Annotated in this window: 43 protein-coding genes and 2 rRNA genes (2 of these 45 only partly in view); 36 read left to right on the plus strand and 9 right to left on the minus strand. The window is 60.1% G+C overall.

The features are described 5' to 3' along the window. The 8 genes from RMV17_RS03445 to RMV17_RS03480 all read left to right on the plus strand — a co-directional run. Positions 1-1,768, plus strand: a 23S ribosomal RNA gene (locus RMV17_RS03445); it begins 1,126 nt to the left of the window's first position. Between the two features lie 166 nt (positions 1,769-1,934). After that, positions 1,935-2,050: ribosomal RNA gene (gene rrf / locus RMV17_RS03450) — 5S ribosomal RNA — on the plus strand. A gap of 154 nt (positions 2,051-2,204) precedes the next feature. After that, a complete protein-coding gene (gene recC / locus RMV17_RS03455) occupies positions 2,205-5,657 on the plus strand; it encodes an exodeoxyribonuclease V subunit gamma (RefSeq protein WP_311885629.1) in 3,453 nt (1,150 codons plus the stop codon). After that, positions 5,654-9,343 carry an exodeoxyribonuclease V subunit beta gene (gene recB / locus RMV17_RS03460; protein ID WP_311885631.1) on the plus strand — a complete coding sequence of 1,230 codons (3,690 nt, stop codon included), beginning with the start codon at positions 5,654-5,656 and terminating at the stop codon, positions 9,341-9,343. The genes recC and recB overlap by 4 nt, the downstream gene beginning before the upstream one ends. Continuing rightward, positions 9,340-11,448, plus strand: coding sequence for an exodeoxyribonuclease V subunit alpha (gene recD / locus RMV17_RS03465; RefSeq protein WP_311885633.1), 2,109 nt, complete (start codon positions 9,340-9,342; stop codon positions 11,446-11,448). The genes recB and recD overlap by 4 nt, the downstream gene beginning before the upstream one ends. Positions 11,449-11,567: 119 nt before the next feature. Next, complete coding sequence (locus RMV17_RS03470; RefSeq protein WP_311885635.1) at positions 11,568-12,143, plus strand: YfiR family protein; 576 nt, start codon at positions 11,568-11,570, stop codon at positions 12,141-12,143. Continuing rightward, positions 12,140-13,408 (plus strand): diguanylate cyclase domain-containing protein, encoded by a 1,269-nt coding sequence (locus RMV17_RS03475; RefSeq protein ID WP_034154358.1) that lies wholly within the window; start codon positions 12,140-12,142, stop codon positions 13,406-13,408. The genes RMV17_RS03470 and RMV17_RS03475 overlap by 4 nt, the downstream gene beginning before the upstream one ends. 47 nt (positions 13,409-13,455) lie before the next feature. Then, positions 13,456-13,908: an OmpA family protein gene (locus tag RMV17_RS03480; protein ID WP_409373128.1), complete on the plus strand. Its 453-nt coding sequence runs from the start codon at positions 13,456-13,458 to the stop codon at positions 13,906-13,908. Here the strand turns inward: RMV17_RS03480 and RMV17_RS03485 are convergent. After that, positions 13,905-14,852, minus strand: coding sequence for a LysR family transcriptional regulator (locus RMV17_RS03485; RefSeq protein ID WP_311885640.1), 948 nt, complete (start codon positions 14,850-14,852; stop codon positions 13,905-13,907). The two genes, RMV17_RS03480 and RMV17_RS03485, sit on opposite strands and share 4 nt — an antisense overlap. Positions 14,853-15,001: 149 nt before the next feature. Here RMV17_RS03485 and RMV17_RS03490 point away from each other — a divergent pair, with 149 nt between their 5' ends. Both RMV17_RS03490 and mmsB read left to right on the plus strand, forming a co-directional pair. Then, the gene (locus tag RMV17_RS03490; RefSeq protein ID WP_108226476.1) at positions 15,002-16,528 is read left to right on the plus strand and encodes a CoA-acylating methylmalonate-semialdehyde dehydrogenase; all 1,527 of its coding nucleotides are present in this window, start codon (positions 15,002-15,004) and stop codon (positions 16,526-16,528) included. 10 nt (positions 16,529-16,538) lie between these two features. Next, positions 16,539-17,426 (plus strand): 3-hydroxyisobutyrate dehydrogenase, encoded by an 888-nt coding sequence (gene mmsB / locus RMV17_RS03495; RefSeq protein ID WP_311885644.1) that lies wholly within the window; start codon positions 16,539-16,541, stop codon positions 17,424-17,426. Between the two features lie 81 nt (positions 17,427-17,507). Here mmsB and RMV17_RS03500 read toward each other — a convergent pair whose 3' ends face one another. Next, positions 17,508-17,852 (minus strand): cupin domain-containing protein, encoded by a 345-nt coding sequence (locus tag RMV17_RS03500; protein ID WP_003177747.1) that lies wholly within the window; start codon positions 17,850-17,852, stop codon positions 17,508-17,510. Between the two features lie 511 nt (positions 17,853-18,363). Here RMV17_RS03500 and RMV17_RS03505 point away from each other — a divergent pair. The 11 genes from RMV17_RS03505 to RMV17_RS03555 are packed head-to-tail and all read left to right on the plus strand — an operon-like array spanning position 18,364 to position 33,050. Beyond that, entirely contained in the window at positions 18,364-18,933 is a 570-nt protein-coding gene (locus RMV17_RS03505) for an acyl carrier protein (RefSeq protein WP_311885647.1), read from the plus strand. A gap of 8 nt (positions 18,934-18,941) precedes the next feature. Beyond that, positions 18,942-20,216, plus strand: coding sequence for a beta-ketoacyl-[acyl-carrier-protein] synthase family protein (locus RMV17_RS03510; protein ID WP_311885649.1), 1,275 nt, complete (start codon positions 18,942-18,944; stop codon positions 20,214-20,216). Between the two features lies 1 nt (position 20,217). After that, the gene (locus RMV17_RS03515; protein WP_311885651.1) at positions 20,218-21,276 is read left to right on the plus strand and encodes a beta-ketoacyl synthase; all 1,059 of its coding nucleotides are present in this window, start codon (positions 20,218-20,220) and stop codon (positions 21,274-21,276) included. After that, a complete protein-coding gene (locus tag RMV17_RS03520) occupies positions 21,273-22,568 on the plus strand; it encodes a beta-ketoacyl synthase (RefSeq protein ID WP_108226479.1) in 1,296 nt (431 codons plus the stop codon). Before RMV17_RS03515 ends, RMV17_RS03520 begins: the two co-directional genes overlap by 4 nt. Continuing rightward, entirely contained in the window at positions 22,565-23,773 is a 1,209-nt protein-coding gene (locus RMV17_RS03525) for a beta-ketoacyl synthase N-terminal-like domain-containing protein (RefSeq protein WP_311885654.1), read from the plus strand. The genes RMV17_RS03520 and RMV17_RS03525 overlap by 4 nt, the downstream gene beginning before the upstream one ends. A 54-nt stretch (positions 23,774-23,827) precedes the next feature. Beyond that, positions 23,828-26,698 (plus strand): aminotransferase class III-fold pyridoxal phosphate-dependent enzyme, encoded by a 2,871-nt coding sequence (locus RMV17_RS03530; protein ID WP_311885656.1) that lies wholly within the window; start codon positions 23,828-23,830, stop codon positions 26,696-26,698. Between the two features lie 9 nt (positions 26,699-26,707). Beyond that, a complete protein-coding gene (locus tag RMV17_RS03535) occupies positions 26,708-27,445 on the plus strand; it encodes a 3-oxoacyl-ACP reductase family protein (protein WP_311885658.1) in 738 nt (245 codons plus the stop codon). Beyond that, positions 27,442-28,206, plus strand: a complete 765-nt coding sequence (locus RMV17_RS03540) for an SDR family NAD(P)-dependent oxidoreductase (RefSeq protein ID WP_311885661.1) — start codon at positions 27,442-27,444, stop codon at positions 28,204-28,206. The genes RMV17_RS03535 and RMV17_RS03540 overlap by 4 nt, the downstream gene beginning before the upstream one ends. Positions 28,207-28,208: 2 nt before the next feature. Next, complete coding sequence (locus tag RMV17_RS03545) at positions 28,209-29,507, plus strand: hypothetical protein (RefSeq protein ID WP_409438744.1); 1,299 nt, start codon at positions 28,209-28,211, stop codon at positions 29,505-29,507. 57 nt (positions 29,508-29,564) lie between these two features. Further along, positions 29,565-30,401: an outer membrane lipoprotein-sorting protein gene (locus tag RMV17_RS03550; RefSeq protein ID WP_093442334.1), complete on the plus strand. Its 837-nt coding sequence runs from the start codon at positions 29,565-29,567 to the stop codon at positions 30,399-30,401. A gap of 33 nt (positions 30,402-30,434) precedes the next feature. Beyond that, positions 30,435-33,050, plus strand: coding sequence for an MMPL family transporter (locus RMV17_RS03555; protein WP_311885668.1), 2,616 nt, complete (start codon positions 30,435-30,437; stop codon positions 33,048-33,050). A gap of 69 nt (positions 33,051-33,119) precedes the next feature. Here the strand turns inward: RMV17_RS03555 and RMV17_RS03560 are convergent, their stop codons facing one another. From RMV17_RS03560 to RMV17_RS03570, 3 genes are all read right to left on the minus strand, one after another. Beyond that, complete coding sequence (locus RMV17_RS03560) at positions 33,120-33,530, minus strand: MerR family transcriptional regulator (RefSeq protein WP_034154373.1); 411 nt, start codon at positions 33,528-33,530, stop codon at positions 33,120-33,122. Between the two features lie 199 nt (positions 33,531-33,729). Further along, entirely contained in the window at positions 33,730-34,305 is a 576-nt protein-coding gene (locus tag RMV17_RS03565; RefSeq protein ID WP_108226484.1) for an NAD(P)H-dependent oxidoreductase, read from the minus strand. Positions 34,306-34,360: 55 nt separating this feature from the next. Beyond that, positions 34,361-35,242 (minus strand): LysR substrate-binding domain-containing protein, encoded by an 882-nt coding sequence (locus RMV17_RS03570; RefSeq protein WP_311885672.1) that lies wholly within the window; start codon positions 35,240-35,242, stop codon positions 34,361-34,363. A gap of 231 nt (positions 35,243-35,473) precedes the next feature. Here RMV17_RS03570 and RMV17_RS03575 point away from each other — a divergent pair, with 231 nt between their 5' ends. Next, a complete protein-coding gene (locus RMV17_RS03575) occupies positions 35,474-36,238 on the plus strand; it encodes a sulfite exporter TauE/SafE family protein (protein ID WP_311885674.1) in 765 nt (254 codons plus the stop codon). On the opposite strand, the gene RMV17_RS03580 is transcribed toward RMV17_RS03575, so the two are convergent. Beyond that, the gene (locus RMV17_RS03580) at positions 36,228-36,542 is read right to left on the minus strand and encodes a putative quinol monooxygenase (RefSeq protein WP_311885676.1); all 315 of its coding nucleotides are present in this window, start codon (positions 36,540-36,542) and stop codon (positions 36,228-36,230) included. The genes RMV17_RS03575 and RMV17_RS03580 overlap by 11 nt on opposite strands. A gap of 184 nt (positions 36,543-36,726) precedes the next feature. On the opposite strand from RMV17_RS03580, the gene RMV17_RS03585 reads away from it, so the two are divergent. From RMV17_RS03585 to RMV17_RS03615, 7 genes are all read left to right on the plus strand, one after another. Beyond that, positions 36,727-37,317: an NAD(P)H-dependent oxidoreductase gene (locus RMV17_RS03585; protein ID WP_077570944.1), complete on the plus strand. Its 591-nt coding sequence runs from the start codon at positions 36,727-36,729 to the stop codon at positions 37,315-37,317. 125 nt (positions 37,318-37,442) lie between these two features. Continuing rightward, positions 37,443-38,354, plus strand: coding sequence for a LysR family transcriptional regulator (locus RMV17_RS03590; RefSeq protein ID WP_016984263.1), 912 nt, complete (start codon positions 37,443-37,445; stop codon positions 38,352-38,354). Positions 38,355-38,457: 103 nt separating this feature from the next. Continuing rightward, complete coding sequence (locus RMV17_RS03595) at positions 38,458-39,351, plus strand: NAD-dependent epimerase/dehydratase family protein (protein ID WP_311885682.1); 894 nt, start codon at positions 38,458-38,460, stop codon at positions 39,349-39,351. Between the two features lie 750 nt (positions 39,352-40,101). Next, positions 40,102-41,451 (plus strand): GntP family permease, encoded by a 1,350-nt coding sequence (locus RMV17_RS03600; RefSeq protein ID WP_311885684.1) that lies wholly within the window; start codon positions 40,102-40,104, stop codon positions 41,449-41,451. 15 nt (positions 41,452-41,466) lie between these two features. Further along, the gene (locus RMV17_RS03605) at positions 41,467-42,327 is read left to right on the plus strand and encodes a MurR/RpiR family transcriptional regulator (protein WP_311885686.1); all 861 of its coding nucleotides are present in this window, start codon (positions 41,467-41,469) and stop codon (positions 42,325-42,327) included. 1 nt (position 42,328) lies between these two features. Then, entirely contained in the window at positions 42,329-43,786 is a 1,458-nt protein-coding gene (locus tag RMV17_RS03610) for a D-aminoacylase (RefSeq protein ID WP_311885688.1), read from the plus strand. A gap of 198 nt (positions 43,787-43,984) precedes the next feature. Beyond that, entirely contained in the window at positions 43,985-44,353 is a 369-nt protein-coding gene (locus RMV17_RS03615; protein WP_007911550.1) for a glyoxalase superfamily protein, read from the plus strand. A 395-nt stretch (positions 44,354-44,748) separates the two neighbouring features. Here the strand turns inward: RMV17_RS03615 and RMV17_RS03620 are convergent, their stop codons facing one another. Both RMV17_RS03620 and RMV17_RS03625 read right to left on the minus strand, forming a co-directional pair. Continuing rightward, positions 44,749-45,114 (minus strand): DUF6124 family protein, encoded by a 366-nt coding sequence (locus tag RMV17_RS03620; RefSeq protein ID WP_311885690.1) that lies wholly within the window; start codon positions 45,112-45,114, stop codon positions 44,749-44,751. Between the two features lie 513 nt (positions 45,115-45,627). Next, positions 45,628-46,644, minus strand: coding sequence for an AraC family transcriptional regulator (locus tag RMV17_RS03625; protein WP_311885692.1), 1,017 nt, complete (start codon positions 46,642-46,644; stop codon positions 45,628-45,630). A gap of 212 nt (positions 46,645-46,856) precedes the next feature. On the opposite strand from RMV17_RS03625, the gene RMV17_RS03630 reads away from it, so the two are divergent. The 7 genes from RMV17_RS03630 to RMV17_RS03660 all read left to right on the plus strand — a co-directional run bounded on the left by RMV17_RS03630 (position 46,857) and on the right by RMV17_RS03660 (position 57,034). Continuing rightward, the gene (locus RMV17_RS03630) at positions 46,857-48,452 is read left to right on the plus strand and encodes an FAD-binding oxidoreductase (RefSeq protein WP_311885694.1); all 1,596 of its coding nucleotides are present in this window, start codon (positions 46,857-46,859) and stop codon (positions 48,450-48,452) included. Between the two features lie 5 nt (positions 48,453-48,457). Further along, on the plus strand, positions 48,458-50,050 hold the full coding sequence (locus tag RMV17_RS03635; protein ID WP_311885696.1) for a glycerol-3-phosphate dehydrogenase/oxidase: 1,593 nt from the start codon (positions 48,458-48,460) through the stop codon (positions 50,048-50,050). Positions 50,051-50,070: 20 nt separating this feature from the next. Then, on the plus strand, positions 50,071-51,639 hold the full coding sequence (locus RMV17_RS03640; RefSeq protein ID WP_311885698.1) for an FGGY-family carbohydrate kinase: 1,569 nt from the start codon (positions 50,071-50,073) through the stop codon (positions 51,637-51,639). Positions 51,640-51,879: 240 nt separating this feature from the next. Continuing rightward, complete coding sequence (locus RMV17_RS03645) at positions 51,880-53,169, plus strand: phospholipase (RefSeq protein WP_311885700.1); 1,290 nt, start codon at positions 51,880-51,882, stop codon at positions 53,167-53,169. A gap of 48 nt (positions 53,170-53,217) precedes the next feature. Further along, positions 53,218-55,176, plus strand: a complete 1,959-nt coding sequence (locus RMV17_RS03650) for a DUF1302 domain-containing protein (RefSeq protein WP_311885702.1) — start codon at positions 53,218-53,220, stop codon at positions 55,174-55,176. A gap of 164 nt (positions 55,177-55,340) precedes the next feature. Then, complete coding sequence (locus RMV17_RS03655) at positions 55,341-56,714, plus strand: DUF1329 domain-containing protein (protein ID WP_311885704.1); 1,374 nt, start codon at positions 55,341-55,343, stop codon at positions 56,712-56,714. A 107-nt stretch (positions 56,715-56,821) separates the two neighbouring features. Further along, positions 56,822-57,034, plus strand: a complete 213-nt coding sequence (locus tag RMV17_RS03660; protein WP_311885706.1) for a FitA-like ribbon-helix-helix domain-containing protein — start codon at positions 56,822-56,824, stop codon at positions 57,032-57,034. A gap of 177 nt (positions 57,035-57,211) precedes the next feature. Here RMV17_RS03660 and RMV17_RS30080 read toward each other — a convergent pair whose 3' ends face one another. After that, positions 57,212-57,671, minus strand: the 3' portion of a protein-coding gene (locus RMV17_RS30080) for a methyl-accepting chemotaxis protein (protein ID WP_371924523.1). The gene runs 404 nt beyond the window's last position; only the last 460 of its 864 coding nucleotides appear in the window; the start codon falls outside the window, past its right edge; its stop codon occupies positions 57,212-57,214.

Raw genomic sequence — 57,671 nt, forward strand, 5'->3', positions numbered from 1 at the left:
GGGGCTCAAACCATACACCGAAGCTACGGGTATCATCTTCGGATGATGCGGTAGAGGAGCGTTCTGTAAGCCTGTGAAGGTGAGTTGAGAAGCTTGCTGGAGGTATCAGAAGTGCGAATGCTGACATGAGTAACGACAATGGGTGTGAAAAACACCCACGCCGAAAGACCAAGGTTTCCTGCGCAACGTTAATCGACGCAGGGTTAGTCGGTCCCTAAGGCGAGGCTGAAAAGCGTAGTCGATGGAAAACAGGTTAATATTCCTGTACTTCTGGTTATTGCGATGGAGGGACGGAGAAGGCTAGGCCAGCTTGGCGTTGGTTGTCCAAGTTTAAGGTGGTAGGCTGAGATCTTAGGTAAATCCGGGATCTTAAGGCCGAGAGCTGATGACGAGTTACCCTTTGGGTGACGAAGTGGTTGATGCCATGCTTCCAAGAAAAGCTTCTAAGCTTCAGGTAACCAGGAACCGTACCCCAAACCGACACAGGTGGTTGGGTAGAGAATACCAAGGCGCTTGAGAGAACTCGGGTGAAGGAACTAGGCAAAATGGCACCGTAACTTCGGGAGAAGGTGCGCCGGTGAGGGTGAAGGACTTGCTCCGTAAGCTCATGCCGGTCGAAGATACCAGGCCGCTGCGACTGTTTATTAAAAACACAGCACTCTGCAAACACGAAAGTGGACGTATAGGGTGTGACGCCTGCCCGGTGCCGGAAGGTTAATTGATGGGGTTAGCTAACGCGAAGCTCTTGATCGAAGCCCCGGTAAACGGCGGCCGTAACTATAACGGTCCTAAGGTAGCGAAATTCCTTGTCGGGTAAGTTCCGACCTGCACGAATGGCGTAACGATGGCGGCGCTGTCTCCACCCGAGACTCAGTGAAATTGAAATCGCTGTGAAGATGCAGTGTATCCGCGGCTAGACGGAAAGACCCCGTGAACCTTTACTATAGCTTTGCACTGGACTTTGAATTTGCTTGTGTAGGATAGGTGGGAGGCTTTGAAGCGTGGACGCCAGTTCGCGTGGAGCCATCCTTGAAATACCACCCTGGCAACTTTGAGGTTCTAACTCAGGTCCGTTATCCGGATCGAGGACAGTGTATGGTGGGTAGTTTGACTGGGGCGGTCTCCTCCTAAAGAGTAACGGAGGAGTACGAAGGTGCGCTCAGACCGGTCGGAAATCGGTCGTAGAGTATAAAGGCAAAAGCGCGCTTGACTGCGAGACAGACACGTCGAGCAGGTACGAAAGTAGGTCTTAGTGATCCGGTGGTTCTGTATGGAAGGGCCATCGCTCAACGGATAAAAGGTACTCCGGGGATAACAGGCTGATACCGCCCAAGAGTTCATATCGACGGCGGTGTTTGGCACCTCGATGTCGGCTCATCACATCCTGGGGCTGAAGCCGGTCCCAAGGGTATGGCTGTTCGCCATTTAAAGTGGTACGCGAGCTGGGTTTAGAACGTCGTGAGACAGTTCGGTCCCTATCTGCCGTGGACGTTTGAGATTTGAGAGGGGCTGCTCCTAGTACGAGAGGACCGGAGTGGACGAACCTCTGGTGTTCCGGTTGTCACGCCAGTGGCATTGCCGGGTAGCTATGTTCGGGAAAGATAACCGCTGAAAGCATCTAAGCGGGAAACTTGCCTCAAGATGAGATCTCACTGGAACCTTGAGTTCCCTGAAGGGCCGTCGAAGACTACGACGTTGATAGGTTGGGTGTGTAAGCGCTGTGAGGCGTTGAGCTAACCAATACTAATTGCCCGTGAGGCTTGACCATATAACACCCAAGCAATTTGCGTCGAAGAGACCAGATTGCGGTGTGTGAAGACGAAACGAACCGAAAGTTCGACTGCACTTAAAAAAGCAGCACAAAACACCGAAAGCTGTCACATACCCAATTTGCTGAAGCGAGGCCATCTGGTCACGACTCAGTACCCGAATTTCTTGACGACCATAGAGCGTTGGAACCACCTGATCCCATCCCGAACTCAGCAGTGAAACGATGCATCGCCGATGGTAGTGTGGGGTTTCCCCATGTGAGAGTAGGTCATCGTCAAGATTAAATTCCGAAACCCCAATTGCGAAAGCAGTTGGGGTTTTGTTTTGCCCGCAGGAAAGTTCTTACAGCATTCACAGACGCCGTCCGGCTGTCACAACCTGTCGACAATGCTAAGGTTCTGCCTTGGCTTTTGTACTTTTCCAAGGAAACCCTTATGCCGGACGCCCAGTCCCTCAACGCTGCATTCATGGTAGTCCAGAGCAATAGCCTGGACGAACTGCGCAGACTTGTGATCAGCATAATGCGGCGCTATCCACTGGCCCCCCTGGAAAACGAAATAGCGCTGGTACAGAGCAACGGTATCGCCCAATGGCTCAAATTGGCCTTGGCCGAAGACCCTGAGGAAGACGACCTTGGCGGTTGCGGTATTGCCGCAGCGATTGATGTGCAACTGCCGGGCAGTTTCATGTGGCAGCTTTACCGCATGGTACTGGGCCGAGATGAGATTCCTCCCAAATCCCTGCTCGATAAAGCCCCGCTGACCTGGCGCCTCATGCGCCTGCTCCCCCAGGTTATTGATCGCCCGCATTTCGAGCCGTTGCAACGCTTCCTCACTCATGACACCGACCTGCGCAAACGCTATCAATTGTCCGAACGTTTGGCGGATCTGTTCGACCAGTATCAGGTTTACCGGGCTGACTGGCTGGAGGACTGGGCCGAAGGCCGGCATCAATTGCGCACTGTCAGAGGTGAAGTAAAACCATTGCCCCCGACCAGTTGCTGGCAGGCAGAACTGTGGCGCGCGCTGCTGGATGACGTAGGCGAACAAGGTATGGCGCAGAGTCGCGCCGGCGTTCACCAACGGTTCATCGAACGCATCAACAATCTTGCCGAAGCTCCCGCGGGACTGCCTTCGCGGGTAATCGTTTTCGGTATTTCTTCGCTGCCAGCCCAGGTGCTTGAAGCGCTGGCTGGCCTTGCGCGTTTCAGTCAGGTTCTGCTGTGTGTACACAACCCGTGCCGCCACCATTGGGCCGATATTGTCGCCGACAAGGATCTGCTGCGGCATCAATACAAACGGCAATCGCGCAAGACCGGAATGCCAGCAGTGCTGGATCCTGAAACACTGCATCAACACGCCCATCCACTGTTGGCTGCGTGGGGCAAACAGGGCCGGGACTACATCAACCTGCTCGACAGTTATGACGATCCCAATAGTTATCGGGCGGCTTTTCGCGACGGCCGCATAGACCTGTTCAGCGAAACTCAGCCACACAATCTGCTCAATCAACTCCAGGACGATATCCTGGAGTTGCGCCCACTCAATGAAACCCGTGAGCACTGGCCTGCGGTCGATCTGGCGCAGGACGAGTCGATCCGCTTTCACATTGCCCACAGTGCTCAACGTGAAGTCGAAATACTGCATGACCAGCTCCTCGCGCGCTTCAGTGCCAACCCGGATCTGCGTCCGCGCGATGTGATCGTGATGGTGCCTGACGTCGATAGCTACGCACCGCATATCCGCGCAGTATTTGGTCAGCTTGACCGGCATGATTCGCGGTTTATTCCCTTCACGTTGGCGGATCAGGGACAACGTGGCCGTGATCCACTGCTGATCGCGGTCGAACACCTGCTCAAGCTTCCCGACAGTCGCTTTCCGGTCAGTGAAATCCTCGACCTGCTCGACGTTCCCGCACTCCGCGCGCGCTTTGGTGTAGAGGAGCGTGACCTGCCGACACTGCATCGCTGGATCGAAGGAGCGGGCGTGCGCTGGGGCATGAATGCCGAGCAGCGAGCGGGTCTGGGTTTACCCGACGAGCTTGAGCAAAACAGTTGGCATTTCGGCCTGCGTCGCATGCTTCTAGGCTACGCCGTCGGCAGCGCCAACGCGTGTGAAGGGATTGAACCCTACGATGAGATCGGCGGACTCGACGCCGCCCTCATCGGGCCGCTGGTGGCTTTGCTCGATGCTCTGGAGCTCGCCCATCAGCAGCTCACCCAACCGGCTCAGCCCAAGGAGTGGGGATTCCGGTTGCAGGCGCTGATGCAACTGTTCTTCAAAGCCAGCAACGAGCATGACGACTACTTGTTGACCCAACTGGAAGAGCTTCGCGAAACCTGGCTGGAAACGTGTGAGGCTGTAGGTCTGGCGGATGAGCTACCACTGACCGTGGTTCGCGAAGCCTGGCTCGCCGGTCTGGACCAAGGGCGTCTGTCTCAGCGGTTTCTGGCCGGTGCCGTGAATTTTTGTACGCTGATGCCCATGCGCGCCATTCCATTCAAACTGGTCTGCCTGCTGGGGATGAACGACGGCGATTATCCCCGCGCGCAGCCGCCGCTGGATTTCGACCTCATGGGCAGCGATTACCGTCCGGGAGATCGCTCGCGGCGTGAAGATGATCGGTATCTTTTACTCGAGGCGCTGTTGTCAGCACGCAATCAGCTCTACATCAGTTGGGTTGGCCGCAGCATCCGCGACAACAGCGAGCGACCGGCCTCCGTGTTGATCGGCCAGTTGCGCGATCACCTCGCCAGCGGTTGGCGATTGCTCGATGAAAACCGCGATCTGCTGAGTGCCATGACGCAAGAGCACCCGCTGCAGCCGTTCAGTGCGCGCTATTTCCATGAAGGCGATCAACTCTTCAGCTATGCCAGCGAATGGCAGGTTCTGCATCAACAGCATGAGCCTCAAAACGAAGTGCAGTTACTCACCCCTTATGTGCAAGAAGAGCCGTTGAGCCTGGCGTTGTTGCAAGACTTTTTGCGCAATCCAGTCCGGCACTTTTTTACCCAACGCCTCAAGGTGTATTTCGAAGCGGCCGAAGCCCCCTTGGCCGACGAAGAGCCCTTCGTACTGGACGCATTGCAGCGCTACACACTCAGCGACAGTCTGCTCGAAGCCGCACTCAGGCAGCCGGACAATGTCGATCAGGCGCTGACTGCCCAGGCCCGACGCCTGCAGAACAGCGGTCTGCTACCAATGGCCGGGTTCGGCGAGTGCCTGCAACGTGAGCTGATCGAACCTCTGCCGGATTTGCTCCAGCGTTATCAACAACTGCTGACGCTCTGGCCTGTCCCTTTGAGTAGCGCGATGCCGGTCAACCTTGAACTGCAGGGTTTGCGTCTGGAAGGATGGCTTGCGGGTTTGCATCAGCGTGCCGATGGGGGGCTGTTGTCGGTCACCACTATTCCCAACAGCATTGGCTCGATCAAAAGCCGCAAATGGCATCGCCTGACCAAACCCTGGGTCAATCATCTGGTGGCCTGCGCCAGCGGACTTTCCCTGAGCACCGCATTGGTGGCCAGCGATGACACGCTGCTGCTTGAGCCGATGGAGCAGGATCGAGCGGTACGTTTCCTCGGCGATTTGCTCCTCGCCTGGCAGGCCGGGATGCGACAGCCACTGCCGATCGCTGTAAAAACTGCCTTCGCGTGGCTCTCTCAGAACGACCCGCTGAAGGCCGAAGCGGCGGCGCGTAAAGCCTATGAAGGTGATGGGCAGACCAGTGAGGGCGAGCGCCGCGAGAGCCCCGCTTTGTCCCGGCAATACGCCGACTTCGATGCATTGCTTGAGGACGAAACATTCTCCGGTTGGTGTGACGCCTTGTATCGCCCACTGCTTGAAGCACCGTGGCGTTCACTGTCCACTGAAGGGGCTCGCGCATGAGTACCAAGACCCCCCTCGCACTGGCGTTCCCGCTACAGGGCAGCCAGTTGATCGAAGCCAGTGCCGGTACCGGTAAAACCTTCACGATTTCTGCGCTCTACCTGCGGCTTATCCTCGGGCACGGTGACGAGGCGAGCGGATTCGGCCGCGAATTGTTGCCGCCGCAGATTCTCGTGGTGACCTTCACCGATGCTGCGACCAAGGAGCTGCGTGAGCGCATACGTACGCGTCTGGCAGAGGCCGCTCGATTCTTTCGTGACGAAACGCCTGCACCCGACGCGCTGATCGCTGAATTGCGTGACCAATTCGACGCTCTACAGTGGCCCGGTTGTGCCAACCGCCTCGATGTCGCTGCGCAATGGATGGACGAGGCCGCCGTTTCGACCATCCACAGTTGGTGTCAGCGCATGCTCCGTGAACATGCGTTCGACAGCGGCAGCTTGTTCACCCAAACACTGGAAACCGATCACAGCGACTTGCTCGGTGAAGTGTTACGCGATTACTGGCGGCTGTTCTGTTACCCGATGCAGGGCGATGCCTTGAATTGGGTTCGCAGCAACTGGGGTGGGCCAGCTGCGTTGTTGCCTCGCGTGCGTGGCCTGTTTGCCAGTGAGCGTGACAGCGACGAAGGAAAGGCTCCCGCAGAGCTGATCGAGGAATGCCTGCAAGAGCGCCGTGCAGCGCTGATCGAACTGAAAATGCCGTGGCGTCAGTGGGCAGACGAATTGCTCGCGATCTGCCATCAAGGTGTTGCGAGCAAATCCGTCGACGGACGCAAGATGCAGGCACGTTACTTCGAACCGTGGTTCGAAAAGCTCAAGGCATGGGCTGAAGACGAGTCTCTGGAGCAACTGGATATCGGCACCGGTTTCACCCGACTGACCCCCGACGGCATGGCCGAAGCGTGGAAAGGTCAGGCCCCGAGCCACCCGGGCCTGGACGCCATGCCGAAACTCAAGTCGAGCCTCGATGCATTGCCCACTCCTGATGCCGCTGTGCTGCAACATGCCGCCAAATGGGTAGGCGCACGCTTTGAAGAAGAGAAGCGGCGTCGCGCCGAGATGGGCTTCGATGACATGTTGTTGCGCCTTGATGCAGCTTTGCAATCCGTCGGTGGAGAACGTCTTGCGACGTTGATTCGCGAACAGTTCCCGGTCGCGCTGATCGATGAGTTCCAGGACACCGACCCGGTGCAGTACCGAATCTTCGAGAGCATCTATCGCATCGAAGAAAACAGCCCCGAGACCGGCCTGTTTCTGATCGGTGATCCTAAGCAGGCGATCTACGCTTTCCGCGGTGCAGACATCTACACCTACCTGCGCGCACGTCAGGCTACCACTGGCCGATTGCATACACTGGGCACCAACTTCCGCTCCAGCCATGGCATGGTCAACGCGGTCAATCATGTATTCGAGCGCGCCGAGTCCCGAACGCTGGGACGCGGCGCGTTTTTGTTCCGCGAGAAAAACGGCGAGAACCCGGTGCCATTCCTTCCCGTGGAATCTCAAGGCCGCAAGGAGCGCCTGCAGGTTGCCGGGCAAGATGTCGCGGCGTTGAATGTCTGGCACTTGTCCACCGACCAGCCACTGTCCGGCGTGGTCTATCGCCAGCAATTGGCAGCCGCGTGCGCCAGCGAAATTACCGCGCTGCTCAATGGCGGGCAAAGCGCTGACGCGGGGTTCGTGCAGGATGGCAAAGACTTCAGAGGTCTGAAGCCGTCCGACATTGCGATTCTCGTGCGCGATGGCAAAGAAGCCCAGGCCGTACGCAGTGAACTCGCCGCCCGAGGTGTGCGCAGCGTTTACCTGTCGGACAAGGATTCGGTGTTCGCGGCGCAAGAGGCCCACGATCTGTTGTCCTGGCTCAAGGCTTGTGCCGAGCCAGATGTCGAGCGCTCCCTGAAAGCCGCACTGGCCTGTATCACCCTGAACCTGCCACTGGCAGAGCTGGAGCGTCTGAACCAGGACGAACTGATATGGGAAACCCGGGTCATGCAGTTCCGTGGCTATCGCGAGCTATGGCGCAAACAAGGTGTACTGCCGATGTTGCGCCGCCTCCTGCATGACTTCCATCTGCCGCAAACCTTGATGACACGCAGTGATGGCGAGCGCGTACTGACCAACCTTTTGCATCTGTCGGAATTGATGCAACAAGCGGCTGCGGAACTGGACGGTGAGCAAGCGCTGATTCGACATCTCGGCGAACTGCTGGCAGTGTCCGGACAGGCTGGTGAAGAGCAGATTCTGCGTCTGGAAAGTGACGAGCAACTGGTCAAAGTCGTGACCATCCACAAGTCCAAAGGCCTGGAATATCCCTTGGTGTTCCTGCCGTTCATTTGTTCGGCGAAACCCGTGGATGGCAGTCGCTTGCCACTGCATTATCACGACGCCGAGGGCAAGGCCCAGATAAGCCTCAAGCCGACCGCCGAACTGATTGCGCAAGCGGACGACGAACGCCTGGCCGAAGACCTGCGCTTGCTCTACGTGGCACTGACGCGCGCGCAGCACGCCTGCTGGTTGGGCGTGACGGATCTCAAACGCGGCAATAACAACAGCTCGGTGCTGCACCTTTCGGCGCTGGGTTATCTGCTCGGTGGCGGCGCATCGCTGGGCGAGTCCAGCGAACTGAAACGCTGGCTGCAAGATCTGCAACAGGACTGCCCGGCCATACTTACCGAGGAAATGCCGCAACCCACCGACGAGCATTACCAGCCGCCACGCAATGACGCCGTGCTGAGTGCGACGCTGTTGCCCAAGCGCAAGGCCAGCGAAAACTGGTGGATCGCGTCTTATAGTGCGCTGCGCATCAGCGATGTGCTGAGTGTCGGCAGCGATGAAGCGCCGGACAGCCCGCAAGCGCAAAAGTTGTTTGATGACGAACGCCTGGACCCCGATGCTCCGCGGGAAATAATTGCCGGTGGCGCCGATATCCATCGCTTTCCTCGTGGCCCAAATCCAGGAACGTTCCTTCACGGTTTGCTGGAATGGGCCGGTGATGAAGGCTTTGCCGTTTCCCGCGAGGCGCTGGAAGATGCGATTGCCCGACGCTGCAACCTGCGGGGCTGGGAAGGCTGGATCATCACCCTGAGTGACTGGCTGCAACATCTGCTCAAATCACCTTTGCCGGTTGCAGGCGGGCAACCGCCCGTTGTTCTTGAACAGTTGAAGCAGTATCGAGTCGAGATGGAGTTCTGGTTCGCCAGCCATAAAGTCGATGTCCTCAAACTGGACGAACTGGTGCGTCAGCACACTCACAGGGGCGTGGCCCGTGTGGCGGCAGAACCGGTGCAACTCAACGGCATGTTCAAAGGCTTTATCGACCTGACCTTTGAACACGATGGCCGATATTACGTGGCCGACTACAAGTCCAACTGGCTTGGCGTGGATGATCTGGCCTATACCGAGCAGGCCATGGAACAGTCGATCCTCGACAACCGTTATGACCTGCAATACGTGTTGTACCTGCTGGCGTTGCACCGCCAACTCAAGGCCCGGCTGCCTGATTACGATTACGACCGGCATATCGGCGGGGCGTTGTACCTGTTCTTGCGCGGCTCCCGTGCTGAAAGTCGCGGTGTCTATTTTGTACGTCCGCCCCGTGAGCTTATTGAGCGTCTCGACCGGATGTTCCAAGGCAAACCCGAACCCAAGTCCGAACCCGCCTGGGAACAGGGAGTCCTGCTATGAGCCGCACCTTTGCCGACCTGCTCCCGACACCGCTGGCAGCTGACAGTCTGTCGAGGCTGTCGCCGCTGACCAGTGCCGACGACCTGCTGATATTGCTGACCCGGTGGGTCGAGCGCGGCTGGCTGCGTGCGCTGGACAAAGCATTCGTCGCGTTCCTTCACGAACTTGAGCGCGATACGGATCCGCTGGTGTTACTCGCTGCTGCCCTGACCAGTCATCAACTTGGCCACGGTCATGTCTGTCTCGATCTTTATGAAACCCTGAAAGCGCCCGACTTCGCGCTTTCGCTACCCCCCGAAGGAGACGTGCAAGGTGGTGTCTTGTTGCTGCCTTCGCAATTGCTCGAGGCGCTCGATGGTGCTCACTGGTGCAAGGTGCTGGCAGGCAGCTCTCTGGTCGCATTGTCGGCGGATAGCAGCGATTCAGCACAACAACGTCCGTTGGTAATCTCGGGCAAACGCCTGTATCTACGACGCTACTGGACGTACGAACGGCGCATCGATACGGCGTTGCGCCAGCGTCTGCAGCAGGTCGAGCCGACACCGGTCGATCTGCCGCAGCGCTTGAACGAGCTGTTCGGATCAGCCAGACCCGGTGAGGTGATCGACTGGCAGAAACTCGCCTGCGCCCTCGCCACTCGCGGCGCCTTCAGCATCGTTACGGGCGGTCCGGGCACCGGCAAAACCACCACCGTGGTGCGTTTGCTGGCCCTGCTGCAAGCGCCCGCAGTCGCTACCGGTCATCCGCTGCGGATTCGTCTGGCGGCCCCGACAGGCAAGGCTGCTGCGCGCTTGACCGAGTCCATCAGTCAGCAAGTGCAGTCGCTGAAAGTCACCGAAGAGGTGCGGGCAAAGATTCCTTGCGACGTCACCACCGTGCATCGCCTGCTGGGCAGCCGTCCCGGCACCCGCCATTTCCGGCATCACGCCGGCAATCGCTTGCCACTGGATGTGCTGGTGGTCGACGAAGCCTCGATGATCGACCTGGAAATGATGGCCAATCTACTCGATGCCTTGCCACCCCATGCGCGACTGGTCTTGCTCGGCGACAAGGACCAACTGGCCTCTGTTGAGGCCGGTGCGGTGCTGGGGGATTTGTGCCGTGACGCCGAGGGTGGCTGGTACAGCCCGCAGACCCGACAGTGGCTGGAGTCGGTCAGCGGTGAATCGTTGCAGGACAACGGTTTGCAAGAGGACGTCGATGGCGCTCATCCGCTGGCCCAGCAGGTGGTGATGCTGCGCCACTCCCGGCGCTTCGGCGAGGGCAGTGGGATTGGTCAGCTCGCGCGTCGGGTCAACCAACAGTTGCCGGATGAAGCGCGCCAGTTGCTCACGGCCGGGCATTATGACGACGTGTATTCGTTACCACTAAAGGGCGAGCACGATCACACGCTGGAGCGACTGTTGCTGGAGGGGCATGGCGACGGCCCACAAGGTTATCGCCATTATCTGAGCGTGCTGCGTGATCAGCGTCCACCCTCGGGCCGGCCACTGGAACATCCGGACTGGGTCATCTGGGCCCGCGAAGTCTTGCAGGCGTTCGACACCTTCCAGTTGCTGTGTGCCGTACGCAAGGGGCCGTGGGGCGTCGAAGGTCTGAATCAACGGATTACCGCCGCGCTGCTCAAAGCACGTCTGATCGAAAATGATCAGCAATGGTACGAAGGCCGTCCGGTGCTGATGACTCGTAACGATTACGGTCTGGGCTTGATGAACGGCGATATCGGGATCGCCCTCAAGCTGCCCGAGCGCGAAGGCCCTGACGCAGGCAAACCGGTGTTACGCGTGGCCTTCCCGCGCAACGACGGTCAGGGCGGCGTGCGCTTCGTATTGCCAAGCCGCCTCAATGACGTCGAAACCGTCTACGCCATGACAGTGCACAAATCCCAGGGTTCGGAGTTTGCCCACACGGCGCTGATCCTGCCGGATGCCTTGAATCCGGTCCTGACCAAAGAATTGATCTACACCGGCATCACCCGCGCCAAGCATTGGTTCACCCTGATCGAATCCCGCCCGGGAGTGTTCGAGGAGGCAGTGCAGCGCAAGGTCAAACGCCTGAGCGGGCTGATGCTGGAACTGGAGGAGGGCGCCGTGCCTCGGGGGTGAAAATCCAGACGATCGGCGGCGTTTACTGACCAACCGGTCAGAGGTCACTGTCTCGCTGGTGTTTCACTGCTGTGCTATCGTTGCGGCATCATTTCGCTACGATCCAAGAGAATCCCTGCATGAAGGTGTCTGTCTGGGCGACAGGGCGCGTAGTTGTCTGCAAGCACGCGTTGCTTGTTGCTCTGCTCTGGTTGTTGACGGGTGCGGCTTTCGCGCAACCACAAGCGCCGACAGGCATGGCCGAACAGCGGGCCAAATCTGTCACGCAGGTAGTTCTTGGCATTCTCAGCTACGCGCGCTGGCCGGTTGAGCCTGCGCAATTGCGCCTGTGCATCGTCGGCCCGACCGAATACACCGACGACCTGGTCAAAGGCACCACTCAAGCCACCGGCCGGCCGGTCACCGTACGTCGCCTGCTGGCCGACAACCCGGCAATCGTCAGCGAATGCGATGCGGTGTACATCGGCAAACTTACGACGGATGAACGCACTCGCTTGTTCGCTTCGCTGATTGGTCATCCAGTCCTGAGCATCAGTGAAGGTGGCGATCAATGCACGGTCGGCAGCCTGTTCTGTCTGCGCGTTGGCGATGAGCAAGTGTCCTTCGAGGTCAATCTCGACTCCGTTGCCCGCAGCGGCGTACGCATTCACCCCAGCGTGCTGCAATTGTCGCGTCGCAAACCGGCGGCACCATGAACCTGTTCAGATCGAATAGCCGCCCAACGCTGGGTTCGGTCATCGGCCGAGGGCATTTGACAGTCGCGCTGGTGGGCGTGGCGATGGCCAGCGTTTCGCTGACGTTGCTCGGCGTGCTGGCGCTGCGGGTGTACGCCGATCACAACCTGCACTTGATCGCCCGTTCGATCAGCTACACCGTGGAAGCGGCGGTGGTGTTCAACGACAAGACCGCCGCCAACGAATCGCTGGCGCTGATTGCTTCCTCCGAAGAGGTCGCTGACGCCCAGGTGCTGGACAGTCAGGGACAATTGCTCGCGCATTGGCAGCGCCCGGAAAACGGTTTGTTCTCTGAGCTGGAAATGCAGATTACCCGCGCCATCCTGGAAAAACCCATCAGCCTGCCGATCGAGCATCAGGACCGTGAAATCGGTCGCGTACTGCTCACCGGTCATGGCGGCAGCCTGATGCGTTTTCTGCTCAGCGGTCTGGCGGGGATCATCCTCTGTACCGCGATCAGTGCCTGGGTGGCGCTCTACCTGGCACGGCGCCAATTACGCGCGATCACCGGTCCTCTGCGCAGTCTGGCCAATGTGGCCCACGCCGCACGTAGCGAACGGGCACTGGACCGCCGCGTGCCGCCGGCGCAGATCGCCGAACTCGACAACCTCGGCAATGACTTCAACGCCTTGCTCGACGAACTGGAGTCGTGGCAAACCCACCTGCAAAACGAAAACGAAACCCTCGCTCACCAGGCCAGTCACGACAGCCTGACCGGTCTGCCGAACCGTGCCTTTTTCGAAGGGCGGTTGATCCGTGCCTTGCGCAATGCCGGCAAACACGATGAGCGGGTGGCCGTGTTGTTTCTCGACAGTGACCGCTTCAAAGGCATCAACGACAACTTCGGTCACGCTGCGGGTGATGCTGTCCTGGTCGCCGTGGCCAACCGCGTTCGCGCGCAATTGCGCGAAGAGGATCTGGTGGCGCGGCTGGGCGGTGACGAGTTCGCCGTTCTGCTCACGCCGCTGCACAAGGTCGAAGATGCTGAGCGTATTGCCGACAAGATCCTCGCCAGCATGGACATGCCCATCGCGCTGCCGGGCGACACCAGTGTCGTGACCTCGCTCAGTATCGGCATTGCGGTTTTTCCCGATCATGGTGTCACGCCGGGGGCCTTGCTCGATGCCGCCGATGCGGCGATGTATCAAGCCAAGCGTCTGTCGCGCGGCGCCCAATTCACGGCCGGGGCGGAGCACCCGGTCGATTCCGTTCAAACCAGGAGCTGACTCTCGTGTTCACACTGTCCATTCGATCTTTTTACGCTGTGCTGTTGATGGCCGTACTGGCCCTGAGCGGTTGCCAGACCGCCCCGCAAAAAGGCCTGACGCCGGCGCAAGTCGCGGTCCTCAAACAACAGGGTTTTGAGCTGACCGACGAGGGCTGGGAGTTTGGCCTGTCCGGCAAAGTGCTGTTTGGCAGCGACGTCGAAAGCCTGAACCAGCAAAGCACCGAGATCGTCGAACGCATCGGCAAGGCCCTGCTGGGTGTCGGCATCGAGCGCGTGCGCGTCGATGGCCACACCGATGCATCGGGCAAGGAAACCTACAACCAGCAACTGTCCCTGCGCCGTGCGAAAAGTGTCGCCAACGTGCTGGGCACGGTTGGTATGAAACAAGAGAACATCCAGTTGCAGGGCTTGGGCAGCAAAGAGCCGGTGGCGTCCAACGATACGGCAGCGGGCCGAACGGAAAACCGCCGGGTGTCGATTGTGGTCAGCGCCGACTAGTCGGTGAACTGGATGTCGCGGGTCTGCCCCATCAGCAGACCCTGATTGCGCTCGGTCACCTCACGGATGTAATCCCACAACAGGGTAATCCGCTTCAACTTCCTCAGATCCTCCCGGCAGTACATCCAGAACTGCCGGGTGATGTCGATTTCCTCTGGCAACACCGGCAGCAGGCGGGGATCCTGCGCGGCGAGGAAGCACGGCAGTATCGCCAGCGAGCGCCCCTGTTGCGCCGCGACGAACTGCGCGATCACGCTAGTGCTGCGCAAGTTGGCGCTGGCGCCCGGCAATACGTTCGCCAGGTACAGCAACTCCGAGCTGAACGCCAGGTCATCCACATAACTGATGAATTGATGCTTGCCCAAGTCTGCCGGGCGGCGGATCGGTGGGTGTTTGTCCAGGTAGTCCTGGGTCGCGTAGAGCTGCAAGCGGTAGTCGCAGAGTTTGCAGCAGACATACGGCCCATGTTCCGGGCGTTCGAGGGCGATGACGATGTCGGCTTCGCGCTTGGACAGGCTGATGAAGTGCGGCAGCGGCAGGATGTCCACCGAGATCGCCGGGTAGGCGTCGACGAAATGACTCAGCTGCGGGGTGATGAAAAAACTGCCGAAACCTTCGGTGCAGCCCATGCGCACATGCCCGGAGAGTGCCACGCCGGAACCTGACACTTGCTCGCAGGCCATGTGCAATGTGCTTTCGATCGACTCGGCATAACCGAGCAACCGCTGACCTTCGCTGGTCAGGACGAAGCCGCTGGTCCGCGACTTCTCGAACAGCAAAGTGCCCAACGCCGCTTCCAGCGAACTGATCCGCCGCGACACGGTGGTGTAGTCGACGGCCAGCCGTTTGGCGGCGGTGCTGGCCTTGCGGGTGCGGGCGACTTCGAGGAAAAACTTGAGGTCGTCCCAGTTCAGCGAGCCTAGAGAGGTGATGTTTTTTTGCATGATGGACGGGCTTATATGTGCGTTCTTATTAGAAGTTTGCACATCTATACTCCAAAAACAGTCCGACAACCAACTCGTGACACACGCCTCATCTCAAGGCGAACCTTTCGCCTTGGCTCCTACGATAAAAACAAGTTTCGGAGACCAGCATGAACGCATCGCTTACGCCCAACGACACCACGCTGCAGAAGGTCAAACTGCTGATCGACGGCGAATGGGTCGAGTCGCAGACCACCGAATGGCACGACATCGTCAACCCGGCGACCCAGCAAGTGCTGGCCAAAGTCCCGTTCGCCACCGCCGCTGAAATCGATGCTGCCGTCAGCGCCGCCCAGCGCGCCTTCCAGACCTGGAAACTGACCCCGATCGGCGCGCGCATGCGCATCATGCTCAAGCTGCAAGCGCTGATCCGCGAACACTCCAAACGCATCGCCGTGGTGCTGAGCGCCGAGCAGGGCAAAACCATTGCCGACGCCGAGGGCGATATTTTCCGAGGTCTGGAAGTGGTCGAGCATGCTTGCTCCATCGGCAGCCTGCAGATGGGCGAGTTCGCCGAAAATGTCGCCGGCGGCGTCGATACCTACACCTTGCGCCAGCCGATCGGCGTGTGCGCGGGCATCACTCCGTTCAACTTCCCGGCGATGATCCCGCTGTGGATGTTCCCGATGGCCATCGCCTGCGGCAACACCTTCGTCTTGAAACCTTCGGAACAGGATCCGCTGTCGACCATGTTGCTGGTGGAGTTGGCCATTGAGGCCGGCGTTCCGGCGGGCGTGTTGAACGTGGTTCATGGCGGTAAAGACGTGGTCGATGGCCTGTGCACGCACAAGGACATCAAAGCCGTGTCCTTCGTCGGTTCGACCGCTGTTGGCACTCACGTTTACGACCTGGCCGGCAAGCACGGCAAACGCGTGCAATCGATGATGGGCGCGAAGAACCACGCTGTGGTGCTGGCCGATGCCAATCGCGAGCAAGCGCTGAATGCACTGGTCGGCGCCGGTTTCGGTGCGGCCGGGCAACGTTGCATGGCCACCTCGGTGGTGGTGCTGGTCGGTGCGGCGAAACAATGGCTGCCGGACCTGAAAGCGCTGGCGCAGAAACTCACCGTCAACGCCGGCAACGAGCCGGGCACCGATGTTGGCCCGGTGATCTCGAAGAAAGCCAAGGCACGAATTCTCGATCTGATCGAAAGCGGCATCAAGGAAGGCGCAAAGCTGGAGCTGGACGGTCGCGACATCAAGGTGCCGGGTTACGAGCAAGGCAACTTTGTCGGCCCGACCCTGTTCTCGGGCGTGACCACCGACATGCAGATCTACACCCAGGAAATCTTCGGCCCGGTGCTGGTGGTGCTGGAAGTCGACACCCTTGATCAGGCGATCGCGCTTGTCAACGCCAACCCGTTCGGCAACGGCACGGGCCTGTTCACCCAGAGTGGTGCGGCGGCGCGTAAATTCCAGACGGAAATCGACGTCGGCCAGGTCGGCATCAATATCCCGATTCCAGTTCCGGTGCCGTTCTTCAGCTTCACCGGTTCGCGCGGTTCGAAACTCGGCGACCTCGGCCCGTACGGCAAGCAAGTGGTGCAGTTCTACACGCAGACCAAAACGGTCACGGCGCGTTGGTTCGATGACGACAGCGTCAACGACGGCGTGAACACCACCATCAACCTGCGCTGAGGAATCGATCATGAAAATCGCATTTATCGGTCTGGGCAACATGGGCGCGCCGATGGCGCGCAACCTGATCAAGGCTGGCCACTCACTGAACCTGGTCGACCTGAACAAAACCGTGCTGGCGGAACTGGAGCAACTGGGCGGGACCATTCGCGCTTCGGCCCGTGAAGCCGCCGAAGACGCCGAACTGGTGATCACCATGCTACCGGCGGCGGTGCATGTGCGCAGTGTCTGGCTCGGTGAGGACGGTGTGCTGGCAGGCATTCGCCAAGGTGTGCCAGCGGTGGATTGCAGCACCATCGATCCGCAGACTGCCCGCGATGTAGCGGCCGCTGCGGCGAAACAAGGCGTGGCCATGGCCGATGCGCCGGTGTCCGGTGGTACTGGCGGTGCGACTGCCGGCACGTTGACCTTTATGGTTGGCGCCACCCCGGAACTGTTCGCCACGCTGCAACCGGTGCTGGCGCAGATGGGCCGCAACATCGTGCATTGCGGCGAAGTCGGCACCGGGCAGATCGCCAAGATCTGCAACAACCTGCTGCTGGCGATTTCGATGGTCGGTGTCAGCGAGGCGATGGCATTGGGTGATGCGTTGGGCATCGACACCTCGGTGCTGGCCGGGATCATCAATAGCTCGACCGGGCGCTGCTGGAGTTCGGAGATGTACAACCCGTGGCCGGGTATCGTCGAAACGGCGCCGGCTTCGCGCGGTTATACCGGCGGTTTCGGTGCCGAGTTAATGCTCAAGGATCTGGGCCTGGCCACGGAAGCGGCGCGTCAGGCGCATCAACCGGTGGTGCTCGGCGCGGTGGCGCAGCAGTTGTATCAGGCGATGAGCCAGCGTGGGGACGGCGGGAAAGACTTCTCGGCGATCATCAACAGCTATCGCAAGCCGCAATAGAAGGACAGTGCTGAACGCACTGTAGGGATCCAACATTGTTTGCCGGGAAATCACGTCGGGTGATCTCCCGGCTTTTTTGCATCAGGCGAACACGAAATATTTGCGCACGGTCTCAACCACTTCCCACGTGCCTTTCATCCCCGGCTCAACCACGAAGATATCGCCGGCACGCAGATGAATCGGCGCCATGCCGTCCGGGGTGATCACGCAGTAGCCTTCCTGGAAATGGCAGTACTCCCACTTCACATAATCGACGCGCCACTTGCCCGGTGTGCAGATCCACGTGCCCATGATCTTGCTGCCGTCTTCGCTGGTGTAGGCGTTGAGGTTGACGGTGTGCGGGTCGCCTTCGAGTTTTTCCCATTTGCAGGCATCGAGTACCGGCAGCGGATGGGTGTCGCGTAGAACGGTGATGGGGGCGGTCATGTGTCGGCTCCAGACAAGGCGATCAAACGGAAGCTGCACCCTATAGCGCCGTGCCTGGGCCCAGATGTCTGTGCTCGACATGCAGATATCCATAAACGCTGCCAGGTTTTACGGATCGGGGAGTAAACCTTCCAGCAAAATCAATTAACGGCAGTACTGACCTGAAACAAAGGTTATGAAGTTATAACTATTTTACTTGTCTGGTTTTTACTTTTGGTACGTCTGTTCCGTTGCGTCCTTAGTTGCTTTCGATAGTCAGTCTGCCTGATAGCGCGGGCGCCCCACCATACCCCGTCTTTGTTAAGTAAATAAGTCGTTCGCCGCACCAGGGAGGTGCGGTGTCGGTGGGTTTTGCAGACTTTTTTCGAGTTGTAAAAAAACCTTGAATAGTTCGTTGACTCTCCCCTTAAGGGCAGAGTTTAGATTCCCGCCGCGTGAGAAGTTGCTGTGGGAAAAGTTACTTTTCATAAGTCGAATTCATGAAGTAGCCACGACATATAGGGAGATAGAAATGAACAATCCATTGGACTTGGAACATGTCGTTGCCAGCACTCGCGAAATCCTCGCACAGCTGTTGGTGATGGATGCGAATGACATCGAAGAAAACAGCAGCATCGTCGAAGACCTCGGTGCCGACTCGCTGGACATCGTCGACCTGAGCTTCCAGTTGGGCCGCCAATATGGCTGCACACTGCCGAAAACCAGCGTGCTCGACCATGCGGTGGCGGTTTGCGGTGATGCCAGCGAGTTTCTCGCCAACGGTCGCATTACCGAAAGCGGCAAGCAGTTGCTTGAGCAAAGCCTGAGCGCCTACACCCCGGATCAACTGAAGGCTGGCATGCAACCGGCTCAGGTGTTCGCCGCGACCACGGTGCGTAACTGGGCCAACCAGTGCCGCAATCTTTTCAACTTCCTGCCGGCGACCTGCCCGGATTGCAACGCTCACCAAGCGGTTCTGAACGAGCGTCAACAAGTGGTCTGTTGCGCGTGCAGTGCGCGCCTGGTGCCGGCGGATGGCGATGAAGTGTCGCGTCAATTGGTTGAGCAGTTTGTCACCACTCACGCCAAAGAAGCGGTGTAGGAGTTCTCATGCGGGCACGAGAAGTCTATGTGAGCGGGTTCGGTCTGGTGGCGCCCATGGCGCTGGACGCTGCCACGTTGTTCGAGCGGATTTGCCGGAAGCAATCCTGTGTCCGCGAACATCCCCGGTTCAAGGCGCTGGGATTCAACAACAGCGCAGCCGGATTTATCGACGATACGCAGTGGCAGCGCATCGGGGCCGGTTTCGGCGGCAACGCGGCTCTGCACCCACGGCAAAGTGTGCTGGCCGAGTACGTTGCCCGGCAGGCGCTGGAGCACGCCGGCCTGACGCCGGCAGACTTTGCTCACAGTCGCAGCGGTCTGTTTCTGGGGGCCAACAAGTATTGTGCCGACAGCCACGATCTGCAGCGGCTCAGCCGTTGCATGGATGAGGCCGGACGTGTCGACCTCGACCGTCTGCTGGACAGTCCGGCACCGTCCAGTGCGACCTTCATCCGACGGGTCGATCAACAGACGCAGCATCTGGCCGATCGGCTCGGCATCCGCGATCACATCTCGACCCATTCCGATGCCTGTGCCGCCGGCACCATGGCCATCGGCAGTGCTTACCGGGCCATCGAGCGCGGAGAGATCGATCTGGCTATCTGCGGCGCCGTCGAACTGATGGCCAACGAACTGCCTTATTACATGTTCAACAGCCTCGGCGCGCTCTGTCAGGCCGACTTGCCGGCGAGCGAACAGAGTCGCCCGTTCATGCCAGACCGTAGCGGTTTTGTCCTCAGCGAAGGCTCGGCGATGGTCATTCTCGAATCCGCTGAACACGCCCAACGGCGCAAGGCTGCGACACTGGGCCGGGTGTTGGGTTACGCGAATGTCTGCGAGGCGCAGAAAATGACCTCTAGCAGTCGCGACGGCAGTAAATACGAGGAATGCATGGAAGCTGCAATCGAAGACGCCGGGCTGCTGCGCAGCGCCGTGCAACACGTCAACACCCACGGCACCTCCACGCAGGCCAATGACAGTTGTGAAGCGTTGGCGCTGCAGCGGTTGTTTGGCGGTTGCCAGGACTTCATGACCTTCACCGCCAACAAGTCCGCCATCGGTCATTCGCTGGCCGGCAGTGGCGCGATCGAAGCAGTGCTGTCGCTGATGAGCCTGCGTGACGGCGTGCTGTTGCCCACGCTGAATTACGACCCCGAGCGTGCCGAATACCCTTCGCTGAAGTTCTTGAGCGAGCCGGTGCGACAACCGATCAACGTGGTGATGTCCAACTCGTTCGGCTTTGGCGGCATCAACAGCTCGCTGGTTCTGGGGAGGGCATGAGATGAACCGAGCCATCTATCTCAATGCCGCTGCGGTGCTGAATGTGGCGGGCAGTGAATGCGCTGACTTGCTCGGCACACCCTGCGCGGCGCAACCGCTGGCCTTTGACGCACAGCGTCAGGCGTTTGCCTTGCCGACCCCGCGACTGGCCAGTGACCTGTTTGATCGCAAGATCCAGCGCAGCGTCGAACCGCAGGGCTTGCGCCTGTTGCATTGCGCCGCACGGCTGGCGCCAGCACTGGCCGCGATGCAATTGCCCGCGTCACGCATTGCGCTGACAGCGGCCATTCCCGAAGTCGATGCGCCGAGTCCTTGCTGGGATGCGGTGCAGGCGATCATCGAACAGCCGCAAAAACAACTGGCGCAGTTATTGGCCAACACGCCGCCCCTGCATGCGCTGACCCTGCTCAACAGCAGCGTCATGGCTTATGTCGCCGAAGCATTGAATTGCCACGGGCCGATGGGCGGATTTTGTTCCCAGGACAACGCCGGGCTGGATGCGCTGATCGAAGCCTGCCAGCAGATCGGCGAGCGGCATGCCGACGCCGCGTTGGTGGTCAGCAGCAGTCCGAACCTGACCCCGGCCCTGTACCTGCGCGAGCCCGATCAGGCGAGCGAACCGATGTTCGGTGAGGGCGCCGCCGCGCTGTTGCTGGCGTCGACACCCCCGCCGGGTGCGGCACACGCCGTGCGCATTGCCGGGTTTGCCCGTGGTTACAGCACGGATCCGCAACGATCTGTGGCGGTGGGTCGGCGCGTGATCGACCAGGTCTTGAGTGTCGAGAAACTGCGGGTCGGCGACGTCGAGCATATCGTCGGCAATTGCGCTGACGGGCAAGTGATGAAGTTGCTCGAAGCTTTCCCGCGCGAGATTCGCAGTACCCGCGCCATGACCGGTGAACTGGGCGCCAGCGGTTTGCTGACCGAGGTCGCATTGACCTTGCACCTCAGCCGTGAAGTCGCGGCGACGCCGGGCTACACGTTGCTTGTCAGCCACACTCGCGCCGGTCACTGGGGCGCATTGCTGTTGGCCAGTGAAACCATGGAGAAGCACGCATGAGTGCGACACGGATTGTAATTACCGGCATGGGCGCCGTCACCGGTTTCGGTTTCGAATGGCAGACCCTCTGGGAAAAAATGCTCGGCGCCGAACATTGCGTGCGGCCATGGCAGCCGGACGACGTGCAAGAGGCGTCGTTCGCGGTGCGTTATGCAGCCCCTGTCGACATGAGCCTGTTGCCGGAAAAACTGCAAAGCCATCCGGCCTGGACGATGCCGCTGGAAAAGCGCAGTCGGTTTGGCTGGGTGGCTGCCACGCAGGCAGTCGGTGACAGCGGCTTGCAGCCAGAACAGTTGCGCGGCGCGGCGGTGCTGTGTGCCTCGGGAGCACCGCAGCACATGCTCGCCGACATGCTGCTGACTGAAGCCCCGAATGGCGGCACCCCGAGTTGGTCATACCTGATGCCGCGGGCCGGGCAAGTGAATGCCGATGGCTCGCTGCGTCAGAGCAATGACCGTCTGGCGCGGGTCATCGCCGACGACCTGGGTTGTGAAGGGCCGGTGATCAACATCAGCAGTGCCTGTGCCGGCGCTTCACAAGCCATCGGCAATGCCTTTCAGATGATTCGTCGTGGAGAAGTCAGCGTAGCGCTGGCGGGTGGCGCCGACTCGGTGCTCAACCTCGACACCATGGCGGCGTTGTATCTACTCGGTGCCGCTTCGGGCGAGCAACGCTGGGGCGCGGATCTGTGTCGCCCGTTCGATCGTGACCGCAGCGGTCTGATTGCCGGCGAGGGCGGCGGTTTTGTTGTCCTCGAAAGCCTCGAACATGCTTTGGCCCGTGGCGCGACACCCTATGCCGAAGTGCTCGGTTTCGGCAGCAGCCTGGACGCTTATAAAGTCACTGCACCGCAACCCGAAGGACGTGGTGCGGCACTGGCGATGCAGGCCGCGCTCGACGACGCCGGGCTACGTGCGCAGCAGATCGATCTGATCAACGCCCACGGCACCTCGACACCGCTCAACGACGTTGCCGAAACCCTGGCGATCAAAAGCGTGTTCGCCGAACACAAGCACTATCAAGCCTTGGCTGTCAGCGCCAACAAATCACAGTTCGGTCACCTGATCGCGGCCGCTGGCGCTCCTGAATGCATCGTCACCGCGTTGGCCTGCCTCAACGATCTGATCACGCCAACGGTGAACCTGCATGACGCTGACGAACAGTGCGATCTGGATTACTGCGCCGGGCAAGCCGTCAGCCGCCGAGTGGATTACGCGTTGAGCAATTCCTTTGGTTTCGGTGGCCTCAATACCTCGCTGGCCCTTGGCAAATATCGGGAGCATGGACAATGACTGACGCCACTGTACGTGTCGCGATCGCCGGCAGCGGTTGTGTGTTGCCCACCGGCTGGGGCGTTGAGGGGTTCTGGTCGGCGGCCCGCGAAGGGCGTAGCGCGATTTCGCCCCTGAACTCGTCGCTGTTCCACAGCGAGCGGGTCACCGCGTTCGGGCATATCGCTGATCGAGACCATCAACGTAGCCGTCAGGACATTGCGCAAAACCTCCAGCGTTACTGCCCGCCGGCGGTGATCTGGGGCGTCAGTGCGGTGCGCCAGGCGCTGGCCGAGGCCGGGCTTGAACCGGGCCGCGACAACGTGCGTTTTGGTCTCTATTGCTGCCAGGGCGGTTACACCCATCCGTCGCTCGCGTCTTATGGCGAACTGTTGCACGAGTGTCAGACCGAGACCGGTGCCGACATGCAGCGTCTGGCCAAACGCGTGTTGCAGGAGCGCGCGCTCGATCCGTTTCTGGTCCTCAAAAGCCTCAGCAACGGTTTGCTCGGGGTGGTCAGTCTGGCCTTGAAGCTTGAGTGCGAATGCAACGCCTACATGCAAGGCGTGGCCGGCAATCTGGCGGCACTGCGCGAAGCCTGCGCCGCGCTGCAAAGCGGTCGAGTGGATGCGGCCATTGTCGTCGGCGCCGGCAGTGAGCTTGATCCGCTGGCGCTCGCCGCACTGGCCGAAGCGGGGGTGATCAGCACCGACGGTTCGCAAAACCTGCGCGCCTTCGATCGCCAGGGCCGTGGCGGGATTGCCGGCGAAGGCGCGGCGGCGCTGGTGTTGCGCCGCGCCGATGACCTGCCGGCGGGGCCGCAAACCTGCCTGACCGCTCTGTTCGCACACCCGCGTCTGGACTCGCTGAACTTGCCGGACAAACAGGTGGATCTGCTGATCAGCAGCGCCACTGGCGATCCGCACAAGGATGCCGATCTGGCCCGCACGCTGGCGCGAACCGGCGCTGCGCACATCACCAGCAGCACGCCGCTGACCGGCATTCTCAGTGGTGCGCCGAGCCTGGTTGATCTGATTCTCGCCAGGCAGGCGTTGCAGGCGCAAAACATCCCGCCGGTCTGTGGTCTGGAGCAACCGCTGGATGCACATCTGCCGTTTGTGCTCGGCGGGCCGCGCGATGCCGTGCTGCACGATTGCCTGGTCATCAACCGCGACGACAACGGCTTCAGTGCCGGTTACCAACTCGAATTTCACGCGGCCGACTGACCGTCGGCACGCAACGAAACGCAGCTGATTTATTACTTAAGGGATAGCACTGTCATGGACTACCGCGATTACGTACGGCCGAAATTCGTTGAATTGATGCAGGCTCTGGGCCTCGAATGCCAGTTCCACAGAGCGCTGGGCAGCAAACTGTTTTACCGCGACCGCCAGGGCGATGAAGTGACCGTCACCGACTTCCTCGGTGGTTACGGCGCCGCGCTGTATGGCCACAACGATCCGCAATTTGTCGATCAACTCGTCGACCTGCTGCGTGCCGATGTGCCGTTCAACGCGCAGATGTCGGTGCGCGGTGCGGCGGGGCAGTTGGGGCGTGAACTCAGTGAAGCGTTCAACCGTGAGCTGAACAACAGCGAACGCTACATTTCGACCTTCTCCAACAGTGGCGCCGAGTCGGTGGAAATCGCCGTCAAGCACGCCGAATACCGTCGTCAGAAAAACCTGCAGAAGCAATTCGACGAGCGAGATTTCGCCCTCGCCAATCTGGTTGCCAGCGACAAGGCTTATGTCGAGCTGGACATCGACGATCTCGATTTGCCCGCCGGCCTGCTGCCGCAGAATCTGTCCTGCGTCACCGTGCGCCAAGTGGCCGAAGCGGTGCGTCAGCACAACCTGGCGCAGCTGCATGTCGAGCCGGTGTTCCTGGCTGTGCGCGGCAGCTTTCACGGCAAACTGGTGAACACCGTCCAACTGACGTACGGCAAGCAGTACCGCAAGCCGTTCGCCCGTTTCGGCCTCAACGTCGAGTTCATCGACCCGCAGCAACCCCAGCAATTGCAAGAGCTGCCGGCCCGTCACGTGCGTCACTGGCTGAGCCTGGAATGGAGCGGCGAAACCCTGCAAGTGCGCCGCGAAGCATTCAGTGCGATCACGGCGGTATTGCTGGAGCCGATTCAGGGCGAGGGCGGCATCAACGAGTTCGCCAATGAGTTCTATCTGGGCCTGCGGCGTCTGTGCAACGAGCAGCAATGCCCGCTGATCATCGACGAAGTGCAATCGGGTTTCGGCCGCACCGGCACCTTGCTCGGCGCCAGCCATTTCAACTTGCAGGGTGATTACTACTGCCTGTCGAAAGCCTTGGGCGGTGGCCTGATGAAGATTGCCGCGACGGTGATTCGCGCCAGCCACTACGAAAACGATTTCAGCTACATCCACAGTTCGACCTTTGCCGAAGATGATGCGTCCTGCCATATCGCTCTGTCGGCCCTGCGCCGTCTGTTCGAGAACGACAGCGCGATGCTCAAGGACGTGAACAAGAAGGGCGAATACCTCAAGGCTTCGCTGCTGGAACTCAAAGCGGCCTACCCGGACGTGATCGCCGACGTGCGCGGGCGTGGCTTGCTGCTGGGCTTCGAACTGCACGACCTGACCGGCACCAGCTCACTGGTTCAGGCCTCGGCGCAGTACAACGATGCGCTGGGCTACATCATCGCCGGCTACCTGCTGCAATTCGAATCCCTGCGCGTGGCGCCGTCGGGCAGCAACGCCAATGTGATCCGTCTGGAACCGCCGGTGTGCATCACCTTCGAAGAAATCGATGGTTTGATCGGCTCCCTGCAGAAAGTCTGCGACATGCTGCGTCGCCGCGACGCCTTCCCGCTGGCCGCCGGTGTGTGTGCCGACAGCATCGCTGACGTGCCAGCGCGCGAGGTCAGCTTCAAGGAGACCGAAACCCGCCCAAAGTCTGATGAGAACGTGCGCGTGGTGGCTCGCGTGGCGTTCATCAACCATTTGATTGATTCGGACATGCTCAGCGACGTCGATCCTTCACTGTCGACCTTGAGCGCCGAGCAGAAACGCGAGTTCATCAAACGCATGGCCCCCGAGCGCCGTGCCGCGCCAATCGGCCCGGTGCAGATTCGCTCGAAACTCGGCACTGCCGTGGAATTCACCCTGTATCCGCTGTGCATGGATTCCGATGCGATGGCGGCGTACATCGCCAGCGGCGATCTGCAAACTATCCGCGAAGAAGTCGGCAATCGCATCAAGGATGCCCGCGCCGATGGCTACAGCGTCGCCGGGCTAGGCATGTACACCTCGATCGTCACCAACAACTGCCAGGCCTTGCAGGTTCCTGACATGGCGCTGACTTCCGGCAACGCGCTGACCATCGGCATGGGCCTGGAAGCCATCGAACAGGGCTGCAAGCAGCAAGGCCTGGAACTGAGCGAGCAAACCGCTGCGGTGGTCGGTGCGGCGGGCAACATCGCCTCGACCTACGCCTCACTGCTGTCGACCAGCGTCGAGCACCTGATCCTTATCGGCAGCGGCCGCGACGGCTCCCTGCGTCGTCTGGAAAAAACCGCGCAACAGATTTATGCCGAAGCCGCCCGCGCGATCCTCAAGGGTGTCGCCGAACACGATCGCCTCGCCCGTCGTCTGCAGCAAATTGATGGAATCGATGCGCTGTTGCAGGCCCATGGCAGCAGTGCCGATCTGGGGCAGCGCGTGGCGAAACTGGTCGAAGAACGCTTGGGCGCGAACGCCTTCATCACCGTCAGCAACGATCTTGATGTGCTGAAACAAGCGCGCATCGTGCTCTGCGCGGCGAACGCACCGCAGCCGTTTCTCTTTGCCGAGCACTTCGCCGAAAACAGCGTGATCTGCGACATCGCCGTGCCGCTGAACGTTGACCAGAACCTCGCCAGCCAACGCAGCGACGTGCTCTACATGCACGGCGGCATCGTGCAGACGCCGCTGGGCGATGGCCTGGTGAAAAACGTTCGGGCCTATCTCAAGCAGGGTCAGTTGTACGCGTGCATGGCCGAGTCGGTGCTGATGGGCCTGTCCGGTATGAAACAGCACTACTCCTACGGCGACATCAGCCGTGAGCAGGTTCAGCAGATTCGTGCACTGGCGGCGACTCACGGTTTCACCCTCGCGCAGTTCAAAACCGACAACTCGCTCTAAGGAACGGTCATGCCGAATAAAGTAGCAGTGGTGACCGGTGGCAGTCGTGGCATCGGTCGGGCGATTGTCCTGGCCCTGGCCGGGGCGGGTTATCAGATCGCGTTCAGTTACGTGCGCGATGAAGTCGCGGCGATGGCCTTGCGCGATGAGGTTCAGGCGTCGGGGATCGATTGCCTGGCATTGCAGTGCGATGTCAGCAACGGCGACAGCATCAAGGCGTTTTTCGAACGGATCGATCAGCATTTTCAGCGTATCGATCTGTTGGTCAATAACGCCGGCATCACCCGCGACGGACTGCTGGCGACGATGTCGGCGCGTGATCTGATCGAGGTGATCCAGACCAACCTGATCGGCACGATGCTCTGCTGTCAGCAGGTGGTGCCGGGCATGTTGCGCCAGCGCAGCGGTTGCATCGTCAACATCAGTTCGGTGGCGGCGCAGAAGCCCGGCAAAGGCCAAAGCAACTATGCCGCTGCCAAGGGCGGGGTCGAATCGTTGACCCGCGCCCTGGCGGTGGAGCTGGCGCCGCGCAACATTCGCGTCAACGCGGTCGCCCCGGGCATCGTCAAGACCGAGATGAGTACGGCGCTGATCGGCAGTCAGGAAGAAGAAATCCAGTCGCGCCTGCTGATCAAGCGCTACGCCGAACCTGAAGAAATTGCCGAAGCGGTGCTGTACCTCGCCGATCGCGGTTTGTACCTGACCGGGGAGGTCCTGTCGGTCAACGGCGGGTTGAAGATGCCATGAGCCGGACCATTCTGATTACCGGAGCGGCGAAAGGCATCGGCCGTGCGGTCGCCGAGAACTTTGCCGCCGACGCCGACAATCGCCTTATCCTGCTGGATCTCGATCTGGCCGAACTGCAGCGCTGGGTCGACGAGCGACAGGAGAAGATCAAGGCGCGGGTCGAAACCCATGCGGCGAACATTGCCGATCTGCCGGCCATGCAAGCGTTCTTCAAAACCCTCGGTTCGCAAGTCGAATACGTCGATGTGCTGGTCAACAGCGCCGGCATCTGCAACGAGAACGAGCCGGAAGATCTGCACAACTGGCACAAGGTGATTTCGGTCAACCTCAACGGCACGTTCTACGTGACTTCGTTGTGCCTGGCGCTGATGCCTGACCGTGGGCGAATCATCAACATGTCGTCGATCCTCGGCCGTGCCGGCAAGGTGCGCAACACCGCGTATTGCGCCTCCAAGCACGGCATCGTCGGCATGACCAAGGCGCTGGCGCTGGATCTCGCTTCGCGGCAGATCACCGTCAATGCAATTCTGCCGGCGTGGATCGATACGCCGATGTTGCAGGGTGAACTGGCGACGCAAGCGGCAATTGCCGGTTTGACCCAGGAGCAGATCGTACGCAACGCGAAGAAGAAACTGCCGATGCGCCGTTTCATCCAGAGCGAAGAAGTGGCGGCGATGGTGCGTTACCTGGCCAGCCCCGAGGCTGGCGGGGTGACCGCCCAGAGTCTGGTGATCGATGGCGGTGTCGGGTTGGGAATGTAGCGATGCTTCGATTTCACAACAGTCACATCGTGGGTGCGGTGTGGGCGTGCATGGCTGCGCCCACCGCGATGGCCGAATTGACCGTCGCTGATCTGAAGCCCGATTACGCCGACGGTGAAGTCGGCGTGGCCACGGCCATGCGTCTGCACGGCGACGATCAGGTCACGCAAAAAGCCGTGTATTTCAAAGCCAACCTGGAAGACAACTGGGAGGGCGGGTACTACAAGGCCAAGGGTCGCGTGCGTTACGACGCGCGCTATGACGGCAACAATCCGTACAGCGAACGGGCGCGCGACAAGTACCGTTTCGACGCTGATTGGCGGCACCTCTACGTCGGTCATTCGCTGGGTGACGGCGAAGTGACGGTGGGCTGGCAGCAAGTGGTCTGGGGCCGCGCGGATGAATTGCGCGTGCTCGATCAGATCAACCCGCTGGACTATCGCGATGGTCTGACGCCGCTGCTCGAAGACAGCCGCATCGCCGTGCCCATGGTGCGTTTTGCGCAACCGGTGGGCGAGTGGGAACTGGAGGCGCTGTGGATCACTGACTTCGTGAAAAACCAGGCGCCGGTAGAGGGCAGTGAATTTGCCGCGCCATTGTTTGCTACGCCGGACCCGCAGTATTTCCTGCTCGATTCCAAGCCCGGCTATGACGGCGACAAGGGCTATTCCTATGGCCTGAGCGCCAACGGCCGGATCGGCGCGGTGGACACCAGTTTCGTTGCCTTGAGCGCCCGTCAGCAAGACCCGGTGTACGCCGTCGAAGGCCTCGCCGACGACGGCCGTACGCGGCTGGAACGGCAATTTCCCCGTTACACCATGGGCGGTGCCGGGCTGGCGATCGACGCCGGGCACAGCATCGTGGTGCGCAGCGAGGTCGCGTATTTCGACAATTGGCGAGTGACCAATCCGACCCGAGCCTACGGTGCCGACAGTACGCCCATGGTCAAGTCGCTGCTGGGTGTCGACTACCTGTTGCGCGACTGGCTGATCTCCGCGCAGTGGCAGGAACAAGTGCTGCTCGACTGGCAGGACGGCATGTTGCAGGACAGGCGCGAACCGCTGTTCACCCTGTCGGCCGAAGGCACCCATTGGCAGGACCGCCTCAAGAGTCGTCTGGTGGCCGCCGCCTCACCACCGTTTCAGGACAACGCCTTGCTGCAAGGCATCTTCACCTACAAGCCGGTCGACTACATCAAGCTCGGCCTGGAAGTGGACGTGTTCTTCGGCAAACCCGACAGATCTTTCGGCGAGTACAGCAAGCGCGACCAAGTGCGGCTGTCGGCCGGTTATCTGTTCTGACCCATAACGCCTGCCGCTCTCGCGCAGGTGCACTCATCCAACGAAAAGGAAGTTGTTATGTTGCCGTTTTTGAAAAGTCTGACCACCGCCGCTTTGATCCTTGGCAGCGCTTGCGCCAGTGCCGCCGAGGCTGGCAATGCTGATGAGATCATCCGTCAAGTACGCGATCGCAATGACGGGAACAGCTTCATGTCCCAGGTTTCGCTGATCCTGCATGACAAGAAAGGCAATACCCGCGTTCGCGAGTTCACCTACCTGCAAAAGGATTACCCGGACAGCGACAAGTTCAGCATGTACTTTTCCGCGCCGACTGACGTGCGTGACGTCGCCTTCCACATCGAAAACCCCCACGAAACCCTCGGCCTGGAAGACAGCCAGTGGATGTACCTGCCAGTCAGCCGCCAGACCCGCCGCATCTCCACCACCGACAAGCGTGGCTCGTTCATGGGCAGTGAGTACTCGTACGCCGATCTGGACAAGATCCGGGTCAAGGACTACTCGCAGAAACTCGTCGGCGAAGAACAGATCAAGGGCCGCGACTGCTACGTGATCGAGCGCGAACCGGCTTCTCCCGAGGTGCTGGCCAAGACCGGTTACAACAAGCTGAAGGTGTGGATCGACAAGCAGAATTTCCTGGTCATGCGTCAGGATTTCTTCGACGTCAAAGGCGTGTTGATCAAGCAGATGCGCACGCAGAAAGTCGCAACCATCGACTCGATCGACAGCATCGTGCTCAGTGAAACCGAGCATTTTATCGACGGCACGCGTTCGGAAATGCGCTTCAACCAGTTGCAGTACAACGTCTCTCTGGAAGACCGCCTCTTCACCCAGACCGCCATCAAGCGCGGGCTGAAAACCGGTGACCTGCCGGACTTTGCCGTGTCTGCCCGCTAAGCGCCGACCCCGACGACCTGGAACCGCATGATCATGGAAAGATATCTGAATTTCGTCGAGCGCTATGCGCGGGCGATTGTTTTCCTGCTGGTGGCGATTACGGCGTATTTCACTTATACGCTGGGCGCGCTGGTGTCCGACACCAACCCTTATCTGCTCAAGGAAAGCCACCCGGCACGCAAGACCATCATCGATTTGCAGGGTGAATTCACCGGCACGTTCGACTCGGTGATGGTGGCGCTGAACAACCCGCAAACGGTGTTCAACAAATCGACGCTCAACGCGCTGTTTTCGATGTCGCAATCAGTGCGCAAGATGATCCTGGCCAACGATGCCGACAAGGAGCAGTTGGCACAGATCGTCGCCCGCCATCCAGACGACAGCCGTGCGCAGTTGTTGACCCGGGACATTCTCGAGGGTGGTTTTTCGCAGAACGATTACGCCAACGCCAAGGCATTGCGTGATCATGCCCAGAGTCAAAACTGGGATTCCCATGATCAGCTGTTCCTGACCTTTCTCGCCGAGCGGATCAACCCGATCCGCGAAATGGCCTCGATGGGTGACCTGGAAAACATCGTCCTGACCGACGACGGCGAGTTGTTGATCCACAAAACCCTGAATGCCTATGACATGGACCCGGCGCTGGTCGAGTCGCAGATCATGGGCAACGAGTTGATGGTCGACGGGGTGGTGTCAAAGGACAAGAAAGTCGCGATGCTGGTGGCCGAGCTCGGCACCAAGCAGGACGACGCTCAGGCGCAGCTGCGGGCTTATCAGATCGTGCGTGGCATCGTCGCGCAGTATCAAGCCGAGCACCCGGAGTACAAGGACGAAATCTTCATTGCCGGCATGCCGATCTTCATCGCCGCACAGCAGGAAATCATCGATCACGACCTGGCCGTGCTGTTCCCGATCGTGTTTTTGCTGATTACCTTGCTGCTGATTTTCTTCTTCCGCAAACCACTGGGCGTGCTGCTGCCGCTGTTCAATATTCTGTTCTGCACCATCTGGACGCTCGGCCTGATGGCGCTGTTGCGGGTGCCGTTCGACCTGCTGACCAGTGTGCTGCCGGTGTTCCTGTTCACCATTTGCTGCTCGGATGCGATCCACGTGATGGCTGAGTATTACGAGCAGAAAAATGCTGGCAAGAGCAATCGCGAGGCCAACCGCGAAACCCAGCGCTTGATGGTGGTGCCGGTGGTGTTGACGACCGTGACGACCATCGCCACGTTCATGATTTCCACCACCAACAACATTGTCAGCATCCGTAATTTCGGCGTGTTCATGTCGATCGGCCTGACGGCGGCGCTGATCATTTCGCTGTTGCTGATTCCGGCGTGGATCGCGATCTGGGGCAAGGATCAGCCGCAGCAGGCCAAGGCCGAGGTACACAAGGAATCGATCATCTCGCGGTATCTGGTGGCGTTCTGTGCCTGGATGATCCGCTTTCGCAAACCGATCCTGATGGTGATTCTGCCGCTGCTGGCGCTGGCCACCGTGTTCACCTTCCGCGTCGATATCGAAGACTCCGGCATTGCTTACTTCAAGCCGGAAAGCCACATTCGCGTGTCCGATCAGTTCATCAACCACGCCAAAGTAGCGGGCACGGCGCCGGGCTGGATCGCGATCGACAGCAAAGAGCCGCGCGGCGTGCTGACCACCGAAGTGGTGCAGTTCATCGACAAGCTTGACCACTTCATCAAGCAGCAACCGAACGTCAGTTATGGCTACTCGCTGGCGACTTACGTCAAGCGCATGAACCTGGTGCTCAACGACATGAACCCGGATTATCTGCGGGTGCCGAATGCCGTGGAGAAGGTCACGTCGGTCAATGACGACGGGCAGGTCGAGCAGTTTGAAGTGCCGGGCAATTCGCTGATCGAACAGCACGTGATGCTGTTCGAAAACGGTGGCGGTTCGGACCTGAACAACGTGCTCAACGCCGATTTCTCCAAGGCCTTGACCCTGTACACCATGACCTCGTCGGTCGCCAGCGACTATCAGGGCATGCTCGACCGCCTCGATGCCTGGCTGCTGCTGAACAAACCGGCCAACCTGGAAGTGACCCACGCCGGCACGCCGTTGATCTGGACCGGGGTGTTGCAGGAAATCACTCAGGGCCAGGTGCTGAGTTTTTCCCTGGCCTTGCTGGTCGTCACGCTGATGATGATGTACTGGCTCAAATCGGTGCGCCTCGGTGTGCTCGGCATGTTGACCTTGCTGACCACGTCGGTGACGGTCTACGGCTTCATGTTCCTGTTCGGCATCGAGCTGAACATCGGCACGACGCTGGTGACGTTCCTGGTGGTCGGCGTGGTGGATTACGCGGTGCACCTGCTGTCACGCATCAAGTTGCTGGTGCAGCAGGGCATTGAGATTGACGCGGCCATTTTGCAGGCGATGCACAGCGTCGGCCGCTCGACGGTGATCAACGTGGTGATCTTCTCCGTGGGCTTCATGGCGCTGCTGTTTTCCGACTTCAAGCCGATTGTCGATCTCGGCGCACTGGTGGCGATGGCGCTGTTTTCCAGCGGGGTCATGACCATTGTCCTGGTGACGCTGGTATCGCCGTGGTTCTTTGCGGCGATTGCGCCGGTGCATGCACCGGTTCAAGCGCTGCGCACAGAAGGGGAGCCGGTGCCAGGCTGATTCGCCAACGACCGGGCGCGCCTGTCCTGAGACGACAGGCAAACCCGGTCATGCGGCGCAGCAGGGTTTTCAGTTCAGTGTATTGACCGGGTTTTTTTCGCCATAGCGAGCGATGCGTTCGAACTGGCATTCCTGACGGGCGTCGTTGAGGTTGTGTTCAAACGCCTCGAGGCCATCATGCAATTGCTGCAAATCGCCGATCTGGGTCACCAGTTCGGCTTTTTTTTCGGCAATGGCTCGTTGCGCCATGTCCCACGGGAATTCGTCGCCGCGGTAGTTGTTGAGGATCACCTGCAGCTCTTTGAGCTTGAAGCCCAGTTGCTGGGCGCACTTGATGAACGTCAAAACCTCGACACTTTGCTGGCTGTAGATGCGGTACTTGCCTTCACGCTTGGGCTCGGGCAACAGGCCGATTTCTTCGTAATGGCGAATGCTTTTGACTGTGGTGCCCGACAGCTGGGCGGCTTTGCCGATATACATAAGGTCCGTCTCGATGGTCAAACATAGCGTAGCGCGATCGGGCGTCATGCCGGATCGGCGGCGATTATATGTCCAATACCATCTGAAAATTGCAACTGCGCGTAAATGACGTGCACAGGCGACGGACGGGCGCGTGAAGGGAACCCGAAGAGACACTGACGGCGGCGGGTGCGCCGTCAGTTGCGGCGGCTGGAAAACCTTAGACGGCGGCGGTCACGCGCGCCTTTTCCAGCCAGGCATCGCGCTGGTTTGGCTTGGAGCCAAGGATCGGCCCGAAGGTCAGCGTCTTCAGTGGCTTGATGCCGCAGAATTCCAGCGTGGTCTTGCGCATCTGATTCAGCCCCGGCATACCGTAGATCCATTTGTAGTACCAGTACGGCGTGTCCATGGTCACCAGCAAATGCGCGGTGCGGCCCTTGAGCAGCTTGTCGGGGAAGGCTTTGCCTTCGCGATATTTGAAGGCGAAACCCGGCAGGAAAATCCGGTCAACGAAGCCTTTCAACAGCGCCGGAATCCCGCCCCACCAGATCGGATAGACGAATGTCAGGTGCTCGGCCCAGGTGATATCGGCTTGCGCTTGCAGCAGATCCGGTTCCAGTGGCTGCACCTTGTTGTAGCCTTCGTGCAGGACCGGGTCGAACTCCAGCGCATCCAGACGCAACAGCCGCACGTCATGCCCGGCGTCCTTGGCGGCCTGAACATAGGTGTCACTCAATGCCCCGCAAAAGCTGTCGGTGGAGGGGTGACCCAGTATCACGAGCATTCGTTTGCTCATTGTGTGTACTCCTGAAATGAAGCTCACAGGATAGAGTCTGCCCCTAGCGGTAGAGTCAAGGCACCAGCGCATCAAACAAGGCCCGGGCGTAGCCGGGCAGGTGATCGAAGTCCCGCGCGCACAGTTGCAGAGTGCGATGGGCCCAGACTTCGTCCAGCGGCCGGCACGTTACCGAGTGCACCGCCGCCCAGCGCTCGATGGCCACCTTGGGCACGATGGCCAGCCCCGCACCTCGCGCCACCATGCGCATGACGCCCTCGAAGCCATCGGCACGGATCCGGATCGACATGCGCTGGCCGATGTGCAGCGCTTGTTCCTCCAGGTGAATCGCCAGCGCGCTGTGGCTGCCAAGCGCTACATAGTCGTGCGCCAGGGTTTCACCAAACGTCAGCGACGCCTGACTCGCCAAAACATGCTCAGGGGGCAGGATCAGCACCAATGGATCGTCGCGAAAGGGCCGGGTCTGCAGGCCGTGGGTGTCGACCGCATCGGAGACGATCCCGAGCTCCGCCGCGCCTTGGCGCAGGGCGTGAGTGATGCGCGCGCTGGGCAATTCCTGCAAGTCGATGTCGAGATTGGGGTGATCGCACAGGAAGTCCGCGAGTGCTTCCGGCAGGTATTCGGTGATTGCCGTGGTGTTGCACAGCAAGCGCACCTGACCTTTGACGCCTTGGGCATAGTCGGCCAGATCCTGCTGCAGGCGTTCGGCTTGTTGCAGGAGGATGCGCGCGTGCTGAGCGAGGGCTTTTCCGGCGGCCGTCGGTGTGACGCCACGGCGGCCGCGCTCTAGAAAGTCGACCCCAAGCGAGGCTTCCATGGCGCGGATTCTGGCGCTGGCGGCGGCCAGGGATAAATGGCTGCGGGCGGCGCCGGCGGTGATGTTGCCGGTGTCGAGGATGTGCAGGTAGAGGCGCAGGTCGGTGAGGTCGAAGTGCATGGGCAGCCTCTGGTTTTTGTGGTGTCTGGGCTGGCCCCATCGCTGGCAAGCCAGCTCCCACAGGTTTCAGTATTGATCTCAAAATGTGTGAACAACAAAAATACTGTGGGAGCTGGCTTGCCAGCGATGAGGCCAAAAGCCTCAAAGAAAATTTCAGCCTCTTGTTGGACAGGAGGCAGCCTCAGTATATGGCAGATTTTCAGCCAACCCCGACTGGCGCACAGTAGCGCCATGAACACACTCACAGATTTCTACCAACACCTCGGCCTCGCCCTGTCTTTGCTGGTCGTGATGACCTTCATCCTCGCCGGCCTGATCAAAGGCGTGATCGGTCTCGGCCTGCCCACCGTCGCCATGGGCTTGCTCGGTCTGGCTATGGCGCCGTCGCAGGCAGCCGTGTTGCTGATCATTCCGGCAACTCTGACCAATGTCTGGCAACTGGCATTCGGCGGGCACTTGAAAGGACTGATCAAACGCCTCTGGCCAATGCTGCTGATGATCTTCCTCGGCAGCGGAATCGGCACGTTGTCGATCGGCATGGCGGGCGGGCATTGGGTGGTGCGCGGGCTCGGCGCGGCCCTGTTCCTCTATGCGTTGAGTGGCTTGTTTCTGCCAACGCTGAGCGTCAATCCACGCCATGAAGGCTGGCTGGGGCCGGCGTGCGGTTTGATCACCGGTGTCATCACCTCGGCTACCGGTGTCTTCGTGATTCCAGCTGTGCCGTACTTGCAGGCGCTGGGCTTGAATCGCGATCAACTGGTGCAGGCGCTGGGCCTGTCTTTCACCGTTTCGACGTTGGCGCTGGCCGCTGGTTTGCTCTGGCGCGGCGCCCTCGGTGGCGGCGAACTCAGTGCTTCACTGCTGGCGCTGATCCCGGCCATTCTCGGCATGTTGCTTGGCCAATGGCTGCGCGAGCGCATCAGCGCCGTGCTGTTCAAGCGGGTGTTCTTTATCGGTATGGGCGCGCTTGGCGCCCATTTATTGATCAGCGGTTAGCCGAAGCTTCGCTGAGCATTTCAATCTGGCGGATATCAAAATCACGTTCCAGATAATCCATGCGCCGCTCAAAGAATGCCTTCATATGCGGCAGATTCGAATGCACATCCAGGTGCGCCTGCGACGCCCAGATCTCGTAGAAGATAAACAGCGTCGGGTCTTCCTTGTCGCGCAGCATGTGGTACTCGATGCAACCTGGCTCGGCGCGGCTCGGTTCGACGTAGGCGCGAAACAGCGCTTCGAAAGCCTCGGATTGTTCCGGGCGGGTCTTGGCGTGCAGGATAAAACCCAAGCGTTCACTCATCACAACGACTCCTCACATTCAGAATGCCGCGGATGTTATTGCAACAATCGGCGATAGATTCGTGCTTTTTGGTCAAATGTATTTTGCGCAATCGGGCCTTATTCCGCGCGCGACACATCATTAATCTGCCGCCATTCCAGTTTCTCTTCTCCATCCAGCCCAATGGCTGCGCCGAGGCTTTCTCATGAAAAAAGTGCTGTTGCTCAATGGCGGTAAAAAATTCGCTCACTCCGACGGTCGCTACAACACCACCCTGCACGAGGCCGCGTTGAGCGTGCTGGATCGCGGCGGTGTCGATGTGAAAACCACCTTCATTGACGAGGGCTACGACGTTGCCGAAGAGGTGGCGAAATTTCTCTGGGCCGACGTGATCATTTATCAGATGCCGGGCTGGTGGATGGGCGCACCGTGGACAGTGAAAAAGTACCTCGACGAAGTCTTCACCGAAGGTCACGGCAGCCTCTACGCTAGCGACGGCCGCACCCGTTCCGACGCGTCGCAGAAGTACGGCAGCGGAGGCCTGATTCAGGGCAAGCAATACATGCTGTCGCTGACCTGGAACGCACCGCAGCAGGCCTTCGATGACCCGACTGATTTCTTTGAAGCCAAAGGTGTGGATGCGGTGTACTTCCCGTTTCACAAGGCCAACGAATTTCTGGGCATGACCGGTTTGCCGACGTTCCTCTGTGTCGACGTGATGAAGCGGCCGAACATCGAGGCTGATGTGGCGCGTTATGAGCAGCATCTGACCGAGGTGTTTGGTCTCAAGGCCTGAATGGTTTCGGGCTACTATCGGTGGTAACAGCAAAAGATCGCAGCCTTCGGCAGCTCCTACAGGAACCCATTTCCATGTAGGAGCTGCCGAAGGCTGCGATCTTGGCGATCTCAAAGAGGACACCCGTGAAAGCCAGATCCGATGAGTTGCAGATTTTCGTCTGCGTGATCGAATGCGGTTCGATTTCCGCCGCCGCCGAACAGGTCGGGCAAACGCCTTCGGCGGTCAGCCGCACGTTGTCGAAGCTGGAAGCCAAGCTCGACACCACGCTGATCAACCGCACCACGCGGCGCATGGACCTGACCGAGGAGGGCAAGTATTTCTTCGAGCAGGCCAAGCTGATTCTCGATCAGATGGAGCAACTCGAAGAGCGCCTGTCTTCGCGCCAGCAAACCCCGTCCGGTCGCTTGCGAATCAATGCCGCATCACCGTTCATGCTCCACGCGGTGGTCCCGTACATCGACGAATTCCGTCGGCTCTATCCGGACATCCAGCTCGAACTCAACAGCAATGACCTGATCATTGACCTGCTGGAACAAAGCACCGACGTCGCCATCCGTATCGGCACCCTCGCTGACTCGACGCTGCATGCGCGCTCGCTCGGTTGCAGTCCGCTGCTGATCGTCGCCAGCCCGGCCTATCTGGAAAAGCATGGCGCGCCGCAGCAAGTGGCCGATCTGAGCGAACACACCTTGCTTGGCTTCACCCAGAACGAAGGCCTCAACCAATGGCCGCTGCGCTATGTGCACGGCGACCGCTGGCCGATCACCCCGGCAATCAGCGCGTCCAGCGGCGAGACCGTGCGCCATCTGGCGCTGGAAGGGCAGGGCATCGCCTGCCTGTCGCACTTCATGACCATCGACGACATCCGTGCCGGGCGCCTGAAAGTCCTGCTCGGTGAATTCAACAGCGGTTATCGCCAGCCGATCAACGCCGTGTACTACCGTAACTCGCAACTGGCGCTGCGCATTCAATGCTTCCTCGACTTCATCCAGAGCAAACTCGCCGCTTACGCCAGCGCCGATTTCAAGGGCTGATTCGTGACCTCTGCGCAAGAGTGAATTGGGTGGGGGCGGGTTTTTCCCTCGGATCCACAGGCCGATACTCGTCCCATCACTTATTCACGCAGGGAGTTATTCCATGAACGTATTCGTCACCGGCGCTGCCGGTTTTATCGGCGGCTCCATCGCTACCGGTCTGGTCAAGGCCGGGCACAAAGTCACCGGTCTGGTGCGCAGCCCTGAACAGGCTGATGAACTGAAAGCACTGGGCATCACCCCGATCATCGGCACTCTCGACGACAAAACACTGCTCGCCGAACAGGCCCACGCTGCCGACGCAGTTATCAATGCCGCCAGCAGCGACCATCGCGGTGCAGTTGAAGCGTTGCTTGATGCCTTGCGCGGCTCTAACAAAGTCTTCTTGCACACCAGCGGTTCGAGCATCGTCGGCGATGCGTCGGGCGGCAAGTCCAGCGACGTCATCTACTACGAAGACAACCTGCCGGAGCCGACCGTCGACAAAGCGGCGCGCGTGGCCATCGACAACCTGATCCTCGCGGCGGCGAAGGACGGCGTAAATTCCGCCGTCATCTGCAACACGCTGATTTACGGCCACAGCCTGGGCGTCAACCGCGACAGCGTGCAATTGCCGCGACTGCTCAAACAGGCACGCAAAAGTGGTGTGGTGCGCCACGTCGGCACTGGCCAGAACATCTGGTCCAACGTGCACATCGAAGACGTCGTCGCCCTGTATCTGCTGGCACTGACCAAGAACGTTCCGGGTACTTTCTACTTCGTCGAAAGCGGCGAAGCCTCGTTCATCGACATGACCACCGCCATGGCCGAAGCCCTGAACCTGGGTCAACCACAAGACTGGCCATTGAAAGACGCCGAAGCCGAATGGGGCTACGAAATGGCCAACTACGGCCTCGGCTCCAACAGCCGAGTGCGCGGCAAACACGCCCGCGAATTACTGGGCTGGGCACCGAAGCGCACGTCGGTGGTTGAATGGATTCGTAACGAAATGGTGTGATTGCTGTTTGAGCCCCGCCGGGCTTTGTGATCACCCTTTAAAACGGCTGCCATCGGGCAGCCGTTTTCGTTTCGGGCTTTGCGACTTGAGGCGGGACTACTTGGCCAGGGACAAGTGCAGGAACTTACTGGACCTGAGTTTGAGTTTGCGCTCAATGGTCTCCACGCTTTGACCCGTCTCGATGGCTGTCGAACTGGCAACTGCGCGAATCAACGTTTCGGTGTCAGTTTTTTTTTGGTGCGAGGCGTGGGGCTCATGGCAGGGACTCCGCGGAGGTTGTCAGGCGAGTATAGCGCTTGGCTGGATTTGAAAAATATAAGGTATGGCTGGACACCGAACCGGTGGGAGCTGGCTTGCCAGCGATAGTGGTCGGCCAGTCAGCATCTAAGTTGAATGTGCAGCCATCATCGCTGGCAAGCCAGCTCCCACAGTTTTTGCACATTCTGTCTGACGGTGCGCGATCAAAACTGTGGGAGCGAGCCTGCTCGCGAAAGCGCTGGATCAGTCGGCAAAGATGTTGAATGTGAAGCCGCCTTCGCGAGCAGGCTCGCTCGCACATTGGTTTCTCGTTCACCGAAAAGCCATGTAAATCCCGCCCCATGATTTTCATTAATCACGACAAGACATATCCATCAGCGACACGCCTTGCCTCTCCACGAAAATTACTTTCATGCGGTTTGAAATCTCGATCTCGAAATGATTTATGAGTTTCACAACCCATTCGAACGTGACCCTTTCGAGGAGTACCGCATGACGCCTTCCTTCGGCTATTGGCTGCTGGTCTATGCCGCCGTCGCCATCATCGCGCTGATCGTGTTGATCGCCCGTTACCGGCTCAATCCGTTCATCGTCATCACCCTGATTTCCATCGGCCTGGCGCTGGTGGCCGGGATGCCGCCGTCGGGTGTGGTGGGGGCGTATGAGGCCGGGGTGGGCAAGACGCTGGGGCATATTGCGCTGGTGGTCGCGTTGGGGACGATGCTTGGCAAGATGATGGCCGAGTCCGGCGGCGCCGAGCAGATGGCGCGCACGCTGATCGATAAATTCGGCGAGAAGAACGCGCACTGGGCGATGGTCTGCATCGCCTTTCTGGTCGGGCTGCCGCTGTTCTTCGAGGTCGGTTTTGTGTTGCTGGTGCCGATCGCGTTCACCGTGGCACGGCGCGTCGGCGTGTCGATTCTGATGGTAGGCCTGCCGATGGTCGCCGGCCTGTCGGTGGTGCATGCGCTGGTGCCGCCGCACCCGGCGGCGATGCTCGCGGTGCAGGCTTATCAGGCGTCGGTCGGGCAGACGTTGCTGTATGCGATCGTCATCGGCATTCCCACCGCGATCATTGCCGGGCCGCTGTACGCCAAATTCATCGTGCCGCGCATTCAATTGCCGGCGGATAACCCGCTGGAAAAACAATTTCTCGACCGCGAACCGCGCGACAAATTACCGGGTTTCGGCATTACCATGGCGACCATTCTGTTGCCGGTGGTGCTGATGCTGATCGGCGGCTGGGCCAACCTGATTTCCACCCCGGGCAGCGGTTTCAATCAGTTTCTGTTGTTCATCGGCAACTCGGTGATTGCGCTGCTGCTGGCGACCTTGTTGAGTTTCTGGACGCTGGGTATCGCCCAGGGCTTCAACCGCGAATCGATCCTCAGATTCACCAACGAATGCCTGGCGCCGACTGCCAGCATCACGTTGCTGGTCGGTGCCGGTGGTGGCTTGAACCGCATTCTGGTCGACGCTGGCGTGACCGATCAGATCGTCGGCCTCGCCCACGAATTTCACCTGTCGCCGCTGATCATGGGCTGGTTGTTCGCGGCGTTGATGCGCGTCGCCACCGGTTCCGCGACCGTGGCCATGACCACCGCGTCCGGCGTGGTTGCGCCGGTGGCTATTGGTCTGGGTTATCCACACCCTGAGCTGTTGGTGCTGGCGACCGGCGCGGGCTCGGTTATCTTTTCCCACGTCAACGACGGCGGCTTCTGGTTGATCAAGGAATACTTCAACATGACGGTCGCGCAGACGTTCAAGACCTGGACCGTGCTTGAGACGCTGATCTCGCTGGTCGCTTTCGGTCTGACCGTCGGCCTTTCTTACCTGTTGTAATCGGAGCCCGCCGCCATGGACATCCTCTACCAGATCCGCGCCCGTCAGGATTCCTTCAGCGCCGGCGAAGGTCGCATCGCTCGGCTGATGCTCGACGACGTTGGTTTCGCCGCCAGTGCCAGTCTCGAAGACCTCGCGCAACGCGCCGAAGTCAGCACCGCCACGCTGTCGCGTTTCGCCCGCACCGTCGGCTGTCGCGACCTGCGCGATCTGCGTCTGCAACTGGCTCAGGCCAGCGGCGTTGGCAGCCGCTTTCTCGACCCGGCGGGCACGCCTGAACAGTCGGCGTTCTACGGGCAGATCGTCGGCGACATCGAAACCACGCTGCGCCAGCATCTGGCCGGATTCGACGAATCACGCTTCGCCGACGCAGTGAAACTGCTCGGCCAGGCACGGATGATTCACGCCTTCGGCATGGGCGGTTGCTCGACCCTGTGCAGCGACGAATTGCAGATACGCCTGGTGCGCCTCGGCTACCCGATTGCGGTGTGCCATGACGCGGTGATGATGCGCGTCACTGCGGCCAGCCTGAACGCCGAGCAAGTGCTCATTGTCTGTTCGCTGACGGGCATCACCCCGGAATTGCTCGAGACTGTCGAGCTGGCGCGCAACTACGGCGCGCGCATTCTGGCGATTACCCGCGCCGACTCGCCACTGGCAGAACTGGCCGACATCGTCCTGCCGCTGCAAGGCGCAGAAACCTCGTTCATCTACAAACCGACGGCGGCGCGCTACGGCATGCTGCTCGCCATCGACGTGCTCGCCACCGAGCTGGCGCTGGCCAACCCTGAAGACAATCAAGAACGTCTGCGACGGATCAAACTCGCCCTCGACGAATACCGTGGCGGCGACGATCACCTGCCGCTGGGAGACTGACATGCTGTACGACACGCTGATTCGCAACGCCCTGATCATCGATGGCAGCAACATGCCCGGTTACCGCGCTGACGTGGCGATTCGCGAGGGCCGCATCGAGCGTATCGGCGACTTGCACAATGCCACCGCCAGCGAGGAAATCGACGCCGCCGGTCGCGTGCTGGCGCCCGGTTTTATCGACGTGCATACCCACGACGACACCGTGGTGATTCGTCAGCCGGAGATGTTGCCCAAACTCAGTCAAGGCGTGACCACGGTGATTGTCGGCAACTGCGGGATCAGCGCTTCGCCCGTGACATTGAAGGGCAATCCACCGGATCCGATGAACCTGCTCGGCACGGCGGCGGCGTTCGTTTATCCACGCTTCAGCGATTACCGTGCGGCGGTGGAAGCGGCCAATACCACGCTGAACGTGGCGGCACTGATCGGCCATACGGCGCTGCGCAGCAATCATCTGGATGACCTGTTCCGCACAGCGACGCCAGAAGAAATCGCCGTGATGCGCGAGCAGTTACGCGAAAGCCTTGAGGCCGGTGCGTTGGGCTTATCCACAGGACTGGCCTACGCCAGCGCCTACAACGCCTCCACCGATGAAGTGAAGCAACTGACCGAGGAACTGACCGCGTTCGGCGCGGTGTACACCACGCACCTGCGCAGTGAATTCGAACCGGTGCTGGAGGCGATGGAAGAAGCGTTCAGCATTGGCCGTCACTCGCGTTCACCGGTGATTATTTCCCACCTCAAGTGTGCCGGCGTCGGCAACTGGGGGCGCAGTCCGCAATTGCTCGCCTCATTGGAAGAGGCCGCTAAAACCCAGCACGTGGGGTGCGACTGCTATCCCTATGCGGCGAGTTCATCGACGCTGGACTTGAAGCAAGTCACCGACGCCCACCGCATCACCATCACCTGGTCGACGCCGCACCCGGAAGTCAGCGGCCGCGACCTGATCGACATCGCCGCCGAATGGAATCTGCCGCTGCTCGACGCCGCCAAACGCCTGCAACCGGCAGGGGCGGTGTACTACGGCATGGACGAGGCGGATGTACGAAGGATCCTCGCCCATCCGTTGTCGATGGTCGGCTCTGACGGACTGCCGGAAGATCCGTTCCCGCACCCGCGCCTGTGGGGCGCTTTCCCACGGGTTCTCGGACATTTCAGTCGTGACGTCGGCCTGTTTCCGCTGCACACCGCCGTGCACAAGATGACCGGATTGTCGGCGGCGCGATTTGGTTTGAAGGAACGCGGTGAGATTCGTGAAGGCTATTGGGCGGATCTGGTGTTGTTCGATCCGGCGACGGTGCGTGATGTCGCGGATTTCAATGATCCGCAACGGGCTGCGCAGGGGATTGATGGCGTGTGGATCAACGGTGTATTGAGTTATCGCGACGGGCAGGCGAATGGCAGGAGAGAAGGGCGTTTTCTGGCACGCGAAGGTGATTTGCGCCAAGGGTTTCATTGATTCTGATGGCGCCAAAAGATCGCAGCCTTCGGCAGCTCCTACAGTGGAACGCATATCCCTGTAGGAGCTGCCGAAGGCTGCGATCTTTTGATTCACGTCTCATAGTGGCACTCTGAGATTAAAGAAAGTCATCAACAGGCCGAATTGCTGACATCCACCCCGTCTACACTGTGGGGCCAATCAGTCAGGGAGCACCCCATGAGCTTCGGCAAAACCACCCCGATCCTGCGGATCTTCGATGAAGCCAAAGCTGTCGAGTTCTACGTCGATTTTCTGGGTTTCAAGATCGACTGGCAGCATCGTTTCGAGGCGAATTTTCCGTTGTATCTGCAGGTGTCGCGTGGGGAGTGTGTGTTGCATTTGTCCGAGCATCATGGCGATGCGTGCCCGGGTTCGGCGCTGCGCATCGAGACCGATGAGCTGGAGGCGTTTCAGCAGCAGTTGGTGGCCAAGGATTACAAGTTTTCGCATCCGGGTATTCAGGCGATGCCGTGGGGGAGTCAGGACATGACGATCGTTGATCCGTTTGGTAATCGGTTGGTGTTTACCAACGCGATCTGTCTCTGAAGCGAAAAGCCCCTCACCCTAGCCCTCTCCCAGAGGGAGAGGGGACTGACCGAGGTGTCTGGCGCTGTACATCGACGTGAAAGATCTGCAGCGATTATGGATTCACGGCAGCACTTTCAGGTCGGTTTAACTAGTGAACATCTCACGGTCGGCCCCTCACCCTAGCCCTCTCCCGGAGGGAGAGGGGACCGATCCGGGGATGCTTGAGAGATACACCGACCTGAACCTGCTCGGTCGAATCCATAATCGACTCGGTCATTCAGGTCGATGTCTAGCGCCAGACACCTCGGTCGGCCCCCTCACCCCAGGGAGAGGGCTGGGGTGAGGGGGAAATGGCACACCGCAAAAAGAAGCCCGCCACCTGACCATCACAGTTGAGATCGCGGGCTTTTTCGTTACTCGGTCGGCACTAACCTGTCCAACACGCGATTGACGGCCATTTCCGCCACCATCACCACTTGCGCAATGCCCTGCAAAGTCTTGCGGTGTGTGCCTTCAACCTGCGCGGCATGGTTGTTGAGCATGACCGTCGCTGAACCGAGGGTTTCGCTGGCGTCGGCCAACAGGGATTCGGTGTCGGCTTGGGGATTGGCCATGTACAGCGTGTTGGGGGTGTAGGGCGTGGCCATGAGGTCGGCGTTCGTCGGACCGAGATAGTGGTCTAGGGCGCGCTCGGCGGCTTCGTGGAATTTCTTTGAGTCGGGGGATTCGTAGGGGGAGGCCGGGTCGGTGACCGGCGGGTTTGGCGTTACTTTGAACATGGGAGCGTACCTTTTAAAGCCGCATCCATTTCGCCGCTAAGCAAAAGGGAGGCAGCTGTGCGCAAGTTAGCGGACCGGTCGCATCCCACCCCGGCGCACCCGAAGGTGCCATGCGCACAGCCACCATCAAGCGCAGGCAAATACCTGACTGGATGATACTCGTGCAGCGGGGAGCGAATGTAGCCGAGCCGCTAAGCTCGATCACTGGGAATCAGTGACGCAATCAAGTTACGCAGCATGCTCAGGGCGCACAAGCCGGCGGATTCTGGCTTAGGCGTAGGTTACGGCGCAAGGATTTGTGGGCTGTTTCGCGTAACGCTGAGTGTCTTTAAACACCTGTGGTACAGGATGTTTATTGCTCTCAAGTATCGAAGAATTACCTGTAGGAATTGTTGGCTGCCACTGACGCCATCGCTGGCAAGCCAGCTCCCACAGGTTTATGTGCAAGTAATAGATTTTGTGGACGACTCGGACACTGTGGGAGCTGGCTTGCCAGCGAAGGGGCCAGAACATTCACCCCCGATGCATCTGCCGAAACTCTCCCGGCGGCATCCCGCGTCGACTCTTGAACGTGCGATGAAACGAGCGCGGTTCGGTAAACCCCAAATACTGCGCAATGTCCTGAATCGGCAGCGTGCTATTGAGCAAATAATGCTCAGCCAGCTCCTGACGCAAGTCATCGAGAATCTGCTGATACGACGTCCCCGCCTGATGCAACTGCCGCTGCAACGTTCGCACCGAAACGCTCAACTGCTCGGCGACCTGCTCCTTGCGTGGCAAACCCTCCTTGAGCAACTGCCGCAGAATGTTCTTCACCTGCTGCTCAAGCGACGCATCCTCCAGCGTCGCCATCAAGCCCAGCGCATGTTCTTCCAGCGTTCGCAGCAACTGCGCATCGGCCTGACGCAACGGCAGCTGCAAATACGCCAGCGGCACGACCAGCGCCGAATACGGCTGATCGAACAACACCGGGCAATCGAAAAACCCTTCGTACTGCGCCGGCGTAGCCTCGGCCGGGCACGAGTGCTCGAGCCAGACCCCGGCCGGCGACATCTGTGTATCGGCGATCCAGCGTGCATATTGCAGCCATGATCCCAGCACGTTCTCCACCAGATGCCGGCGGATTCGCGGGCGCTGATAACGGCAGGTCCAGATCAGATGCACATGGCCGTCCTGCACCTCAGCGCGGCTGACGCCCATGTCGCCGACCAGTTTTTCGAACGGCATGATCCGGCTCATCGCATCACCGAGGGTCGCGCAGTTCATGGTGATGTAACCGAGCACACTCCACGAATTGGGCAGGACGAAATTCGCCGCGTTGAGCCCGAACAGCGGATCGCCCGAGTGTTCGCAAAAATAATCCAGCAGCCGCTCATGCGCCTCTCCGGGCAAACGCAGGGTGTTGTCGCTCAACTGCTGCGCCTGCAAACCCGCCGCCGCCAACGCAGGCTCGATATCCATACCCAATTGTTCGGCATGGCGCAGGTACTTGAGCAGCGGCGGAACCGAGGTGAAGCCAAGCGATTGCATGATCCCATTCCTTTGATCAACGGCGGCGGAGACGGACGAAATAGCCTGAAAGGTAATTTGAAACCCCGGCTAAAGTAAATGGCTGACGCTTGCGCGACGTTTGACTCAATTGGCTACACGAACTGGCCGGATGCGACCGTGACACTTTGCAGCCGCTGGCTAGTATGGGGGCCTGAAATATCACTGATTCGACGGCAAAAAAGGACACACGCATGCGACGCTGGAACGGCTGGGGAGATGCAATCACGGTGGTCGAACTGCCGGCCCAGGGCGCGGAGTTTCTTCATGAACGCCTGGGCGAGGGGCGCGCGCTGCCCGATGCGACACTGGAGACCGCATTGGCCCGCGTAACGGCTTCGCGATTGCCGGCGCACAGTTTGTACAGCATTGATGCCCACGATCGTTTGCTGCATGCGCGGGGACAAAGTCTGCCGGACTGGCTGGCGTTGCGCGAAGGTGCGCTGGGCCATTATCCCGATGCGGTGGCCTTTCCCGAGACCGCTGAACACATTCGCCAATTGCTGGCGCTGGCTCACGAACTGGACTTGTGCCTGATCCCGTATGGCGGCGGCACGTCGGTAGCCGGGCACATCAATCCGCCGGATTCTACGCGGCCGGTGGTGACGGTGTCGCTGGCGCGGATGAATCGCCTGATCGACCTCGATGAACAGAGCCTGCTGGCGACGTTTGGTCCCGGTGCGAGTGGCCCGCAGGTGGAAAGTCAGTTGCGTGCGCGGGGCTATACGCTGGGGCATTTCCCGCAGTCGTGGGAGCTGTCGACATTGGGCGGTTGGGTGGCGAGTCGTTCCAGCGGTCAGCAGTCGTTGCGCTATGGCCGGATCGAGCAGTTATTTGCTGGCGGCACTTTGGAAACGTTCGCCGGGCCGATGCACATTCCAACCTTCCCGGCCTCTGCCGCCGGACCTGATCTGCGCGAAGTGGTGCTTGGTTGCGAGGGCCGTTTCGGGATCATTTCCGAGGTCAAAGTGCGAGTCAGCGCGTTGCCTGCCGATGAGCGTTTCTACGGAGTATTTCTGCCCAATTGGACCCAGGCACTGCAAGCCATTCGCCAATTGGCTCAGGCGCGCGTGCCGCTGTCGATGCTGCGCCTGTCCAACGCCGTGGAAACCGAAACGCAACTGGCGCTGGCCGGTCATCCGCAGCAAATCGCCTGGCTGGAAAAGTATTTGAATCTGCGCGGGGCGGGCACGGGCAAATGCCTGCTGACGTTCGGCGTCACCGGTAATCGTCGTCAAAACGCATTGTCACTGACCCAGGCGCGGCAACATCTGAAGGCCTTCGGCGGCGTATTCACCGGCACCTTGCTCGGCAAGAAATGGGCGCAGAACCGCTTCCGTTTCCCTTACCTGCGCGAGAACCTGTGGAACGCCGGTTACGTGGTCGACACCCTCGAAACCGCCACCGACTGGAGCAATGTCGACAACCTGCTCAACCTTATCGAAAACAGCCTGCGCGAGGCCCTGGCCGCCGAAGGCGAACGCGTGCATGTGTTCACCCACCTGTCCCACGTCTACGGCGAAGGTTCGAGCATCTACACCACTTACGTGTTTCGCCCGGCGGCGGATTACCCGGCGACGCTCGCTCGCTGGAAAGCGCTCAAACACGCGGCCAGCCAGACCATCGTCGACAACCACGGCACCATCAGCCACCAGCACGGTGTCGGCAAGGATCACGCGCCGTACCTGCTGCGCGAGAAGGGCGCATTGGCGATGGACACCTTGCAGGCGCTGAGCAAACACTTCGATCCGGCCGGGCGCCTCAACCCCGGCACGCTGCTGCCGGAGTGACGGCCATGAGTCAGGACTGGAACGCCGCGTGGCGCCAGCAGATTCTGCCGACGCTGGCCGAGGAAACCTGGGATCTGATCGTCATCGGCGGCGGTATCAGCGGCGCCGGCATCCTGCGTGAAGCGGCGCGTCGAGGTTGGCGTTGCCTGCTGCTGGAGCAGCGCGATTTTGGTTGGGGCACGTCCAGTCGATCTTCGAAAATGGTTCATGGCGGTTTGCGTTACATCGCCAAAGGGCAATGGCGCCTGACCCGTGATTCGGTGCGCGAACGTCAGCGCTTGCTCGACGAAGCGCCGGGGCTGGTCGAGCCGATGAGTTTTCTGATGCCGCACTATCGCGGCGGCTTTCCCGGGCCTCGGGTGTTGGGCGGTTTGCTGAGCGTTTACGACGCTCTGGCCGGGCGTCGCAGCCATCGCTTTCATGATGCGCAACAGCTTCGATATCTGGCGCCGGGGGTGAAGGAAAACCGCTTGCTCGGCGGCACCAGTTTTGTCGATGCGCTGACCGATGATGCGCGACTGGTGATGCGTGTGTTGAGCGAAGCGCGGGCGGATGGCGCGGTCGTGATTAACGGCGTGCGCGTCGAACATCTGTTGCGTGAAAACGGGCGTGTGTGTGGCGTTCAGGTAGAGGATTGCGAAGCCGGTTCGTCACTGCAATTGCGCTGCGGCGTGCTCGCGGTGGCTACCGGCGCATGGGCTGAACGCTTGCGACCGACCGAGGCGCCACAGCAATTGCGGCCGTTGCGCGGAAGTCATTTATTGCTGCCGGGTTGGCGTCTGCCGGTGGCGCAGGCGTTCACGTTTCTGCATGAGCGCGACCGGCGTCCGGTGTTCGTTTTCCCGTGGGAAGGCGCCACAGTGGTCGGCACTACGGACCTCGATCATCGTGAGGATCTGGATCAGAGCGCGAGCATCTCTAACGAAGAACTCGACTATCTGTTGGCGGCCTGCGCACAACAGTTTCCCGGTGCAGAAGTGACGGCGAATGATGTGCTGTCGACCTGGTCCGGCGTGCGTCCGGTGGTGGGCAGCGCAGGTGCGCATCAAGACAAACCCTCGAACGAAACCCGCGAGCATGTGCTGTGGCAGGAGCCCGGTTGCGTGACCCTGGCTGGCGGCAAACTGACCACGTTTCGCCCGCAAGCCATCGAAGTGCTCAAGGCCTGCGCGGCGATGCTCGAACGTCCGTTCGTCGATGATGCCGCGCCGGTGTTTGCCGCTGTCCCTGCGCTGGCGATTCCAGAGTTGAGCAGCCATCAGTGGCGACGTCTGGCAGGACGGCATGGCCGAGAGCTGCCAAGGCTGGCGCAACTGATCAAAGACGTCGGCCACGCCACGGTCGGTGCCACGGATACGTTGTGGGCGGAATTGGCCTTCGCCTGCGAGAGTGAAATGGTTCTGCATCTGGATGATTTACTGCTGCGCCGCACGCGTCTGGGCCTGTTGTTGCCGCGCGGTGGCGAAGAGTATTTCGCCGCCATCCGCCAACTCTGCCAGCCACGACTGGGCTGGAGCGACGAACACTGGCAGCAGGAAGAACAGCGTTATCGGGCGTTGTGGCAACGCCATCACGGTTTGCCGGATGCCACGCCTTGATGCCCCTTGAAGAGAGCTCCATGGACAACCACCCGAACAAGCGTTACCTGCTGGCCATCGACAACGGCACCCAGAGCGTACGCGCGCTGCTCTTCGATCTACAGGGCAATCTGCTTGGCAAAGGCAAGGTCGAGTTGCAGGCGTATTACTCGACGCAACCGGGCTGGGCCGAGCAGGATCCGGAGTATTACTGGGCGAAGCTCGGCGAGGCGTGTCAGCAGGTCTGGCAGCAAACGGGGATTGATCGCTCGCAGATTGCCGGCGTTTCCCTGACCACGCAGCGTGGCACGGTGATCAACGTCGATGCTGAGGGCAAGCCATTGCGCCCGGCGATTCTGTGGCTCGATCAGCGTCAGAGCGAAGTCGAGGGCGGGATCAAAGGGCCGTGGGGCTGGTTGTTCAAACTGGTCGGCGCGCAGGGCACCGTGGATTATTTTCGCGCTCAGGCTGAGGCTAACTGGATAGCAAAACACCAACCTGAAGTGTGGGCGGCGACCGACAGGTTTTTACTGCTGTCGGGGTTTCTTACTCATCGACTGTGCGGAAGTTTTGTCGACTCGGTGGGTTGCTGCGTCGGCTACCTGCCGTTCGACTTCAAACGCCTGAAATGGGCTGCGCCGAGTGACTGGAAATGGCAGGCGCTGGCTGTGCGTCCTGAGCAATTGCCGACCCTGCACAAACCCGGTGAAACCCTCGGCTACATCACCGCTGAAGCCGCTCGCCACACCGGTATTCCCGAAGGCTTGCCGCTGATTGCTGCCGGCGCCGACAAGGCTTGCGAAGTGGTCGGTGCCGGCGTGGTCGATGCGAGTACGGTGTGCCTGTCCTACGGCACCACGGCGACGATCACCAGCACCCGCTCACGCTATCTGGAAATTGTCCCGTTGATCCCGCCGTACCCGTCTGCGGTGCCGGATCAGTACAACTGCGAGGTGATGATTTATCGCGGTTACTGGATGGTCAGTTGGTTCAAGAACGAGTTCGGGTTGCGCGAGATGCAGCAGGCCAAAGAGCAGGGCATCGAGCCGGAGCAGTTGTTCGATGCACTGGTTGAGGCGGTGCCGCCGGGGTCGATGGGCCTGATGTTGCAACCGTACTGGTCGCCAGGGATTCGCGAGCCGGGTGTCGAGGCGAAAGGCGCGATGATCGGCTTCGGCGATGTGCACACCCGGGCGCATATTTACCGGGCGATTCTTGAGGGGCTGGCGTATGCATTGCGCCAGGGCATGGAGAATATCGAGCGGCGTTCGAATGTCTCGATCAAGCGTTTGCGCGTGGCCGGTGGCGGCTCGCAGAGTGATGCGGCGATGCAGCTCACGGCAAATATTTTCGGCCTGCCGGCGGAGCGTCCGCACGTGTACGAAGCCTCGGGTCTGGGCGCGGCGATTTGTTGTGCGGTGGGGTTGGGGCTGCATGCGGATTTCCCCACGGCGATCGCGGCAATGACCCGGGTGGGCGCGGTTTTCACCCCGCAGCCCGAGGCTCAGAAAATCTATGAGCAACTGTACAAAGAGGTCTACCTGCGCATGTACCGCCAGCTGAAACCGCTATACCAAAGCATCCGCAAAATCACCGGTTACCCCGCCTGAAAGAACACCACCAATCCCTGTGGGAGCGAGCCTGCTCGCGAAAGCGGAGTGTCAGTCACCATTGATTTCACTGACCCACCGCATTCGCGAGCAGGCTCGCTCCCACAGGGGGCGGTGGCGTTTTTTATATTGCGTACGTGGCGCCATCGGAGACTTTTTCTGGTGAGATCGGACAGTGTCACCAGCGGGGTCGGTTGTTAGGCTCATCCCCCACGGCACCGCCAATAAGAACGAAAAGCAATGAAGCTGACCTTCCTCCTGTTGCTGCTTTGTGCAACGGCCCCGAGCGCCTGGGGCTGGTCGAACCATACGGTGGGCAGCTATCTGGCGTTGCAGGAACTGCCGGCGTTGCGCGATGCACCGCAGGTTGAAGTCGAGCCACTGGAGCAGTTCCTCACCGAGCAATACCCGGCGGTGCTGGCGCTGTTGGAGCAACAGGAAAGCTTCGCCCGCGAGCACTTCGCTCAATACCCGCCACGCCCCGACAACCTGAAATTGCCCGCAGTCCCAAGTGACAATCTGCGCCACGATTTCCTCTCGGCTCTGCGCATCAATCCCGAGATTCATCTGGCAATGGTAATCCAGCCATTACCCGGCAAAGACCTGCCCGAGCGTGAGCACTTGCAGGCCAATCAAGTCATGGTCGAGCAAACCCTGTCACCGTGGAATCGCCAGCGTTTCATCGTCGTTACCGAGCACGAAAAAGTCGCGCCTCTCGCGGTGCTCGCCAGCGCCGCCGACGAACCGGATTACGGCCACGACATCAATCTGTTCAGCGACAACCCCGGCAACGTCGGCGCGATCTACGGTTTCGGCCCGCAACCGTTCGGTGATGCGCGGTTCCAGTACAGCTCGCAGGCGCCGTTCCACATGGGCTTCTTCCATGAAAGCGCGGTGGTGTACGCCGCTGCCGGGTTCCTCGAGCGCAGCTGGCCGGACTGGCGCGCCTATCAATACATGGGCCTGGCGCGACTGGCGTTTGCCAGCGGTCATCCGTATTGGGGCTATCGCTTTCTCGGCTGGGGCCTGCATCACATTCAGGACCTGACCCAGCCTTATCACGCCAAGCCGTTGCCGGGCGTCGACCTCGCCAGTCTTCTATTACTGGAAGGCAAGGCCATCGCCGGTTTCGCTGAGGACAAACAAGCCTCCATCGAGCGCGTCGCCACCCGGCACATGGAAGTGGAGAAGTACCAGTCGACCTGGCTGCGCCGCGTGTTGCGCGCCGGTCAACCGCACCCGATGCTCGCGGCTTACGCCGATGTGGCTCAGGACAAAACCTATCCGCCGTACTCGGTCGACTACCTGCGCGAAGTGGTCAGTGCCGAGTCGGTCAACGACTCCGCAGCCTTCGACGAAGCCATCGGCCAGTGGCTGGAAACGGCGCCCGTCAGCAGTGATTTCAGCAGCGGCAATCAGCTTCATAGCGAAGATTTCGACCACCCGGCACTCAACCAGCAGTTGTTCAAGTTGCTGGGGCATTTCGGCGCGCACAGCCGGATTTACGTCAGCGCGGGATTGGCGCCGTAGCGCGGCAACGCACATCAAAACAATAAAAAAACAGGGAAGGAGGAACAGATGATCAACACTCGATTGCGCCTGACGGGCGCCGCGCTCCCCGGGGTCGGACTGGCCGGGCTGCTGCAACTGTGCGCAGTCGATGCGGCGCACGCGGTGGAATTCAGCTTCATGGACAAGCAAGTCACCGGCTCAGTCGACACGACCTTGTCTTACGGCCGTTTGTGGCGGGTGCAGGGCCGCGACAAGACTAACGATGACGTCAACACCAACGACGGCAATCGCAACTTCGACACCGGGCTGGTTTCCGAGGTGTACAAGATCACTTCCGAGCTTGAAGCCAACTATCAGAACTACGGCGTGTTCGTGCGCGGTACCGCGTTTTACGACACGCAACTGATGGACAAGCGCAACGACTACTACGACAACAACAGCCCCTCGCAACCGAGCCAGAGCTACCCGCAGGACGACCATTTCACCAGCCAGACCCGCGACATCGCCGGCAGCCGCATCGAGATGCTCGACGCCTACGTGCATGGCAGTTGGGACGTCGCGCAGATGCCAGTAACGGCGCGCGTCGGTCGGCAGGTGTTCAACTGGGGCGAGGGGATTTTCTACCGCGGCGGGATCAACACCACCAACCCGGTGGACGCCGCCAAGTACCGCTTGCCCGGCGCGGAAGTGAAGGAAGTGCTGGTTCCGGTCGAGGCGCTGAGTTTCAACATCGGCCTGACCGATTCGCTGACCCTGGAGAGTTTCTACCAGACCAACTGGAAAGAAACCCGCATCGACCCGGTCGGCACCTTCTACTCGCAAACCGACCTGTTCGCCGACGGTGGCAACACCGGTTACAACAACTTCAGCGGCACCGCGCTGGATACGCCTGTGCCGGGGTTTGGCAACGTCATCGGTTTATACAGCGCGCTGGGCAACAACCCGTTGCTGAACTCCGCCCTGCAAAGCACCGGGCTGTACGCCAACGGCGTAACGCCGGCGTATGGCAATACGCTGAAAGTGGCGAGCATCGGCAAGGACTACAACGCGCGCAACGATGGCCAGTTCGGCTTTGCCTTTCGCTACATCGCCGAACAGCTCAACAGCACCGAGTTCGGCTTGTACATGGTCAATTACCACGCCAAGGAACCGACCATCGCTGCGGATCTGGGCGGCTACAACGGCATCGACATGGATGCCCTGACCAACCTGTTGTCCGGTGTTGCCGGCAGTCAGGCCGGGGCGCTGGCCAATGGGTTGGCGACTGCCGACGTGATGGGCAATATCCAGGCGCATCGGCGTTACGCCGAAGACATCCGCATGTACGGCTTCAGCTTCAACACCACGTTGGGTGAGGCGTCGGTGTTTGGTGAAATTGCTTATCGGCCGAATCTGCCGATCGGCGTTGCGGCGACCAACGATTTGATTGGTGATCTGGCCAACGGTGCTGCCGTGGCGGTGACAGGCAGGTCGATCAACGTCGGCGGGCAGATGGTCAACCTTAACAGCGAGATCAACAACGCCGAACGTGTCGAAGCGTTCAACACCTCGCTCGGCACTATTTACAACTTCGGCCCGACCGCTTCGTTCGACTCGCTGTTCGGCATCTTCGAACTGGCCTCCGAACACCTGCGCGGCAGCGGCCTGCAATACACCGCGTATGACGGCAGCCGTCGTTACTACGCCGGCACCGGTAACTATTCCTATGTGTCCGGCGGCGATCGCGACGATCAGGTCAACCGCAATTCCTACAGCTACACGGCGATGCTCAACGGCACCTGGAACGACGTATACGCCGGGGTCAACGTCTCGCCATACATCGTTTACAAGGACGATTTCGAGGGCAACAGCTATCAGGCCGGCAACACCATCGAAGGGCGCAAGGCCTACACGCTGGGGATCAAGGCCAACTACCAGAACAAGCTCGAAGCCGAACTGCAATACACCGAGTTCTACGGCGGCGGGCAAAACAACGGCATCCGCGACCGCGATAACGTCGGGTTCAACCTTAAGTATTTCCTTTGATTGCCCAGAACAAAACTTGCGGCACCCCGTCCCCCTGTGGGAGCGGGCTTGCCCGCGATGACGGCAGCACATTCGACAACAGTGGTGGCTGACCCACCGCTATCGCTGGCAAGTCGAGTCGTCGCACCGCAGCTCCCACAGGTTTCTGTATTTTGGAGAAGATCATGGTTCACACGTCAAGATTGACCAAGGCTTCGCTAGGGCTTGTTTTAGGCCTTGCTGCCAGCGCCGCTCTGGCCGCCATCACCCCACAACAAGCCGAACAACTGAAAACCGCCCTGACCCCCATGGGCGCCGAGCGCGCGGGCAACGCGGCCGGCACCATCCCCGCCTGGACCGGCGGCATCACTCAAGCCCCGGCCGGCTACAAACCCGGCCAGCATCACCCCGATCCATACGCAGCCGACAAACCGCTGTTCACCATCACCAAAGCCAATCTCGACCAGTACAAAGCCCACCTCAGCCCCGGTCAGATCGCCCTGTTCAACAGCTACCCCGACACCTTCCAGATGCCGATCTACCCATCCCGGCGATCCGGCTCAGCGCCGCAATGGCTGTACGACAATACCCTCAAGAATGCGACCTCGGCCAAATTGCTCGAAGGCGGCAGCGGTTTCTCCGATGCTTACGGCGGCGTGCCATTCCCAGTGCCCAAGGATGGCGTTGAAGTGCTGTGGAACCACATCACCCGCTATCGCGGCATCTACGTCGTGCGCCGCGCCTCCGAAGCGCCAGTGCAACGCAATGGCAGCTTCGCGTTGGTGACCTCGCAGCAGGAAGCTCTGTTCAACTACTACCGCCCGAACGGCCAGTTCGCCGACCTGAAAAACATCCTGTTCTACTACCTCGCCTTCGTGAAAAGCCCGGCGCGACTGGCCGGCGGTGCCGCCCTCGTGCACGAAACCCTCGATCAGCTCAAGGACGCACGCCAGGCCTGGATCTACGACGCCGGCCAACGCCGCGTGCGCCGCGCACCGAACCTCGCCTACGACACGCCGATCGCATCCTCCGATGGCCTGCGCACCGCCGACGACACCGATCTGTTCAACGGCTCGCCTGATCGCTACGAGTGGAAGCTCAAGGGCAAACAGGAAATCTACATCCCCTACAACAACTACAAAGTCGCCAGCCCCGATGTGAAATACGCGCAGTTGCTCACCCCGGGCCACCTCAACCCGCAATACACCCGCTACGAACTGCACCGGGTCTGGGTGGTGGAAGGCAACCTGAAACCGGGGTCGCGGCACATCTACTCCAAACGTGTGCTGTTTCTCGATGAAGACAGCTGGGGCGCGGCACTGGTTGATCAATACGACGGGCGAGGGGAGTTGTGGCGCGTGTCGATGGCCTACCTGAAAAACTTCTACGACCTGCCGACGACGTGGAGTGCGCTGGATGTTTTCCACGATTTGCAGGCGCGGCGTTACTACGTGCAGAACCTTGATAACGAAGAAGCGGAGACTGTCGATTTCGCGCAGCCGGTGCCGGAGGATGCGTATTTTATGCCGTCGGCGTTGCGGCAGCGTGGGACGCGGTGAGATAGCAGACCTTTCTATGCTTTTCTGGCGTTACAACCTGAAACCGTCGCAGCAAAAGCTTCATGGTAGCCTCCGCTGCTGCGATTTCAGTAATGACGGAGAGCATTGTGGCAAGTTTGATCATCGACAATCTTGACCCTCAGCTCTATGAAGCGCTGAGGGTGGCGGCCGACCTCAATGGTCGATCGATGGAAGAGCAAGCGTGTGCGATTTTGAAGAACGCTCTTGAGCAGAATCCATCCACCAGCAGCTTGGGGCGTCGGATCCAAAAGCGCTTTAGAAGCGCAGGCGGAGTTGAGCTGGATTTGCCTTCGCGTTGAAAGCGGGGCACGCAGTTTCACGGTATGACCACGCGTCAGTAGGGCAAGCCATAATGCAATCGCGGGCAAGCCCGCTCCCACAGTTCATGAGTTGAACACAACATCTGTGAACGACTCAAAACCCTGTGGGAGCGGGCTTGCCCGCGATTGGTTTTTTGCTTCAGCGCTAAATCAGGATCAAACGCGGAAGTGGCTGACCATCTGTTGCAACTGACCACCCAGGCGCGCCAGTTCAACACTCGACGCCGCCGTCTCATCACTCGCCGCTGCGGTCTGTTCCGACACGTCGCGCACGTTGATGATGCTGCGGCTGATCTCTTCAGCCACGGCGCTCTGCTGTTCGGCAGCAGCAGCGATCTGCTGGTTCATCGACTGGATGTTCGACACCGTACGGGTGATGTTTTCCAGCGACGCGCCGGCCTTGCGGGTCAGCGCTACGCTGCTGTCGGTCAGGGCGCGGCTGTTGCTCATTACCGCCGAAACCTGCTGGGTGCCGTTTTGCAGACCGGCGACGAGGCCTTCGATTTCTTCGGTGGATTTCTGCGTACGCTGAGCCAGACCACGAACTTCATCAGCGACCACGGCAAAACCACGACCGGCTTCACCGGCACGGGCGGCTTCGATCGCGGCGTTGAGC

Origin of the sequence: Pseudomonas sp. VD-NE ins, assembly GCF_031882575.1 — a bacterium.
In the GTDB taxonomy this organism is placed as follows: Bacteria; Pseudomonadota; Gammaproteobacteria; order Pseudomonadales; family Pseudomonadaceae; genus Aquipseudomonas; species Aquipseudomonas fluorescens_BZ.

Bases quoted from the DNA above. Each gene is read 5' to 3' on its own strand.
- RMV17_RS03510 (WP_311885649.1), top strand. From the start codon at position 18,942: ATGCGGGCACGAGAAGTCTATGTGAGCGGGTTCGGTCTGGTGGCGCCC.
- RMV17_RS03575 (WP_311885674.1), top strand. From the start codon at position 35,474: ATGAACACACTCACAGATTTCTACCAACACCTCGGCCTCGCCCTGTCT.
- RMV17_RS03615 (WP_007911550.1), top strand. From the start codon at position 43,985: ATGAGCTTCGGCAAAACCACCCCGATCCTGCGGATCTTCGATGAAGCC.
- RMV17_RS03485 (WP_311885640.1), bottom strand. From the start codon at position 14,852: ATGCAAAAAAACATCACCTCTCTAGGCTCGCTGAACTGGGACGACCTC.
- RMV17_RS03480 (WP_409373128.1), top strand. From the start codon at position 13,456: ATGGCCGTACTGGCCCTGAGCGGTTGCCAGACCGCCCCGCAAAAAGGC.
- recC (WP_311885629.1), top strand. From the start codon at position 2,205: ATGCCGGACGCCCAGTCCCTCAACGCTGCATTCATGGTAGTCCAGAGC.
- RMV17_RS03565 (WP_108226484.1), bottom strand. From the start codon at position 34,305: ATGAGCAAACGAATGCTCGTGATACTGGGTCACCCCTCCACCGACAGC.
- RMV17_RS03655 (WP_311885704.1), top strand. From the start codon at position 55,341: ATGGTTCACACGTCAAGATTGACCAAGGCTTCGCTAGGGCTTGTTTTA.
- RMV17_RS03635 (WP_311885696.1), top strand. From the start codon at position 48,458: ATGAGTCAGGACTGGAACGCCGCGTGGCGCCAGCAGATTCTGCCGACG.
- RMV17_RS03520 (WP_108226479.1), top strand. From the start codon at position 21,273: ATGAGTGCGACACGGATTGTAATTACCGGCATGGGCGCCGTCACCGGT.
- RMV17_RS03600 (WP_311885684.1), top strand. From the start codon at position 40,102: ATGACGCCTTCCTTCGGCTATTGGCTGCTGGTCTATGCCGCCGTCGCC.
- RMV17_RS03550 (WP_093442334.1), top strand. From the start codon at position 29,565: ATGTTGCCGTTTTTGAAAAGTCTGACCACCGCCGCTTTGATCCTTGGC.
- RMV17_RS03625 (WP_311885692.1), bottom strand. From the start codon at position 46,644: ATGCAATCGCTTGGCTTCACCTCGGTTCCGCCGCTGCTCAAGTACCTG.
- RMV17_RS03490 (WP_108226476.1), top strand. From the start codon at position 15,002: ATGAACGCATCGCTTACGCCCAACGACACCACGCTGCAGAAGGTCAAA.
- recD (WP_311885633.1), top strand. From the start codon at position 9,340: ATGAGCCGCACCTTTGCCGACCTGCTCCCGACACCGCTGGCAGCTGAC.
- RMV17_RS03570 (WP_311885672.1), bottom strand. From the start codon at position 35,242: ATGCACTTCGACCTCACCGACCTGCGCCTCTACCTGCACATCCTCGAC.
- RMV17_RS03505 (WP_311885647.1), top strand. From the start codon at position 18,364: ATGAACAATCCATTGGACTTGGAACATGTCGTTGCCAGCACTCGCGAA.
- RMV17_RS03545 (WP_409438744.1), top strand. From the start codon at position 28,209: ATGCTTCGATTTCACAACAGTCACATCGTGGGTGCGGTGTGGGCGTGC.
- mmsB (WP_311885644.1), top strand. From the start codon at position 16,539: ATGAAAATCGCATTTATCGGTCTGGGCAACATGGGCGCGCCGATGGCG.
- RMV17_RS03475 (WP_034154358.1), top strand. From the start codon at position 12,140: ATGAACCTGTTCAGATCGAATAGCCGCCCAACGCTGGGTTCGGTCATC.
- RMV17_RS03585 (WP_077570944.1), top strand. From the start codon at position 36,727: ATGAAAAAAGTGCTGTTGCTCAATGGCGGTAAAAAATTCGCTCACTCC.
- RMV17_RS03470 (WP_311885635.1), top strand. From the start codon at position 11,568: ATGAAGGTGTCTGTCTGGGCGACAGGGCGCGTAGTTGTCTGCAAGCAC.
- RMV17_RS03605 (WP_311885686.1), top strand. From the start codon at position 41,467: ATGGACATCCTCTACCAGATCCGCGCCCGTCAGGATTCCTTCAGCGCC.
- RMV17_RS03500 (WP_003177747.1), bottom strand. From the start codon at position 17,852: ATGACCGCCCCCATCACCGTTCTACGCGACACCCATCCGCTGCCGGTA.
- RMV17_RS03560 (WP_034154373.1), bottom strand. From the start codon at position 33,530: ATGTATATCGGCAAAGCCGCCCAGCTGTCGGGCACCACAGTCAAAAGC.
- RMV17_RS03595 (WP_311885682.1), top strand. From the start codon at position 38,458: ATGAACGTATTCGTCACCGGCGCTGCCGGTTTTATCGGCGGCTCCATC.
- RMV17_RS03555 (WP_311885668.1), top strand. From the start codon at position 30,435: ATGGAAAGATATCTGAATTTCGTCGAGCGCTATGCGCGGGCGATTGTT.
- RMV17_RS03630 (WP_311885694.1), top strand. From the start codon at position 46,857: ATGCGACGCTGGAACGGCTGGGGAGATGCAATCACGGTGGTCGAACTG.
- RMV17_RS03610 (WP_311885688.1), top strand. From the start codon at position 42,329: ATGCTGTACGACACGCTGATTCGCAACGCCCTGATCATCGATGGCAGC.
- RMV17_RS03525 (WP_311885654.1), top strand. From the start codon at position 22,565: ATGACTGACGCCACTGTACGTGTCGCGATCGCCGGCAGCGGTTGTGTG.
- RMV17_RS03540 (WP_311885661.1), top strand. From the start codon at position 27,442: ATGAGCCGGACCATTCTGATTACCGGAGCGGCGAAAGGCATCGGCCGT.
- RMV17_RS03650 (WP_311885702.1), top strand. From the start codon at position 53,218: ATGATCAACACTCGATTGCGCCTGACGGGCGCCGCGCTCCCCGGGGTC.
- RMV17_RS03535 (WP_311885658.1), top strand. From the start codon at position 26,708: ATGCCGAATAAAGTAGCAGTGGTGACCGGTGGCAGTCGTGGCATCGGT.
- RMV17_RS03530 (WP_311885656.1), top strand. From the start codon at position 23,828: ATGGACTACCGCGATTACGTACGGCCGAAATTCGTTGAATTGATGCAG.
- RMV17_RS03515 (WP_311885651.1), top strand. From the start codon at position 20,218: ATGAACCGAGCCATCTATCTCAATGCCGCTGCGGTGCTGAATGTGGCG.
- RMV17_RS03640 (WP_311885698.1), top strand. From the start codon at position 50,071: ATGGACAACCACCCGAACAAGCGTTACCTGCTGGCCATCGACAACGGC.
- RMV17_RS03645 (WP_311885700.1), top strand. From the start codon at position 51,880: ATGAAGCTGACCTTCCTCCTGTTGCTGCTTTGTGCAACGGCCCCGAGC.
- recB (WP_311885631.1), top strand. From the start codon at position 5,654: ATGAGTACCAAGACCCCCCTCGCACTGGCGTTCCCGCTACAGGGCAGC.
- RMV17_RS03620 (WP_311885690.1), bottom strand. From the start codon at position 45,114: ATGTTCAAAGTAACGCCAAACCCGCCGGTCACCGACCCGGCCTCCCCC.
- RMV17_RS03580 (WP_311885676.1), bottom strand. From the start codon at position 36,542: ATGAGTGAACGCTTGGGTTTTATCCTGCACGCCAAGACCCGCCCGGAA.